Source organism: Aurantimonas sp. A2-1-M11 (assembly GCF_036549475.1).
Classification (GTDB): Bacteria; Pseudomonadota; Alphaproteobacteria; order Rhizobiales; family Rhizobiaceae; genus Aurantimonas.
This window is the reverse complement of record NZ_JAZHLI010000043.1, coordinates 1-40,483: the sequence shown is the minus strand read 5'-3', so window position 1 is coordinate 40,483 and position 40,483 is coordinate 1. Positions and strand designations below refer to the sequence as shown.

General features: G+C 67.2%; 37 protein-coding genes and 1 tRNA gene. 16 read left to right on the top strand and 22 right to left on the bottom strand.

What is annotated here, in order from left to right:
- Nucleotides 1–169: 169 nt before the first annotated feature.
- Both VQ042_RS17455 and VQ042_RS17450 read right to left on the bottom strand, forming a co-directional pair.
- Complete coding sequence (locus tag VQ042_RS17455) at nucleotides 170–2,158, bottom strand: DUF6538 domain-containing protein (protein WP_331821594.1); 1,989 nt, start codon at nucleotides 2,156–2,158, stop codon at nucleotides 170–172.
- Nucleotides 2,159–2,265: 107 nt separating this feature from the next.
- Nucleotides 2,266–2,340 (bottom strand) — tRNA-Gln (locus VQ042_RS17450).
- A gap of 273 nt (nucleotides 2,341–2,613) precedes the next feature.
- Here VQ042_RS17450 and VQ042_RS17445 point away from each other — a divergent pair.
- Nucleotides 2,614–3,516, top strand: coding sequence for an MBL fold metallo-hydrolase (locus tag VQ042_RS17445; protein ID WP_331821592.1), 903 nt, complete (start codon nucleotides 2,614–2,616; stop codon nucleotides 3,514–3,516).
- 91 nt (nucleotides 3,517–3,607) lie between these two features.
- Here the strand turns inward: VQ042_RS17445 and VQ042_RS17440 are convergent, their stop codons facing one another.
- Both VQ042_RS17440 and VQ042_RS17435 read right to left on the bottom strand, forming a co-directional pair.
- A complete protein-coding gene (locus VQ042_RS17440; protein ID WP_331821590.1) occupies nucleotides 3,608–4,537 on the bottom strand; it encodes a DUF1499 domain-containing protein in 930 nt (309 codons plus the stop codon).
- 73 nt (nucleotides 4,538–4,610) lie between these two features.
- On the bottom strand, nucleotides 4,611–6,239 hold the full coding sequence (locus VQ042_RS17435; RefSeq protein WP_331821587.1) for a fatty-acid--CoA ligase: 1,629 nt from the start codon (nucleotides 6,237–6,239) through the stop codon (nucleotides 4,611–4,613).
- A gap of 161 nt (nucleotides 6,240–6,400) precedes the next feature.
- Between VQ042_RS17435 and VQ042_RS17430 the strand changes: the two genes are divergently transcribed.
- Together VQ042_RS17430 and VQ042_RS17425 are read left to right on the top strand one after the other, a co-directional pair.
- The gene (locus tag VQ042_RS17430; RefSeq protein ID WP_331821585.1) at nucleotides 6,401–6,805 is read left to right on the top strand and encodes a hypothetical protein; all 405 of its coding nucleotides are present in this window, start codon (nucleotides 6,401–6,403) and stop codon (nucleotides 6,803–6,805) included.
- Between the two features lie 168 nt (nucleotides 6,806–6,973).
- Entirely contained in the window at nucleotides 6,974–8,758 is a 1,785-nt protein-coding gene (locus tag VQ042_RS17425) for an SLC13 family permease (protein WP_331821583.1), read from the top strand.
- Here the strand turns inward: VQ042_RS17425 and VQ042_RS17420 are convergent.
- The 3 genes from VQ042_RS17420 to VQ042_RS17410 all read right to left on the bottom strand — a co-directional run bounded on the left by VQ042_RS17420 (nucleotide 8,746) and on the right by VQ042_RS17410 (nucleotide 13,271).
- Nucleotides 8,746–11,496: a putative PEP-binding protein gene (locus tag VQ042_RS17420; protein ID WP_331821581.1), complete on the bottom strand. Its 2,751-nt coding sequence runs from the start codon at nucleotides 11,494–11,496 to the stop codon at nucleotides 8,746–8,748. The two genes, VQ042_RS17425 and VQ042_RS17420, sit on opposite strands and share 13 nt — an antisense overlap.
- Before the next feature lie 356 nt (nucleotides 11,497–11,852).
- A complete protein-coding gene (locus VQ042_RS17415) occupies nucleotides 11,853–12,626 on the bottom strand; it encodes a DsbA family protein (protein WP_331821579.1) in 774 nt (257 codons plus the stop codon).
- 123 nt (nucleotides 12,627–12,749) lie between these two features.
- Nucleotides 12,750–13,271 carry a DUF721 domain-containing protein gene (locus VQ042_RS17410; RefSeq protein ID WP_331821577.1) on the bottom strand — a complete coding sequence of 174 codons (522 nt, stop codon included), beginning with the start codon at nucleotides 13,269–13,271 and terminating at the stop codon, nucleotides 12,750–12,752.
- A 238-nt stretch (nucleotides 13,272–13,509) separates the two neighbouring features.
- On the opposite strand from VQ042_RS17410, the gene mutY reads away from it, so the two are divergent.
- A complete protein-coding gene (gene mutY, locus VQ042_RS17405) occupies nucleotides 13,510–14,616 on the top strand; it encodes an A/G-specific adenine glycosylase (RefSeq protein WP_331821575.1) in 1,107 nt (368 codons plus the stop codon).
- Nucleotides 14,613–15,221 (top strand): HAD family hydrolase, encoded by a 609-nt coding sequence (locus VQ042_RS17400; protein WP_331821573.1) that lies wholly within the window; start codon nucleotides 14,613–14,615, stop codon nucleotides 15,219–15,221. The genes mutY and VQ042_RS17400 overlap by 4 nt, the downstream gene beginning before the upstream one ends.
- Nucleotides 15,222–15,272: 51 nt before the next feature.
- Here VQ042_RS17400 and VQ042_RS17395 read toward each other — a convergent pair whose 3' ends face one another.
- The gene (locus VQ042_RS17395; protein WP_331821570.1) at nucleotides 15,273–16,412 is read right to left on the bottom strand and encodes a site-specific DNA-methyltransferase; all 1,140 of its coding nucleotides are present in this window, start codon (nucleotides 16,410–16,412) and stop codon (nucleotides 15,273–15,275) included.
- A gap of 192 nt (nucleotides 16,413–16,604) precedes the next feature.
- On the opposite strand from VQ042_RS17395, the gene VQ042_RS17390 reads away from it, so the two are divergent.
- Nucleotides 16,605–17,291, top strand: coding sequence for an HAD family hydrolase (locus VQ042_RS17390; RefSeq protein ID WP_331821568.1), 687 nt, complete (start codon nucleotides 16,605–16,607; stop codon nucleotides 17,289–17,291).
- A 13-nt stretch (nucleotides 17,292–17,304) separates the two neighbouring features.
- Here VQ042_RS17390 and VQ042_RS17385 read toward each other — a convergent pair whose 3' ends face one another.
- Nucleotides 17,305–17,976 (bottom strand): hypothetical protein, encoded by a 672-nt coding sequence (locus tag VQ042_RS17385; RefSeq protein ID WP_331821566.1) that lies wholly within the window; start codon nucleotides 17,974–17,976, stop codon nucleotides 17,305–17,307.
- A 160-nt stretch (nucleotides 17,977–18,136) separates the two neighbouring features.
- Here VQ042_RS17385 and thrC point away from each other — a divergent pair, with 160 nt between their 5' ends.
- The 4 genes from thrC (at nucleotide 18,137) to VQ042_RS17365 (ending at nucleotide 24,474) form a co-directional block, all read left to right on the top strand.
- Nucleotides 18,137–19,546, top strand: coding sequence for a threonine synthase (gene thrC, locus VQ042_RS17380; protein ID WP_331821564.1), 1,410 nt, complete (start codon nucleotides 18,137–18,139; stop codon nucleotides 19,544–19,546).
- Nucleotides 19,543–20,856, top strand: coding sequence for a M16 family metallopeptidase (locus tag VQ042_RS17375; RefSeq protein ID WP_331821562.1), 1,314 nt, complete (start codon nucleotides 19,543–19,545; stop codon nucleotides 20,854–20,856). The genes thrC and VQ042_RS17375 overlap by 4 nt, the downstream gene beginning before the upstream one ends.
- Before the next feature lie 9 nt (nucleotides 20,857–20,865).
- Nucleotides 20,866–21,489, top strand: coding sequence for a GNAT family N-acetyltransferase (locus VQ042_RS17370; RefSeq protein ID WP_331821560.1), 624 nt, complete (start codon nucleotides 20,866–20,868; stop codon nucleotides 21,487–21,489).
- A 96-nt stretch (nucleotides 21,490–21,585) separates the two neighbouring features.
- On the top strand, nucleotides 21,586–24,474 hold the full coding sequence (locus tag VQ042_RS17365) for an EAL domain-containing protein (RefSeq protein WP_442880113.1): 2,889 nt from the start codon (nucleotides 21,586–21,588) through the stop codon (nucleotides 24,472–24,474).
- Nucleotides 24,475–24,488: 14 nt separating this feature from the next.
- Here VQ042_RS17365 and VQ042_RS17360 read toward each other — a convergent pair whose 3' ends face one another.
- A complete protein-coding gene (locus VQ042_RS17360) occupies nucleotides 24,489–25,097 on the bottom strand; it encodes a YqgE/AlgH family protein (protein ID WP_331821558.1) in 609 nt (202 codons plus the stop codon).
- Between the two features lie 179 nt (nucleotides 25,098–25,276).
- Between VQ042_RS17360 and VQ042_RS17355 the strand changes: the two genes are divergently transcribed.
- Both VQ042_RS17355 and VQ042_RS17350 read left to right on the top strand, forming a co-directional pair.
- Nucleotides 25,277–26,098 (top strand): protein-disulfide reductase DsbD domain-containing protein, encoded by an 822-nt coding sequence (locus tag VQ042_RS17355; protein WP_331821555.1) that lies wholly within the window; start codon nucleotides 25,277–25,279, stop codon nucleotides 26,096–26,098.
- 81 nt (nucleotides 26,099–26,179) lie between these two features.
- On the top strand, nucleotides 26,180–26,665 hold the full coding sequence (locus tag VQ042_RS17350; RefSeq protein WP_331821553.1) for a peroxiredoxin: 486 nt from the start codon (nucleotides 26,180–26,182) through the stop codon (nucleotides 26,663–26,665).
- Nucleotides 26,666–26,725: 60 nt separating this feature from the next.
- On the opposite strand, the gene rnhA is transcribed toward VQ042_RS17350, so the two are convergent.
- From rnhA to coxB, 11 genes are all read right to left on the bottom strand, one after another.
- On the bottom strand, nucleotides 26,726–27,190 hold the full coding sequence (gene rnhA, locus VQ042_RS17345; RefSeq protein ID WP_331821551.1) for a ribonuclease HI: 465 nt from the start codon (nucleotides 27,188–27,190) through the stop codon (nucleotides 26,726–26,728).
- On the bottom strand, nucleotides 27,187–28,167 hold the full coding sequence (locus tag VQ042_RS17340; RefSeq protein ID WP_331821549.1) for a homoserine kinase: 981 nt from the start codon (nucleotides 28,165–28,167) through the stop codon (nucleotides 27,187–27,189). Before VQ042_RS17340 ends, rnhA begins: the two co-directional genes overlap by 4 nt.
- Nucleotides 28,168–28,169: 2 nt before the next feature.
- Entirely contained in the window at nucleotides 28,170–29,135 is a 966-nt protein-coding gene (gene ispH, locus VQ042_RS17335; protein WP_442880112.1) for a 4-hydroxy-3-methylbut-2-enyl diphosphate reductase, read from the bottom strand.
- A 154-nt stretch (nucleotides 29,136–29,289) separates the two neighbouring features.
- On the bottom strand, nucleotides 29,290–30,090 hold the full coding sequence (locus VQ042_RS17330; protein ID WP_331821544.1) for an SURF1 family protein: 801 nt from the start codon (nucleotides 30,088–30,090) through the stop codon (nucleotides 29,290–29,292).
- Nucleotides 30,080–30,469, bottom strand: coding sequence for a DUF983 domain-containing protein (locus VQ042_RS17325; RefSeq protein WP_331821542.1), 390 nt, complete (start codon nucleotides 30,467–30,469; stop codon nucleotides 30,080–30,082). Before VQ042_RS17325 ends, VQ042_RS17330 begins: the two co-directional genes overlap by 11 nt.
- A gap of 129 nt (nucleotides 30,470–30,598) precedes the next feature.
- Nucleotides 30,599–31,474 (bottom strand): cytochrome c oxidase subunit 3, encoded by an 876-nt coding sequence (locus VQ042_RS17320; RefSeq protein ID WP_331821540.1) that lies wholly within the window; start codon nucleotides 31,472–31,474, stop codon nucleotides 30,599–30,601.
- Between the two features lie 113 nt (nucleotides 31,475–31,587).
- Nucleotides 31,588–32,217, bottom strand: coding sequence for a cytochrome c oxidase assembly protein (locus VQ042_RS17315; protein ID WP_331821538.1), 630 nt, complete (start codon nucleotides 32,215–32,217; stop codon nucleotides 31,588–31,590).
- On the bottom strand, nucleotides 32,214–32,348 hold the full coding sequence (locus VQ042_RS17310) for a hypothetical protein (RefSeq protein WP_331821599.1): 135 nt from the start codon (nucleotides 32,346–32,348) through the stop codon (nucleotides 32,214–32,216). The genes VQ042_RS17315 and VQ042_RS17310 overlap by 4 nt, the downstream gene beginning before the upstream one ends.
- Before the next feature lies 1 nt (nucleotide 32,349).
- Nucleotides 32,350–33,285, bottom strand: a complete 936-nt coding sequence (locus VQ042_RS17305; protein WP_331821536.1) for a heme o synthase — start codon at nucleotides 33,283–33,285, stop codon at nucleotides 32,350–32,352.
- Between the two features lie 223 nt (nucleotides 33,286–33,508).
- Nucleotides 33,509–35,110 carry a cytochrome c oxidase subunit I gene (gene ctaD, locus VQ042_RS17300; protein WP_331821534.1) on the bottom strand — a complete coding sequence of 534 codons (1,602 nt, stop codon included), beginning with the start codon at nucleotides 35,108–35,110 and terminating at the stop codon, nucleotides 33,509–33,511.
- A gap of 27 nt (nucleotides 35,111–35,137) precedes the next feature.
- Nucleotides 35,138–36,049 carry a cytochrome c oxidase subunit II gene (gene coxB, locus VQ042_RS17295; RefSeq protein ID WP_331821532.1) on the bottom strand — a complete coding sequence of 304 codons (912 nt, stop codon included), beginning with the start codon at nucleotides 36,047–36,049 and terminating at the stop codon, nucleotides 35,138–35,140.
- Between the two features lie 380 nt (nucleotides 36,050–36,429).
- On the opposite strand from coxB, the gene VQ042_RS17290 reads away from it, so the two are divergent.
- The 3 genes from VQ042_RS17290 to VQ042_RS17280 all read left to right on the top strand — a co-directional run bounded on the left by VQ042_RS17290 (nucleotide 36,430) and on the right by VQ042_RS17280 (nucleotide 39,220).
- Nucleotides 36,430–36,924 (top strand): invasion associated locus B family protein, encoded by a 495-nt coding sequence (locus VQ042_RS17290; RefSeq protein ID WP_331821596.1) that lies wholly within the window; start codon nucleotides 36,430–36,432, stop codon nucleotides 36,922–36,924.
- 127 nt (nucleotides 36,925–37,051) lie between these two features.
- On the top strand, nucleotides 37,052–38,467 hold the full coding sequence (gene tldD, locus VQ042_RS17285) for a metalloprotease TldD (RefSeq protein WP_331821530.1): 1,416 nt from the start codon (nucleotides 37,052–37,054) through the stop codon (nucleotides 38,465–38,467).
- A 48-nt stretch (nucleotides 38,468–38,515) separates the two neighbouring features.
- Nucleotides 38,516–39,220, top strand: a complete 705-nt coding sequence (locus VQ042_RS17280; RefSeq protein WP_331821528.1) for an NAD-dependent deacylase — start codon at nucleotides 38,516–38,518, stop codon at nucleotides 39,218–39,220.
- 21 nt (nucleotides 39,221–39,241) lie between these two features.
- On the opposite strand, the gene pdxH is transcribed toward VQ042_RS17280, so the two are convergent.
- Nucleotides 39,242–39,856 carry a pyridoxamine 5'-phosphate oxidase gene (gene pdxH, locus VQ042_RS17275; protein ID WP_331821526.1) on the bottom strand — a complete coding sequence of 205 codons (615 nt, stop codon included), beginning with the start codon at nucleotides 39,854–39,856 and terminating at the stop codon, nucleotides 39,242–39,244.
- A gap of 73 nt (nucleotides 39,857–39,929) precedes the next feature.
- Here pdxH and VQ042_RS17270 point away from each other — a divergent pair, with 73 nt between their 5' ends.
- On the top strand, nucleotides 39,930–40,364 hold the full coding sequence (locus VQ042_RS17270; RefSeq protein WP_331821524.1) for an RT0821/Lpp0805 family surface protein: 435 nt from the start codon (nucleotides 39,930–39,932) through the stop codon (nucleotides 40,362–40,364).
- Nucleotides 40,365–40,483: the final 119 nt, after the last annotated feature.

Sequence of the window (40,483 nt, the reverse complement as noted above, 5' to 3'; positions counted from 1 at the left end):
CCGCGGCGTATGAAAGCCGCATCATGAGGCCGGACACACGACGGAACTCGACCGCATTGCTCATTCCAAAGCTAAAAACCGCTTGCATTCCGGGGGGCGTCCACACACGAGCTTAGGAATGGCGGAGAGGGGGGGATTCTTGGCTGCCCCGCACCAACATCGTCGAATACTAGGCGTTTCGAGCAGCCCGGGCAGCGGCGCTCCAAGGCGCTATCTCTTTTCGCCTGACCCACGGAACCAGTTGGATTGGGCTAGGCGACAAATGCGCCGTTACAATCGAGACTTTGGTCAAATCAGCAAACTGGACGTCGATGTCGGCCGGGTTGCAATAGCGTTCCGTGGTCTCGGTCTTTCCGCCATGCCCCATAAGATCAGCTCTAAACTCGGCGGAAACGCGCTTCTGCTTCAGGTCGTTGTTGAAAAAATGCCGGATCTGATGGGGAGTGAATCCGCTCCGCCGTAAAGCAGGTAGGAGCTCGTCGTATAGTCGATCTCCGAGGGGGCTCCGGCTCGAAGGCGAGTATAAATCCGGAAACAGGCGTCGATATCCTAGACCCTGAATCGCTCGGAGGTACTCAAGAAAATTCAGACGGATGAGTTCGGGGTGAAGGGCGAGATTCCGGATCGACTGCACATTCTTCAATCGTCGAAATTCATTCACGCATACATGGACATAGGGCGCCCCGCCATTGTCGGCGACGATGTCATCGACTGCGAGGCCACAATACTCCTCTCTCCGCATGCCCTGATAGTGTGCAAGGAGTGGACCGAAGAAGGCGGCACGATGCAGTACATGTTCGCCTTTGACATCCATTTTGTCCCAGCCGGCACATCCGGTGAACACCGGTTGCCAGAAGAAGGTTTCGATTTCATCAAGAAGAGGTACCGAGCGATCGTTCCTACCTCGACCGAGTTTTCGAGCGCGAAACTCAGTCAGGTCGAGTTGTGGATCGATGGCGATCCCCGCTGATTTCGCGCGCCGCAGCAGCTGTCCCAAAAACGTCAGATGACGGTTCCGCGTCGCCCCGGAAAGACCGCGTTCGGATCCCGGCCGCTGCTCACTTTCGCGCCGCAACTCAGCAATCGTCCTGGTCCGATCCTTGGGGCTTTTTCCGTATGCTTTATGAAGTTGACGGAGAAATCCTTCGAAAGCATCGAGGTGATGCTGCCTAATATCCGAAAGCGCGAGCACTCTCGCCTCTTCCTTCAGAAATCGTTCGAAAAGGTCGAAGATCATGTTGGCCTGGCGAGCGGTCTTGATATCCCACAGTTTGTCGGCCTGCTTCGTTGCAATCAGCTTAGCTCCGACCGCCTGGACGGTCTGCGCTTCGCCGGACGACATGGAAACTGCAGGAAAAACTGGACCTGCAGGCGCATTGTCCGCGGAACTGTGCCCCTTGCCGTCCCCCTGACTAACGGAATCCTTGTCCCTATGGACTGGACCGGTCTTGGCCAGAATTCGCCCCTCCCCTTCCTGGCCATGAGTCACAGCGGTGAGGGAGGCGATCAGGCCGTCGAAATCAAGCGGATCGTCCTCGTAGCGATCCTTCGTGCGCAATAGGGCTTCTCCCAGCGCGCGGAGATAGATCGGTTGCGCTGCGACCCTAGTGCCCGCAGTGACCTCCGCGCCAGCCGCCTCGATCGCTTTTGCCAAGCGGAATCCCGAGGGCTGCGCTTCCCCGGTCCGTTTCATTCGATCAACGGCAACTTCGACATGCCTCATAGCGTCCTCGGACATGCCCTTTTCACGATAGCGTCGCCGGTCTTGGTCATTGATCGTCGCACTCGGCCCCTTTTTCGCAAAAAGGCAATAGGCTCGGCCCATCGCCACTTCTTCGGCGATATCAACATCGGCAGAGAAGCCGTCCTCGGTGCGGGAAAAGTCTGCCAACAAGGCGAGTTTGCGACTGTGCTGCTCGAACGTTGAGCGAAAGATCGTTTCGAGCTGTTCTCGGGTCATGCTCGGCAATTGGGTCATGAGCAGATCTGCGGCTTTCGCGTTCAAGCATGCGCCGAGATATCGCGCGGCCTGAGCCTCTTTGGTTCGAAGGCTCAATTTAACATGTGTCAAACCGATTCGCTGTGCGAGTCGATCGGGCAAGCGCTTACGCCAATAATAAACAGCGCCGCGTCGTTCGAGACCTGTCGCGATCCCCATTCCCACACTCCGTGTCACACGGTTGTGCCACAGTCGTGTGTCCCAGTAGCGAGGAAGCCTCCCCAGCTGGACCGTCCGGTCAACAATTTCAAAGAGTTAAGAGAATGTGGCTGGGGCGGCAGGATTCGAACCTGCGAATGGCGGCACCAAAAGCCGCTGCCTTACCACTTGGCGACGCCCCAAGGCGCATGGTCGGGTCCTATAGCCTCTGGCTGGCACTCTTGCAACGACCGCCTGCGGCCGCCGCGCCATGCCGTTCTCATCAGACCACGGGTCTTGCCTTGCTCCGGCTCGACAGGCAGGGATGGCTGCCGGGAACCTGCGGCTTGCCCCCGAAGATACCGTGACGCAGCGCCTGGCGGCGGGTCTGGTCGGGTTCGCTTGCGGGCCCACGAAGCAGCTAGCGCCCCTGCCCCGCAGAGCGGCAAGACGCAGAAAGCCCGATCGGACAGACCATGCCCGAGTTCCAGACAGACTTCGATCCCGCCTATGGCCGACTGATCCCCGTCGCCCAAGGCATCTGCCGGGTGACGGCCCCCAATCCCAGCGCCTTCACCTTTGCCGGGACCAACAGCTATTTGATCGGCGGCGAACGCTGCGTGGTCGTCGATCCCGGCCCCGACGCGGACGCCCATCTCGATGCGCTGGTCGTGGCCATCGCCGGCCGTCCGGTCGAGGCGATCCTCCTCACCCATACCCACCGCGACCATACCGGCCTGGTGCGGCGACTCGCGGCCCTCACCGGCGCGCCACTCCTCGGCGGTGGGCCGCACCGCGCCGCGCGGCCGCTTCTGGCCGGCGAAGCCCAGCGGCTGGAGGCGGCGGGCGACACCGATCTCGTCTTCGACCGTATCCTCGCCGACGGCGAGACCCTGACCCTCGGCGGCCTGCCCGCCACGGCGATAGCCACGCCGGGCCATTGCGCCAATCATCTGGTCTTCGCGGTGGGCGACGAGGGCGTGCTTCTGTCCGGCGACCACGTGATGGGCTGGTCGACCACCATCGTCGCGCCGCCGGACGGGGCAATGCGCGACTACATGGCCTCGCTCGACCGCCTCCTGCAGCGCGACGACCGGCTCTATCTGCCGGGCCATGGCGACGTGATTTCGGCGCCGCGCCCCTTCGTGCGCGGCCTCGTCGCCCATCGCCGGATGCGCGAGACGGCGATCGTCCGGCGCCTCGACGACGGCGACCGCACCATCCCCGAGATCGTCGCGGCACTCTACCAGAACGTCGACCCGCGGCTGCACGGGGCCGCCGGCCTGTCGGTACTGGCCCATCTGGAAGACCTCGTGACGCGCGGCGTCGTCGCCTGCGAGGGCCCGCCGACCCTGGCGGCATCCTACGCGCCCGCCTGAGCGCGATGCCCGCGACGGGACGCACGCCATTCCCCTCGCCGAAACCTGCCCTGAGGCTCGATGCCAGCCGCGGCCCCGGGGCCGCCGCGCGTCAACCGGGCGCGTCGAGCGTCTCCAGCCCCGACATGGCAAGGTCGAGATCGAGGAGGAACGCCTCGATGAACCGACGATTCTGGCCGAGATCCAGCCCGGTGGCGCGCGACATCGCGCGAAGGTCGACGAAGGTTTCCGCACCCTCCTGGATCAACCGGATGGTCACGTCGCTCGGCAAGGCGAACAGCATGTCGCGCGCCACCGCGGCGACGCGATACTGGTCGCTCTCGGGGCGACCGAGCCCGTCGTCGGCGGCCACCACCGCATCGATCCCGGCACGCGGCGTCGGGATCGCGATGATGCCCGTGCTGACGCCGAGATCGTCGGAGACGGGCTCGGGCTCGACACCGACGAGCGCAGGATCGCCGACCACCACCTCGCCCACCGTCCAGCCGTGATCGGCCAGGACCGTGCGCACCGCCTGGAAGACGCGGGGCGCCTCGGCCAGATAGCGCCGGCCGGGCACCACGCTCGGCATCTGCGTGGGCGCGACCAGCGTGGAGACGGGCCGCTCGGGCATCGCAACCGCCGGAGCGGTGGCGCCGGCGCCGGCGGCAAACCCGTCCGTATAGGCGGCATTGGCCTGCGGGTTGACGCTGGCCAGATAGGCGCCGAGCCCGAACGGCGCCAGCGCCAGGAGCGACAGGACGAAGCCGGCAAACACCTTGCCGCCGCCGGTCACGCCCGAGAACCAGACGCGCAGAAGGCCGTAGCAGGAAATCAGAAGGGCAAGGCCGGCCAGGCCCGCGACCAGGAGCAGGAGGCCGATCAACGCCTGCGGGACGATCGCGCCGAGACGGTAGATCGCGACGGCCGCCACCATGAGCACGATCGCGAAGGCGGCGATGGCGCGGGCAAGCCCGGGGAAGCGCAGCCGCTTTCGCAGATAATGGCCGGAAACCGGCAGGCGACCGTAGATCGAGTTCATGGGCGGAACCTTGGCAGGGAGTCCGCGAACATAGAGTAAAGCCCGGACGGCAGGAAGGCCGCCCGGGCGGCCGTCAGATCGTCGGCAGGCGGTATTCGCGGAACTGGTCGCGCAACGTCATCTTCTGGATCTTGCCGGTCGCCGTATGGGGGATCTCGTCGACGAAGGCCACGTCGTCGGGCATCCACCATTTGGCGATCTTGTCCTCCAGATAGCCCAGGATATCCTCCTTCGACGGGTCGCGGCCTTCCTTGCGCACGATGATCAGCAGCGGCCGCTCGTCCCATTTGGGATGGGCGAGGCCGATCACCGCGGCCTCGGCGACGTCCGGATGCCCGACGGCGAGGTTCTCCAGGTCGATGGTCGAGATCCACTCGCCGCCCGACTTGATGACGTCCTTGGCGCGGTCGGTGATCTGCATGTAGCCGTGCTGGTCCATATGGGCGACATCGCCCGTATCGAACCATCCGTCCGCGTCGAAGGCCTCCGCCCCGGTGCCCTTGTAGTAGGACGAGGCGACCGCCGGACCGCGCACCTTGAGGCGCCCGAAGGTCTTGCCGTCCCAGGGCCGCTCGACATTCTCGTCGTCGGTCACCTTCATCTCGACGGCAAAGGGCGGATGGCCCTGCTTCTCCTCGATATCGAGCAGCGCATCGCCGGTCAGGTCCTGGTATTCGGGCTTGATGGTGCACAGGGAGCCGAGCGGGCTCATCTCGGTCATGCCCCAGGCATGGATGACCTGGACGCCGTAGATCTCCTGGAATTTCTGGGTGACGGCCCGCGGACAGGCGGACCCGCCGATCACCACCTTTTTCAGGTCCGGCAGTTCGCCGCCGGCCTTCTCCAGATGCTGCAGCAGCATCAGCCAGACCGTCGGCACGGCGGCGCTGAAGGTCACCTTCTCCGTGGTCAGGATCTCGTAGACCGAGGCCCCGTCCATCTTCGCGCCCGGCATGATCATCGCCGCGCCGGCCATCGGGCAGGAGAACGCCAGGCCCCAGCCATTGGCATGGAACAGCGGCACGATTGGCAGGACGCGGTCGCGCGACGACAGGCCCATGGCGTCCGGCTGCTGGGCGATCATCGAATGCAGGAGATTGGAGCGGTGCGAGTAGAGGACGCCCTTGGGACTGCCCGTCGTGCCGGAGGTGTAGCACATGCCGGCCGCGGTGTTCTCGTCGAACTCCTTCCAGGCGAAGTCGCCGTCGGCCTCGGCGAGCCAGTCCTCATAGGCGACGACATTGGCGAGCCTGGTCTCGGGCATGTGCGCCGCGTCGGTCAGGACGATGATCTTCTGAAGGCTCGGGACCTTCGGCGCGATGGCCTCCAGGATCGGCATGAAGGTGATGTCGGCGAAGACGATCCGGTCTTCGGCGTCGTTCATGATCCAGGCGATCTGGTCGGGGAACAGGCGGGGATTGAGCGTGTGATACACGGCGCCGATACCGACGATGCCGTACCAGCATTCCAGATGGCGCCAGGTGTTCCAGGCCATCGTGGCGACGCGGTCGCCGAGCTGGATGCCCTCGCGGTCCAGACGCTGGGCGAGCTTCAGCGAACGGGCCCGCACCTCGCGGTAATCGGTTCGATGCATCGGCCCCTCGACCGAGCGGCTCACCACCTCGCGAAGCGGATGATAGGTCGCGGCGTGGTCGATCACCTTCGAACAAAGCAGCGGCCACTGCTGCATCAAACCTTGCATTCCGTCCTCCCTGAATCCGGGCCGAAGCACCCTGGCCCGGGCGCCAATCTCGGCAAAGGCGGGCCGGTTGTCCAGCGCCCGGGCCGAGGCCCGCCATAGTTCGGCCAAGTCCCGGCGTGACGATCAGCGGAAGGGGACGAACCGGAATGGGTGGTGGTGCCATGCAGATCGCAGAACAGAGCGTTGCCGCGCCGGACGTCGACGGCGACAGCTTCAACGCCGTGGAGTTCGAACTGGCGCTCGACATGCAGGACCTGACCGAAATCGATTTCGCCGATTGCGTGAAGTCGGCGGCGGCCAGCGTCGGCGGGGAGTTCCTGTTCGACATCCCGTCCGACGGGACGCTCGACGACGCCTCGCGCATCGCCGCGGTCCGCGTCGGGGCGCAGGGCCGCGACAGGATCGCCTTCGCCGTCCTCAACGACGAGGGCACCGAGATCCGCGTTCCCGACGACGAGGAGATGGACGAGCGCCTGCGCGGCTTCGCCCGCGCCTTTGTCGGCGTGCTGACCCGGATCCGCGACGATCTGCCCTTCGGCGCCCAGAAGGCCGAAGGCACGGCGTAGGCCGCCGGAGCCGTCCCCCGTCCGGGGCGGAGCGGCCGCGGGCCATGCCCCCGTCTGCCGGGCGGATGGCTGGCTATGCGTTGAACGGCGCATCGATCCTACGTCCCCCTTGCAAAACCCGTCTGATCCTGCAGATCAGCGTTCCTGAACCACGATCGACTGGGTTACATGGACGCCTTCCTGACGGATTATTCCGCATTCATCGCCCTTGCGGTCGTGGCGCTGGTCTTCGTCGGCTTCGCCCTCGAACTCTATCCGCCGGAAGTCATCGCCACGGCCGGCGCCGTCGCCTTCCTCGTCCTCGGCTATGTCGAGGGCGAGGAATTCACGTCGGTGTTCCAGAACCCCGCCCCCATCACCATCGCCGCGATGCTCGTCCTGTCCGGCGCGCTGGTGCGCACCGGCACGCTGGAGGGGGCGGCCGGCTGGCTGGTCTCCAGCGCCGAGACGCGGCCGCGCATCACGCTGGCGATCATGGGCATCGGGGTGCTCGCCGCCTCCGCCTTCATGAACAACACGCCGGTGGTGATCGTCTTCATCCCGATCATGACCGAGCTTGCCCGCAAGCTTGGCGTCGGCTCGACGAAGCTGCTGATCCCGCTGTCCTTCATGACCATCCTGGGCGGCACCTGCTCGCTGATCGGCACGTCGACCAATCTGCTGGTGGACGGCGTCGCACGCGGCCAGGGGCTGGAGGCCTTCTCGATCTTCGAGATCACCCCCATCGGACTGGTCACCGCCGCCACCGGCATCGTCTATCTCCTGGTCGTCGGACGCTTCCTCCTGCCCGACCGCACTTCCGCGACGGACGTCCTCGGCAGCTCCGAATCCGACATGTATTTCACCGAGATCGTCGTGCGCGATGGCGCGACGTCGATCGGCAAGACGCTTGGAGAGTCCGCGTCCTTCTCGGCCCGCGGTATCAAGCCGGTGGCGATCCGGCGCGGGTCGGAGACCCTGCGGAAGGGCATTTTCGACGTCACGCTCCAGAAGGCCGACCGGGTCGTCCTGTTCGCAACGCCGGAGGAATTGCTGACGCTGCATTCCAGCGACAATTTCCGCGTCGCGCGCGTCACCAAGGCGGCCGCCGGCGACGACGAGCGCGTGGTGGTCGAGGCGACCGTCGCGCCGCATCGCCGCGGCATCGGCCGCAAGATCTCCGAACTCGCCGACATTTCGGGGTCGGGCGTCCACATCCTCGGCGTGCAGCGGCATCGTCACGTACCCGGCCCTTCCCTGCACGACACCAAGCTGCGCCCCGCCGACCGGTTGCTCCTCGAGGGCCGTCCGGACGCCATCGCCCGCATCGCCGAATCCAACGACCTCATCGGCGTCGACCTCAGCGAGGCCCGACCCTATCGCCGCCGCAAGGCGCCGCTCGCCATCGGCGCACTGCTGGCCGTGGTCGTCCTGGCGGCGATGGGCGTCGCCAGCATCCAGATCCTGGCCTTCATCGCCATCGCGACACTGCTGCTCGTGCGGGTGCTGGACGCCGACGAGGCCTGGCGGTCGATCCATGGCGACATCCTGATCCTGATCTTCGCAATGCTGGCGATCGGGCTCGGCATGCAGAATGCGGGCGCCGTCGAGCTGCTGGTCGCGGCGGTCCAGCCGCTGCTCCAGTACGCCTCGCCCTTCGTCGTCCTGCTGATCATCTACGCGATCTCGTCGATCCTCACCGAGATCGTCACCAACAACGCGGTCGCCGTGGTCGTCACGCCAGTGGCGATCAGCCTGGCGACGTCGCTGGGCATGGACCCGCGCGCGGCGGTCGTCGCGGTGATGTTCAGCGCCTCGGCGTCCTTCGCCACGCCCATCGGCTACCAGACCAACACGCTGGTCTATGCGGCCGGCAATTACCGCTTCATGGATTTCGTGAAGATCGGCGTGCCGATGAACGCCATCGTGGGTCTGACGTCCTGCGTGGCGATCTATTTCTACTACGGCTCGTAGCGCCGGGTGCGGCCGCGCACCGAGCGCTGGGCACGGATCGTGGCCTGGGCTGCAGCAAGGCGCGCGATCGGCACACGGAAGGGCGAGCAGGAGACGTAGTCGAGCCCGGTCTGCTCGAAGAAGGCGATCGAGGCCGGATCGCCGCCCTGCTCGCCGCAGACGCCGAGGGAGATGTCCGGACGCGTGCGCCGCGCCTTCTCCACCGCCAGCGCGATGAGCTCGCCCACCCCCTCGACATCGATGGTCTGGAAGGGATCGCGCTCGATGATGCCCTGCCGGACATAGGTCGACAGGAAGTTGCCGGCGTCGTCGCGGGAGATGCCATAGACCGTCTGGGTCAGATCGTTGGTGCCGAAGGAGAAGAAATCGGCGATCTCGGCGATCATGTCGGCGCGCACGACGGCGCGCGGTAGCTCGATCATCGTGCCGACCGAATAGGTGATCTCGCAGCCGCGCTCGGCCATGACCAGGGCGGCGACCTTGTCGATGCGCTCCTTCACGAACTCCAGTTCCTTGCGCAGGCTGACCAGCGGCACCATGATCTCGGGCACGACCGCCTCGCCGGCCTTCTCGCCGGCCTCGATCGCCGCCTCGAAGATCGCCCGCGCCTGCGTCTCGACGATTTCCGGATAGGAGATCGCCAGCCGGCAGCCGCGATGGCCGAGCATCGGGTTGAACTCCTGCAGGGCGGCGATGCGCTGGCGCACGACCGCCTGGTCGACGCCCAGCATGTGGGCCGTCTCGGTGATCTCGCCGTCGCTCTGGGGCAGGAATTCGTGCAACGGCGGATCCAGAAGCCGGATCGTGACCGGCAGGCCGGCCATGATCTCGAACAATTCGGTGAAGTCGGAGCGCTGGATCGGCAGCAGCTTGTCCAGCGCCGCCCGCCGGCCGTTCGCGTCGGAAGCCAGAATCATCTCGCGCATCGAGCGCACCCGGTCGCCCTCGAAGAACATGTGCTCGGTGCGGCACAGCCCGATCCCCTCGGCGCCGAAGGCCCGTGCGGAGCGGGCCTCGATCGGGGTCTCGGTATTGGCCCGCACGCGCATGCGACGGGCCCCGTCTGCATAGCCCATCAGGGTCGCGAAATCGCCGGTGAGCGCGGGCCGCAGCAGCGGCACGGCGCCCACGATCACCTCGCCGGACGTGCCGTCGATGGTGATGGTATCGCCCTCGTGCAGCACCATTCCGGCCGCGTGCAGCGTGGCGGTGCCGGCATTGATGCGCAGCGACCCGGCGCCGGTCACGCAGGGCCGGCCGATGCCGCGGGCCACCACCGCCGCGTGGCTCGTCGTGCCGCCGCGGATGGTCAGGACACCCTCGGCGACATGCATGCCGTGAATGTCCTCGGGATAGGTCTCGTTGCGCACGAGGATGACGGGCCGCTCCTCGTTGGCCAGTTCCTGGGCGCGCTCGGAGGTGAAGACGATCTCGCCGGTCGCAGCGCCCGGCGATGCCGGCATGCCGCGCCCCAGGACGACAAGATCCGNCTCGGAGGTGAAGACGATCTCGCCGGTCGCAGCGCCCGGCGATGCCGGCATGCCGCGCCCCAGGACGACAAGATCCGCGGTGCGCTCGAAGGTCGGATGCAGCAATTCGTCCAGCGAGTTCGGATCGATGCGCAGGATCGCCTCGGCCTCGTCGATCAGCCCCTCGTCGACCAACTGCACGGCGATCCGGATCGCCTCGCCCGCCGTGCGCCGCGCCACCCGCGACTGCATCAGGAAGAGCTGGCCGTCACCGACCATGAAGTCGACCTCGACCACGTCGCCGACATGGGCCTCGATGCGTTGCACATGGCGCGTCAGTTCCGCCAGATCGGCGGGAAACCGCGACGCGTCGCCATCGGACAGCGATCCCAGATCGAGCGCCGGCGGCTTCTTGCCGATCTCGCGCGTGCGCGGCCCCACCAGGCCGAACTCGCCCGACAGGCGGGATTCGCCGCTGGTCAGGTCGCGGGACACGGCGCGCCCGGTCCCCGAATTGTGGTCGTGCTCGTTGAAGATCATCGCATGGGCGGTGATGGCGAGCCCGGCATTTTCCGGAATGCCCTGGATCAGCCGGTGCGACGTCGCGAGCGGACTGCGCCAGCTGGCATAGGCCGCCTCGACGACGGCAAAGAGCTGTTCGAGTGGGGTCTGCGGCACGACGGCGCCGATCTCGGCGTCGAGATAGGTCTGGTAGCGCGCGATCAGCGCCTGCCAGCCGGCCAGATCGCCCGGCTCCTCGCTCCAGCCCGCTTCGGCCGATTCCTCGTCGGAAATGTCCTCGAACTCGGCGGGATCCACGTCCAGCACGAGGTTGGCATAGCTCTCGATGAAGCGACGGTAGCTGCGATAGGCGAAGGCCGGGTCGTCCAGTTCGGCGGCGAGGATGTCGACGGTGCGGTCGTTGAGGCCGACGTCGAGGACCGATTCGGCCAGGCCCGGCATTTGGGCGCGGGCGCTGGTGCGCACCGCCAGGAGCAGCGGGCGGGTGTCGCCGTCGAAGCGCCGGTCGGTGACCTCCTCGAGCCATTCGATCGCCATGCGCAGGTCGGCGCGCAATTCCTGCGGCAGTCCGTCGCCGGCCGCCTGGACTTCGCGCCACACCGATGTCGCGATGGTGAAACCGGGCGGAACCGGCGCGTCCAGCGATGCCAGGAGTGCCAGATTGGCGCCCTTGAGACCCAGGGCCTCGGCCGCGTCGGCCGTGCGGTCGGCCGTTCCGCGCCGGAATGTGAAGATCCGTTTTGGCATCGAATGCGGTCGACCGTCCCCCTCGATCTCGACGAAATCCGATCCCGGACATCGCCCTTGCACGGTCGGAGCAGCGCGGACTGACGCGAAGGGCCGACCTCCCCTCGCCTGCGGCAGGCGGCACGAGGCAGCGACCCGGCGCGGACCATCCGTGGCAGCTGGCCCGGATCGATACGACGCCGACGGCCACCTGCAATCCGGCCTTGTCCGCACTCCTCCCGCGAACCCGGACTCATCTCTAGAAGAAAACCGCCGCCGCGCCAATTGCTGCGATGCAAAAAACCTGCCGCGACAAGGGATGCGCGGCAGGCTGATCGGTCAGGTGGAGCAGGTGAGCCGGCTGAAAGGCCTGCCGCCTACATGTGGGCGCGGATCGCGGCGGCCATCTGCTCGGCGCTCAGCGCGCCCGAGTACTTGTCGCCGTTGATGAAGAAGGTCGGGGTCGCGTTGACGCCGAACTCGTTCTGGCCCTTCTGCTGGGTCTCGACGATCTTCTCCTGCAGCGCCTTGTCGTTCAGGCAGCTGGTGAACTCGTCCTGGCTCATGCCGGCGAGCTTGGCGATCTTGAGCAGCGCGGTCGAGGCGTTCTCGGCGCGGGCCCAGTCGTCCTGCTGGCTGAACAGCACGTCCACCATCGCCGTGCGCTTGGCATCGTCGCCGGTGCAGCGGGCCAGCATGAAGGCGGCGAGCGAGCGCGGATCGAACGGGAATTCGCGCAGGATCAGCTTGGCCTGGCCGGTCTCCAGGAAGTCCTTCTTGATCTGCGGATAGGAATTCTCGTGGAAGTCGGCGCAATGGCTGCAGGTCATCGAGGCGTATTCGACGATGGTGATCGGCGCGTCTGCATCGCCTATGACGATGTCGGGCAGCGGGCCTTCGGCCATCAGATCGGCCACGTCGACCGAACCGCTCGACTCGGGCGCCTCGACGGTCGAAGCCTCGGGCGTCGCGGGCGCGGTATCGGCCTGCGCCATCAGCACGGTATCGGCGGACGGCAGCACGGCATTGGCCGCCGTGCTCTCGGCCTCGTCCGTGCAGCCGGCGAGCGCGAGCAACCCGACCCCGGCAAGAAGGGCGGCGGTGCGGGGAGCCTTCGCCAGGCGGGTACGGGCGGTTAGCGGCTGGGTCATGGAGGAAGCCTCGCTTTCAGGATGGTGGCGCGTTCACCCTGCGATGTACGGGAGAAATGCGGCATTTCCAATGCCCGCGACCATCGGCGGCGCCGAGCCGCCGTGCCCGGATGTCGCCGCGGCTCAGCCCGGCGAGCGGCGCAGCGTGGTCTCGGCAAAGGCCCGCAAGGCCTTCTGCAGCCGGGGATCCTCGATCCGCGCCACCATCTCCGCGACGCGCGCATGTTCGGCCGGGGCGAGGTCCCGCAGCTTCGGCTTGCGGTCCGGGCGGTGCTGGCTGACGGCTTTTTGAACGATCTTGATCCGCGCGACGGCAGCAAAACCGAAGAAGGCGTTCACCCGCGCCAGCAATTCGCTGGTCTGGTGCTGCAGGCGCAGCGCCGCCGCGGCCTCGCAGGCGATGACCAGCGTCGCCGGCTCGAAGGGATCGCCCTCGTCGCGCCGGGCGGGCCAGACCAGCTTTTCCGGCCGCGTCAGGTCCCGCAGCCCCGGCCCGGTGATCTCGGCCCAGGCCGCCACCAGCCCGGTCGTCATGCCGGCCTTGCGCCGCAAAATCGGATCCATCAGCCCGCCGACGAGATCGGCCACGGGCTGCGGGCCGTTGCGGCGGCGGGGCTTTCCGGGCGTGTCGGATGGCGATGTCACTGAGGCGATCCTTTCCCGGACGGCGATTCCCGGCACGTCGCTGATCGGCGCGCCGTCACCGGGATCGGGACGGCACCGATAGCACGGATGCGCGCAAGGGTCGCTAGCAGACCGGGCGCCGCCGCGACCAGCGGGCGGCTCGCAATGCGCGCGATTGGCGGCTACATCACCGATCGAAGCGGCTCGCCTCCGAGGCGGGCCCCGGCCCCGCGTTCCAGACAGAGTGCCTTCCCCGCCCATGCCCGCCGATCGCAGTTCCTTCGCGGATCACCTCCTCGCCTGGTACGACCGCCATGCGCGCGCCCTGCCCTGGCGCGTGTCGCCCCAGGACCGGGCGCAGGGCCTGACGCCGGACCCCTATCGGGTGTGGCTGTCGGAAATCATGCTGCAGCAGACGACGGTGGCAGCGGTGAAATCCTACTTCGCCCGCTTCACCGAGTGCTGGCCGGGCGTGGCGGACCTGGCCGCAGCCGCGCAGCCGGAGGTGCTCGGCGCGTGGGCGGGCCTCGGCTATTACGCCCGGGCGCGCAACCTGCATGCCTGCGCGATCCGGGTGAGCGAGGAATTCGGCGGCGCGTTCCCATCGACCGCCGCAGAACTGCGCACGCTGCCGGGCATCGGCGACTATACCTCCGCCGCGATTGCCGCGATCGCCTTCGACGAGCCCGCCGCCGTGGTGGACGGCAATGTCGAGCGGGTCGTGACCCGGCTCTTTGCCATCGAGACGCCGCTGCCCCAGGCCCGCAAGGATATCCGGCTGCGCACCGCGGAACTCACGCCACAGCAGCGCCCAGGCGATTTCGCCCAGGCGATGATGGATCTCGGCGCGACGATCTGCACGCCGACGCGGCCGGGCTGCATCGTGTGCCCGGTCCGGCCGATGTGCCAGGCGAGCGCCGAGGCACGGCCCGAGCAATTCCCGGTCAAGAAGCCGAAGGCGGCGATCCCGGACCGCAAGGGCGCGGCTTTCGTGGCCACGCGGCCTTCCGACGGCGCCGTCTGGCTGCGGCGTCGCACGGCGCCCGGCATGCTGCAGGGCATGAGCGAGCCACCGTTGACCGACTGGAGCGCCAAAGCCGACGGGGCAACCGGCCCCGCCGCGGCACCGTTTAAGGCCGACTGGCGCTTCTGCGGCACGGTGTCCCATGGCTTCACGCATTTCCGGCTCGAACTCGAGGTCTACCGGGCCGCAACCGCGAACGACCCGCCGGCCGAGGGCTGGTGGTGCACGCCGCAGGCGCGGGCGGCCGAAGCCCTGCCGACCCTGATGCAGAAGGTGCTGGTGCGCGCCGAGGCGAGCGATCCGGCAGCAGACGAAACACCCAGACGGAGACAGAGCCGATGACCCACCAGCATGTCGTCTTCGACATCGGCAAGGTGCTGATCCACTACGACCCGCATATCCCCTTCCGCGACATCATCCCGTCCGACGAGCGCCGGCAATTCTTTCTGGAAGAGGTCTGTTCCCACGCCTGGAACCTGGAGCAGGACCGCGGCCGTCCCTGGCCCGAGGCGGAAGCGGAGGCGATCGCCCGCCATCCGGAGATGGCCGAGGAAATCCGCGCGTTCCGCCGCAACTGGCACCGGATGGTGCCGCACGCCTATGAGGGCAGCGTGGCGCTGCTGCACACATTGATCGATGCCGGTGTCGACGTCACGCTGCTGACCAACTTCGCCTCCGACACCTTTCGCGAGGCGCAGGCGAAGTTTCCCTTCCTGACCGCGACGCGCGGCGTGACGGTTTCGGGCGACATCCGCCTGATCAAGCCGGACCGGGCGATCTACGATCATCACGCCCGCAGCTTCGGCCTCGCGCCGGACCGTACCCTGTTCATCGACGACAGCCTCGCCAATGTCGACGGCGCGCGGGCGGCGGGCTGGCACGCGGTGCACTTCACCGATTCGGAGCAACTCGCCCGGGATCTCGCAGCAAAAGGCCTGCCCGTCTGAGCGACGGGCAGGCCTTGAAACAATCCGGGTGCGGCAGCCGGATCGGGGCGGTCAGACCGCCTCGACGGCCATCTGGTCGCGCATGGTCTGGCGCAGCGTGTCGATCGGGGTGAGCCCCTTCTGGGAATCGATGTGCCAGAAGGTCCAGCCGTTGCAGGCATCCAGGCCCTGCACCTTGGCGCCGATGCGGTGGATCGAGGCGGCGTCGTCGCCGATGGCGATCGTGCCGTCGGCCCGCACCCGGGCCGTCCAGCGCCGCTTGGCGTCGGTCAGCTCGGTGCCCGGCGTCACCAGGCCGGCCTCCAGCAGGCTGGCGAAGGGAATGCGCGGCTCGGCGCGCTTGCCGGCCGAGACCTTGAGAACCGTCGGGTCCAGCGCTTCGACCGCTGCGATGCGGGCTTCGGCAGCGGCGATGTAGGCGTCCTCTCGCTCGATGCCGACATAGTGGCGGCCGAGACGCTTGGCGACGGCGCCGGTCGTGCCGGTGCCGAAGAACGGGTCGAGCACGATGTCGCCGGGCCGGGTCGAGGACAGCAGCACGCGGGCGAGCAGCGCTTCCGGCTTCTGCGTCGGATGCGCCTTGCGGCCGTCGGAATCCTTCAGGCGCTCGCCGCCCGAGCAGATCGGGAACAGCCAGTCCGAGCGCATCTGGATGTCGTCATTGGCCGACTTCATGGCATCGTAGTTGAAGGTGTAGCCCTTGGCATCGGCATCGCGGGACGCCCAGATCATCGTCTCGTGGGCGTTCTGGAACCGGCGGCCGCGGAAGTTCGGCATCGGGTTGGTCTTGCGCCAGATGACGTCGTTCAGCATCCAGAAGCCCAGATCCTGCATCATCGCGCCGACGCGGAAGATGTTGTGATAGGAGCCGATCACCCAGATCGTGCCGTTCGGCTTGAGCACCCGGCGCGCCGCCAGGAGCCAGGCGCGGGTGAAGGCGTCATAGGCCTGGAAGCTCTCGAACTGGTCCCAGGCGTCGTCAACCGCATCGACCTTGGACTGGTCGGGCCGGTGCAAATCGCCGCCGAGCTGCAGATTGTAGGGCGGATCGGCAAAGATCACGTCGACGGAATTCTCCGGCAGCGCGGCCATCTGCGAAACGCAGTGCCCCTTGTGGATGCGGTCCAGCCAGGCGGGCTTTCCCGCTTCGCTCTTAACCACCTTGAGGGACGCGGAACGCTTGTATGCCATCTTCACCACCGGACTACGCAGGACATTGAACCGACGTCATGGTTACCGAACGACGTAAACAATCGGTGAAATCCTGCCTTTGTCGCGCCCTGCCGAGCGTGCTACCGGACCCCTCGAACCGATTTTTCGCAGAACGCAGCCCTCGACAGCGCCGATTGTCCGCGCTTGCAGAGCCTTTTTCCGGAGCCTTCCATGTCCGACCCCCTGCTCGTGATTTTCGATTGCGACGGCGTCCTCGTCGATTCGGAGGTGATCGCCGCGCAGGTGCAGACCGAGATCCTCGCCGAGCATGGCGTGGAGATCGACGCCGGCGAATTCGCCATCCGCTTCGCCGGACTGACCTGGCCGCTGATCCTCAAGCGCCTGTCCGAAGAGACTGGCCGCCATTTTCCCGAGGACCTGATCGCGCGTGTGAATACCGAAGTCGACCGGCGGCTCGAATCGGACGTGGAGGAGATCGCCGGGACCCGCATGGCGCTCGACCAGCTGGTCCTGCCGCGCTGCATCTGCTCGAATTCCTCGTCCCAGCGCCTGGAGCTGGAGCTCGAGCATGTCGGGTTGTGGGACTATTTCTGGCCGCATGTCTTCAGCGCGCCCGAGGTCGGCACGAAACAGGTCAAGCCGGCACCGGACGTGTTCGTCCATGCCTGCGAGCAGTTCGGCGTGGCGCCCCGGGCGGCGATCGTCATCGAGGATTCGGTCCATGGCGTGACCGCCGCGGTGGCCGCCGGCTGCCGCGTCGTCGGCTTCACCGGCGGCGGCCACACATTCCCCGGCCATTCCGACGCCCTCAGCGAGGCGGGCGCCGAGACGGTGATCAGCCGCCTGGCGGACTTTCCCGCCGTCGTGGCCGCCTTTGCCGAGTGGCAGGACGCCTGAGCGGGCGCCGGTGCTATTCCGGCGCGCCCTCGTCGAAGCCCGCGAAGATCACGATGCCTTCGGTCTGCGCCGGATCGATGAGCACCGTCTCGTCGACATAGGTGAAGGTCTGCGCGCCGCCGCTGCGGGTGATCGCCACCGATTGCTGGCCGAGCTCGGAATAGATCACGTCCTGCCCGCGCAGCACGGCGACGCGGATCGGCAGCCGCAAGGTGCGGTCCTGCGCCACCGCGCCCGGCGTCACGCGGCCGAGCACGCCGATCTTCATCAGGAGCTTGCCGTCGACGATCCGGCAGTCGCGGGTCGTGTCGGCGATGCTGGCGACATAGTCGACCTCCTCGCCGATCGTCTTGCGCAGGATCGCCGTGCCCTCGCGCAGTGTCACCGTCGGGCAGTAGCGGGCTTCGCTGCCCTGATCGAACTGGCTCGACGCAGTCATCGAGGACGGCGGCTGGGACAGCGCCCCTGCATTGCCGAGATCGGCACCGGGGCCGGCCGAGTTGCAGGCGGCAAGCAGCGTCATCGCGCCGCCGGCAGCCAGCCCGCCGGCCAGCCGGCGCAACGCGGCGAGCCGCGGCGATTGACGGGGGCGTCTCGGCGTCGCGCCGGTCGCATGCACGGGGCTGCCCGCGTCGATGGCGTTGCGTTCACCATTGGTCGCGATGGGGGGCATCACCATATGCATCACTCGGTCCTTCCGTTATCGTGGCGCGCCGTTCTATATCAGCCGCCAGTCGGTTAGGCGACTGACAGCAGCACATGACGACGCGTATCCGGCGCAAGCTGCGCTGGCTACCGCCTTGACTGCCGGGAGCGATCCCGGACCGAAGCGAAGTGGAGACGAAGTGAAATATGTGAGTTCGCGGGGAGAGGCTCCTGTCCTCGGTTTTGCCGACACGCTTCTGGCAGGTCTCGCGAATGACGGCGGGTTGTATGTCCCGGAGACCTGGCCGCAGATATCGGCGGAGACGATCCGCGGATTTGCCGGCCGCCCCTATGCCGAGGTCGCCTTCGAGATCCTGCTGCCCTTCGTCGGCGAGGACATCGCGTCGGCGGATCTGAAGCGCATGGTCGACGAGGCCTATGCGACCTTCCCGCATCCGGCCGTGGCGCCCCTCGTGCAGCTCGGCCCGTCGCATTTCGTGCTGGAGCTCTTCCACGGCCCGACCCTGGCCTTCAAGGACGTGGCGATGCAGCTCATCGCCCGGCTGATGGACCATGTGCTGGCCCAGCGCGGACGCCGCGCCACCATCGTCGGCGCGACTTCGGGCGACACCGGCGGCGCGGCCATCGCCGCCTTCGCCGCGAGCCAGCGCACCGACATGTTCATCCTGTTCCCCCACGGCCGCGTCTCGCCGGTGCAGCAGCGCCAGATGACAACGTCGGGCGCCGACAACGTCCACGCCATCGCCATCGACGGCACGTTCGACGATTGCCAGGCCCTGGTGAAGGCGATGTTCAACCACGCCGCGTTCCGCAAGAACGCCGCGCTGTCCGGCGTGAACTCGATCAACTGGGGCCGGATCATGGCCCAGATCGTCTATTACTTCACCGCCGCCGCCAGCCTCGGCGCGCCGGAGCGCCCGGTGTCCTTCACCGTGCCCACCGGCAATTTCGGCGACATTTTCGCCGGCTACGGAGCCAAGCGCATGGGCCTGCCCGTCGAGCGGCTGGTCATCGCCACCAACGAGAACGACATTCTCGTGCGCACCCTCGATCGCGGCCGCTACGAGACGACCGGCGTCCACGCCACCTCCTCGCCCTCGATGGACATCCAGGTGTCGTCGAACTTCGAGCGGCTGATCTTCGAGGCCAGCGGGCGCGACGGCGACATGGTGCGCGGCCTGATGCAGCAGTTGGCACAGTCCGGCAGCTTCACCCTGTCCGAACCGATCCTGGCCGCGATCCGCGCCGATTTCGACGCCGGCGCGACGGATGAGGCCGCGACCGCGGACATCATCCGCCGCACGCTCACGACCACCGCCTATCTTCTCGATCCGCACACCGCCGTCGGTGTCGGCGTGGCGGAAAGCCGCCTCGGCCGCGAAGTGATGATCACGCTCGGCACCGCGCATCCGGCAAAGTTCCCGGACGCCATCGAAAAGGCCGTCCAGATCAGCCCCGCCCTGCCACCCAGCCACGGCGACCTGATGCAGAAGCGCGAGACCATGGATCGCCTGCCCAACGAGATCGGCGCCGTGGAAGCCTACATTCTCGCGCGCACGCGCGCCGTCGACCAGGGAGCCGAAGCATGAGCGTCGAGGTCACCAAGCTTTCGAACGGCCTGACCGTTGCGACCGAAACCATGCCGCATCTGGAAAGTGCCTGCCTCGGCATCTGGGTAAAGGCCGGTGCGCGCGACGAGGCCCCCCACGAACACGGCATCGCCCATCTCCTGGAGCATATGGCGTTCAAGGGCACGAGCCGGCGCAGCGCCCGGCAGATCGCCGAGGAGATCGAGGACGTGGGCGGCGAGATGAACGCCGCGACCAGCGTCGAGACCACCTCATACTACGCGCGCGTCCTGAAGAACGACGTGCCGCTGGCGCTCGACATCCTGACCGACATCCTCATCGATTCGCGCTTCGACGAGCAGGAACTGGAGCGCGAGCAGCAGGTCATCCTGCAGGAGATCGGCGCGGCGGAAGACACGCCCGACGACATCGTCTTCGACCATTTCCAGGAAGCGGCCTTTCGCGAGCAGATGATCGGACGACCGATCCTGGGCACGCGCCAGACGGTGAAGTCCTTCTCGTCCGACGATCTGCGCGGCTATCTCGCCAAGCACTATTCACCTGACAAGATGATCGTCTCGGCCGCCGGCGCGGTGTCGCACCGGGCCATCGTCGACCAGATCGAGGCGGCCTTCGGCGGCACGGCGGCGGCCTCGCCGCTGCCGCTGCGCTCGGAGCCCCGGCAGGCCGCCTCCTACACGGGCGGCGAGTTCCGCCAGGAACGCGACCTGATGGACGCGCAGATGGTGCTGGGCTTCGAGGGCCGGGCCTATTACGCCCGCGACTTCTACGCCTCGCAGGTGCTGTCGCTGATCCTGGGCGGCGGCATGTCGTCCCGGCTGTTCCAAGAGATCCGCGAACGCCGCGGCCTGTGCTACGCCATCTACGCCTTCCACTGGAGCTTCTCCGATTCCGGCATCTTCGGCATCCATGCCGCGACCGGCGAAGAGGAGCTTGCGGAACTGGCCCCGGTGATCGCCGACGAGCTGACGCGGGCCGCCGCCGGCATCTCCGAGCCCGAGGTCAACCGGGCGCGGGCCCAGATGCGCGCCAGCCTGCTGATGTCGCAGGAAAGCCCGGCCGCCCGGGCGGCGCAGATCGCCCGGCAAATGCTGTTCAACGGCGCGACGATTACCAACGACGAACTCATTTCGCGCCTGGAAGCGATCACCGCGCCGCGCCTCTCCGACCTGGCCGAACGCCTGTTCGTGGGAACGGTGCCGACGCTCGCCGCCATCGGGCCGGTGTCCCGCCTGCCGAGCCGCGAAAACCTTGCGGAGCGGCTCGCCGGATCGTCCGGCGTCGAGGCGAGGGTCGCCGCCAGCCATTGACCCCGACCGATGAGGATACTGGAGCATTTCGCCGGGCCGCAGATCCCCGCCCTACACGGCGAGGGCATCATGCTGCGCATGCCGCGGCGCAGCGACTATGCGGCCTGGCGCGACCTGCGCGGCGAGAGCCGCAACTTCCTGAAGCCGTGGGAGCCGCTCTGGGCGGCGGACGAGCTGTCCTGGGACGCCTATCGCCAGCGCCTGCGCCGCTACGCCCATGACGCCCGCGATGGCGCGAGCTTCACCTTCTTCCTGTTCGACGCCAGCGGGCGCACGCTCTATGGCGGCACGACGCTGAGCCAGATCCGGCGCGGCGTCGCGCAATCGGCGACGCTTGGCTACTGGATGGGCGAGCGCTATGCCGGATCCGGATTGATGGCCAGGGCGGTCGAGCAGATGAAGATGTTCGCCTTCGACGTGCACGGGCTGCACCGGATCGAGGCGGCCTGCCTGCCGCGCAACCAGCGCTCCATCGGCCTCCTGGAGAAATCCGGTTTCGTTCGAGAAGGTCATCTGCGAAACTATCTGAAGATCGCCGGACGCTGGGAAGACCACTATCTCTATTCGCTGCTTGCCGAAGAATGGTCGTCTTCGCAGCCCAGGGCTCGCATGGGGGCAGCCGTGGTGCAATAAACGCGGGAACGGAGGCTAGGGGCGAGTCGGAATGCAAGGTCGGGGCACAACGTGAAGGCGAAAGCCATCAGCAAACGCAGAAGCGGCGTCGGGCCGATCGGTCTGGCCGCGCAGCGGATCCTGGCGCTGGCCTTCGTCATCCTTGCGCTCTGCGGTTCGGCGACGCCGTCCCTCGCCCTCGAGCCGATCAGCATCTCGCGCGGCGACACCGCCATCGACATGGGGCCGGCGGTCGACATCTACCGGGGCCAGGGCCGCGCCTTCCAGGTCGCCACCGTGCCGGGCGCCGACGGCATCGTGCGCCGCATCGAGATCGAGGCACAGTCGGCGCAGGCCTCCGGCGACTGGGCCGTCTTCGCCCTCGCCAACAACACCGACAAGCAGATCGATCGTCTCGTCGTCGCGCCGCATTTCCGGCTCGTGGGCTCGGGTATCGTCTGGCCGGATCTCGGCTCCCAGCGCATCGCCGCCATCACCCCGAGCCAGGGCTTTGCGCTGGAACGCCAGGCGAGCAGCGATGCCGACGTCTTCCTGGTGACCCTCGACCCCGGCGCGATCGTCACCTTCGTGGCCGAGCTTGCCGCGCCGAACCTTCCCGACATGCGCCTGTGGGAGCCGAACGCCTACAAGGACACGGTCAACGCCTTCACGCTGTATCGCGGCATCGTGCTCGGCATTGCCGGCCTCCTGGCGGTCTTCCTGACCATCCTCTTCGTGGTCAAGGGATCGGCCATGTTCCCCGCCACCGCTTCGCTGGCCTGGGCGGTGCTGGCCTATATCTGCATCGACTTCGACTTCTGGCAGAAGCTGATGCCGATCCTGCCCGGGCAGGAACGGGTCTGGCGGGCGGGCACCGAGGTGTCGCTCGCCTTCACCCTCGTCCTCTTCCTCTTCGCCTATCTCAATCTCAACCGCTGGCACGGCGTCCTGTCGATCTTCACCGTGCTCTGGCTGGCCGCGCTCGGCGCGGTCGGCGTCGTCGCCGCCTTCGATCCGGAGGTCGCCTCGGGCATCGCCCGGATCTCGCTGGCCACCACCGCCGCGCTGGGTCTCCTCGTGATCCTCACCCTCGCGGTCCAGCGTTCCGACCGGGCGATCATGCTGATCCCCACGTGGTGCCTCGTCATCCTCTGGGTCTTCGCCGCGTGGTCCACCGTCACGGGGCGGATCGACAACGACATCATCCAGCCGGCGCTGGGCGGCGGCCTGGTGCTGATCGTGCTGCTGATCGGCTTCACGGTCATGCAGCACGCCTTTGCCGGCGGCGGCTTCGCGCAGGGGCTGCTGTCCGACCTGGAGCGGCGCTCGCTGGCGCTGGCGGGCACCGGCGACGCGATCTTCGACTGGGACGTCAGCCGCGACCGGATCTTCGCCGGCGCCGACGGCGACACCCTCGCCGGCATGCCGGTCGGCACGATGAACGGCCCCGCACGCGACTGGCTGCCGATCCTGCATCCGGACGACCGCGACCGCTTCAAGGTTACGCTCGACACCATCCTGGAACATCGCCGCGGCCGGATCATCCAGGATTTCCGCCTCCGCGACGAGGACGGCCATTATCACTGGGTGTCGCTGCGCGCCCGCCCGGTGCTGGGCAGCGACGGCGAGGTCGCGCGCTGCGTCGGCACCCTCAAGGACGTCACCGACCGCAAGAAGGCCGAGGAACGGCTGCTGCACGATGCGCTGCACGACCAGCTCACCGGCCTGCCGAACCGCGAGCTCTTCCGCGACCGGCTCGAGGCGATCGGCGTCCTGGCGGTGACCCGCGACGACGTGCACCCGACGATCATCGTGATCGATCTCGACCGCTTCAAGCAGGTCAACGACGATTTCGGCATCGCCACCGGCGACACGATCCTGCTGACGATCGGGCGGCGGCTGAAGCGCCTGCTCAAGCCGCAGGATTCGCTGGCCCGGCTGGGCAGCGACCAGTTCGGCGTGATCCTCCTGTCGGAGACCGACGCTGCCGCCGTGGCCGATTTCGCCGAGGGGCTGCGCAATGCCATCAAGGCCCCGATCGCCTTCGCCAATCGCGAGATCGTGCTGACCGGCTCCATCGGCCTGACCGGCTGGACCGCCTCGTCGACCTCCAACGACGTGCTGAAGGAAGCCGAGCTGGCCATGTACCAGGCCAAGCGCAATGGCGGCGACAGCATCGAGCCGTTCCGTCCGGCCTATCGGAGCATCGGCTACGGCCGGCTGGAGCTGGAATCCGATTTGCGCCGCGCCTTCGAGCGCAATGAATTGTCGCTCGCCTTCCAGCCGATCGTCACGCTCGAGACGGAGGACATCGCCGGGTTCGAGGCGCTGCTGCGCTGGGAGCACCCCAGGCGCGGCGCGATCTCGCCGGCGGAATTCGTGCCGATCGCGGAAAGCACCGGCCTGATCGTCCAGCTCGGCCAGTTCGCGCTGGAGGAAGCCAGCCGCAGGATCGGCGACTGGCAGCGCATGACCGGCGACGAGAACCTGTTCGTCTCGGTCAACATCTCCAGCCGGCAGCTCATCCGCCAGGATCTCATCGGCGACGTGAAGACCGTCCTCGAACGCTACCGGATCTCGCCGAACAGCCTCAAGCTGGAGTTGACGGAATCCCTGGTGATGGACAATCCGGAGCGCTCGGCGCAGCTCCTCAACCGCCTCAAGGCGCTCGGCGTCGGCCTGTCCCTCGACGATTTCGGCACCGGCTACTCGTCGCTGGCCTATCTGATGGGCTTTCCCTTCGACACGCTGAAGATCGACCAGTCCTTCCTGAAGAACAACAGCCAGCCGCAGCGGCCGATCATCCTGCATTCGATCGTCACCATGGCCCACGATCTGGGCCTGAAGGTCGTGGCGGAGGGGATCGAGAGCGATGCCGACGTGATGCAGCTGCGCCAGCTCGGCTGCGAATATGCCCAGAGCTTCAAGTTCTCGCCGCCGCTCAGTTCCGACCAGGTGCGCAAGATCCTCGACGACCGGGCCGTCGGGCTGAAACGCGCCAGCTGAGCCGGCGGCGCCGGTCAGGCGTGGCCGGCCTCGCTCGCCAGGAACGCCGGCTGGATGCCCAGGAGGCCCAGCGCGCGGTCGTATTTGCCGTCCAGCTCGACGTCGAAGACGATGTCGAGATCGGCCTTGCAGGTCAGCCAGCCATTGGCCGCGATCTCGCTTTCGAGCTGGCCCGGCGACCAGCCGGCATAGCCGAGCGCCATGATCGCCGTCTTCGGCCCTACACCCTTCGAGATCGCCTTGAGGATGTCGATGGTCGGGGTCAGGGCGATGTTGTCGGCCACGGGCACGGTGGATTCGGAATCGTAGTCGTCCGTGTGCAGCACGAAGCCGCGCCCCTTCTCGACCGGTCCGCCCATGCAGACGCAGACTTCGCGGCCGGCCTTGGGCAGCCGGATGTCGCCCTCGCTCGCCACGATGCCGAGCTGGGTCAGGAGTTCGCCGAAACCGACCGGCTGCGCCTTGTTGATGATGAAGCCCATCGCGCCGCTCGGCGAGTGGGCGCAGACGAAGATGACGCTGCGCGTGAAGCGCTCGTCGCCCATTCCCGGCATGGCAATGAGAAAATGCCCTTCCAGGGAGGAGTCGGTCGGATTCTTGCCGATTTCGTTTTCGAGATCCATGGCGTCCAGACAATCCGTGATGGCTTACACGATAGATGGCATCGCAGGGATGTCAAAGCCAGAGTGCCTGCAACATTGGCATGGCGCGTCGCGGCATGTTGAATGGCCCGAGCGGCCGTGCTGCGCTAATCAGACGCAGGACCGCGGCCATTCGCGGCAGACAACGGAGTGTTCGGCAGATGACACGCATGGGAATGCTGGCCGGCGCCATCGCCGTGCTTCTGACGGGCGGCCTTGCGGCAAATGCCGCTCCCGCCTCGTCCTATGCCAGCGACCAGGTGAACCTGCGCATCGTGGCGGACGCGCCGGGGCCCGGCGGCACGGTGCGCGGCGCAGTCCTCGTCGACATCGCCCCGGGCTGGCACACCTACTGGCTGGATCCCGGGGCATCGGGCATCCCGCCGCGGATCGACTTTTCCGGCACGCAGGGACTCGATGCGACCGATCTGGCGTTTCCCGCGCCGCTGCGGTTCGGCGAAGGGCTGGCCCGCGCCAATGGCTATGACCGCCCCCTGGCGATCCCCTTCGAACTGTCGCCGCAGCCCGGCGTTAGCCTCGACACGGTCGCCGCCAGCCTGGCAATCGGCGTCTGCCACGAGATCTGCATTCCGGTCCAGGCGGAGCTTGCGACACGCGCGGGAGCCGCCGACGTGGCGCAGATCGTCGACGCCGCCTTCGCCGCCTTGCCCGCCGCCGATGGTCATCTCGGCCGCATCCGCTCGGCCACGCTGCCCGACGGCGGCGACATGCTGACCGTCGTCGTGGAGACCGCGCTGGACGCGCCGTCGACCGATCTCTTCGTCCTCGGCCCGCAGGGCTGGTATTTCGACGAGCCCGCCCCGCCGGTCCGCAATGGCGACAGCCTCGAATTCAGCGTCCCGGTGGCCGGTCGGCCGCGCGGCGAGACCGGCGGTCCCGATGCCGTCGAGATGGTGGTCACCGGCGCGGCGGGCAGCTTCGCCGCCGAGGCGGTGCCCGTCGCCTCCGGCCAGCCGGGCTGATGCGGGTCGACAAAGCCATCCGCCTCGCCTCATATGGCGCCGGGCCGCAACGCCGACGCAATCACGAAGGGAAACGACCACATGACCATCGGTATCGGTGACAAGCTTCCGAACGCGACATTGAAGACCAAGACCTCCGACGGTCCGGCGGACCTGTCCACCGACGAGATCTTCGCCGGCAAGAAGGTGGTGCTGTTCGCCGTTCCCGGCGCCTTCACGCCGACCTGCTCGATGAACCACCTGCCGGGCTTCCTGACCCACAATGACGAGATCCGCGCCAAGGGCGTCGACACGATCGCCGTGGTCGCGGTCAACGACATCTTCGTCATGGGCGCCTGGGAAAAGGCCAACGACGCGGCGGGCAAGATCCTGTTCCTGTCCGACGGCAATGGCGAGTTCACCAAGGCCCTCGGCCTCGACATCGACCTGTCGGTCGCCGGCCTCGGCCTGCGCTCCAAGCGCTATTCCATGATCGTCGAGGACGGCGTGGTGAAGGCGCTGAACGTGGAGGAATCGCCGGGCCAGGCCGAGCGCTCCACCGCCGAGGCGGTGCTCGAACAGCTCTGATGCCGATGGCCCCGTCCCTGCCGCATGCGGGGACGGGGTTCGCCGGACCGGCGCTGCGGGTCAGGCGGCGCCGCGGCGGCCGCGCTTGAACGGCTCCATGCCGTCGCGGGCCAGCTGGTCGGCGCGCTCGTTCATCTCGTCGCCGGCATGGCCGCGTACCCAGTGGAAGGTGACGTCGTGGCGCGCCTTCTCCTCCTCCAGCTGCTGCCAGAGCTCGGCATTCTTCACCGGCTTCCTGTCCGCGGTCTTCCAGCCATTGCGCTTCCAGCCGTGGATCCACTTGGTGATGCCGTCGCGCATGTATTGGGAGTCGGAATAGATATCGACGGCGCAGGGCCGCTTCAGGGCGGTCAGCGCCTGGATCACGGCGAGCAGCTCCATCCGGTTGTTGGTGGTGTGCGCCTCGCCGCCCTTCAGTTCCTTCTCGTTGCCGTTGGAGCGCAGGATCGCCCCCCAGCCGCCGGGACCGGGATTGCCCGAACACGCCCCGTCCGTGTGGATCTCGACCCGTCCCTCGGCGCTCATGCCGTCACCCGCGCATCGTCATAGCCGTAATCGGCAACGGTCTTCACCGACCGGTGGAAGCGCAGCTTCGCCAGGTATTCCATCGGGTCCTTCTTGGTGACGAAGGAATCGTCGGGCACGGTCAGCCAGTCGTACAGCCGCGTCAGCAGGAAGCGCAGCGCCGCGCCCCGGCACAGCACCGGCAGCGCCGCCAGTTCCGCCGCCTCCATGGGCCGCACGCTGACATAGCCCACGATCAGCGCCCGCCCCTTGGTCACGTTGAAGCTGCCATCGGGCTCGAAGCACCAGGCGCATAGGGCAATCGCCAGATCGTAGGCCAGCAGGTCGTTGCAGGCGAAATAGAAGTCGATCAGGCCGGACAGTTCGCCCGAGAGGAAGAACACGTTGTCGGGAAACAGATCGGCATGGATGACGCCCTGCGGCAGGTCGGCCGGCCAGTTCGCCTCCAGGACGTCCAGCTCGCTCTCGATCTCGGCGGCAAGGCCGCTCTCGATGCCGTCGACCCGGTCGCCGCAGCTTTCGAAGAGCGGGCGCCAGTCGCCGACGGCCAGGCCGTTGCGGCGATGCAGCGGAAAATCCGAGGCCTTGTCATGCATCCCCGCCAGGGCTTCGCCCACGGCCCGGCAGTGCTGGGCGGCCGGGCGGCGGGTCCACATGCCTTCCAGGAAGGTGAAGATCGCCGCCGGTCGCCCGGACAGTTCGCCGAGGGATTCGCCGCCCCTTGTGTGCACCGGCAGCGGGCAGGACAGGCCGCGCTCGGCCAGATGCTCCATCAACCCGACGAAGAACGGCAGGTCCGCGCGGTTCACCCGCTTCTCGTAGAGCGTCAGGATGTAGGTGCCGGAGGTGGTGCGCAGGAGGAAGTTGGAATTCTCCACGCCCTCGGCGATGCCCTTGTAGCTGAGCAGCGCGCCGATATCGTAATCGGCGACGAAGGCGGCGAGCTGCGGCTCGAAGACGTCCGTATAGACCGCCACGATCAGCCCTGTCCGTTGACGAAGGCCATGTCGGCGGCGGTGAGCGGGGTCTGGCGCAGGCTGCGCATCACCGGGAAGTTCTCGGTCTCTTCGGCGGTGCGGACGAGTTCGATGGTCACGTCGAAGCGGTCGCGAAAGGCGTCGACGATGGCATCGACGAGGATTTCCGGTGCCGAGGCCCCGGCCGAAATGGCGATCACCCCGCCCGGCGGCACGCAGTCCCAGGGCAAATCCTGCGGACCCTCCACGAGGGCGCCCTGCATCGCGCCGGACCGCTCGGCCACCTCGACGAGGCGCCGGGAATTCGACGAGTTGGGCGCGCCGACGATGAGGAACAGGTCGGCACCCGGCGCCGCCGCCTTCACCGCGTCCTGCCGGTTGGTCGTCGCGTAGCAGATCGATTCGGACGAGGGCGCCTGCATCTGCGGGAACCGCGCCTGGAGCGAGGCGACGATCCCGGCGGTGTCGTCCACCGACAGGGTCGTCTGGGTCACGAAGCCGAGTGCCGCCGGATCGGCCGGCGCGTAGGCCGCCGCGTCCGCCTCGGTCTCGATCAGCGTGACGCTGCCTTCGGGCAGCTGGCCCATCGTGCCGATCACCTCCGGATGGCCGCGATGGCCGATCAGGAGGACATGGCGGCCCAGCCGCGTGTGGCGCATGGCCTGCTTGTGGACCTTGGAGACCAGCGGGCAGGTCGCGTCGAGATACAGAAGGTCGCGCGCCTCGGCAGCGGCCGGCACCGATTTCGGCACGCCATGGGCCGAGAAGACCACCGGCTGGCCGTCGTCGGGCACCGAATCCAGTTCCTCGACGAAGACGGCGCCCTGGCTGCGCAGGCCTTCCACCACATAGCGATTGTGAACGATCTCGTGCCGCACATAGACCGGCGCGCCGTATTTCTTCAGCGCCAGCACGACGATCTGGATCGCCCGGTCGACGCCGGCGCAGAAGCCGCGCGGCTCGCACATTCGGATCGTCAGCTTCGGTTTGGTGGCTGTGGCGAACAAGGCGGGCTCCGGGCGGTTCGGCAGGTCGGACGTCGCGCCGAATGAAGGGATGCGGCGCATGGGTGTCAAGACTCGCGCCGGTTCTGGCGCAGCAATGCGGCGCGGCAGCGACGTGTCAGGCTTGCGGGCGCCTGGCCGCACGGCGGTCCCCGACGACCAGCATCCCGGTCATCACGGCAAGGGCGATGGCCAGTCCGTACCACGTGACGACGTAGGACAGATGGTTGTTCGGGATGTCGATGACGGTGGTGCCGCCCACCGGCCAGCCACCCGGCGCCGCGCCGGGCCCCGCATCGACGAAGAAAGGCAGCATCTCGATGCCGGTTCCCAGCGTCAGGCCGCCGGCCATCGCATCGAGATCGCGCCAGAAGAAGGTGTCGTTGCCCGGCTCGTTGTCGGGCACAAAGAAGCCCGGCGTCTCGCGCGGCGCATCGCGGGCCAGCCCGGTCACGGTGACCTCGCCGTCGACCTGGCCGTCGCTGCGCCGAGCCGGCTCGCGCATCTCGTAGGGCACGAAGCCGCGATTGACGAAGACCGCGGTGCCATCGCCGGTGACCAGCGGCGTGAAGACGTTCCAGCCGGGCTGGCCATCGAAGGTCGTGAGCATGAAGCGCTCGCCATCGTGGAGAAACCGCCCGGTGGCAGTCACCGGCGTGTAGTCCACGTCGCCGGTCTCCGTGAAGCGCGCCTGCAACGCAGCCAGGTCCAACGGCGCCGCGTGGATGCGCGCGTCGATCCGCTCCAGCAGCGCCTGCTTCCACTGCATCCGCTCGACTTGCCAGGTGCCGAGGCTGAACAGGATCGCGATGCCGACGAGGCATGCGCCCAGGGCGATCCAGAACTTCGTCCGCGACATGCGCTGGGGCACATGGGCCGGGCCCCCTGCCCCCGTGGACACACCGGTCTCAGACATCATCGCGCAGACGCCCCTCGGCGGCGTTGTGGCGGTATTGCATGGCGATCATCACCCCCTTGAGCGCGCGCAGCAGCGGCAGCGCCAGAATCAGCGTGAGCGGCAGCCACAGCAGGAAATGCAGCCAGAGCGGCGGATCGAAGGCCACCTCCACCCACAACGCCAGCCCCACGACGATGATGCCGACGATCAGGATGACGAACACCGCCGGGCCGTCGCCCGAATCGGCAAAGCCGTAATCCAAGTCGCAATGGGAGCAGCGCGGCGCCAGGGTCAGGAAGCCATCGAACAGCTTTCCCTTGCCGCAGCGCGGGCAGCGGCCGAGGACACCGGCCTTGACCGGGTCGGCGGAGATCTGCGGACGTCCGCCTGGGTCGCTCAAGTGCCTGCTCCGTGCGCGATGACCGGCCTACCGGGCAAACGCTGGCGTGCGCCCGTCCTGCCCATGGTCATGAAACGAAGAAGGCGGCACATCGCTGCGCCGCCTTCGAGAAGTCCTCTGCCGCGCCGGCTATCCGGCGTGGATCTGGCCGCCCCAGCTGCCCCAGATATAGATGCTGAAGAACAGGAACAGCCAGACGACGTCGACGAAGTGCCAGTACCAGGCCGCCGCCTCGAAGCCGAAATGCTTCTGCGGGGTGAACTGGCCCTTCATCGCACGCAGCAGGCAGACAATCAGGAAGATCGTGCCGACGATGACGTGGAAGCCATGGAAGCCGGTCGCCATGAAGAAGGTCGAGCCGTAGATCGAGCCACCGAAGGCGAAGGGCGCATGGGCGTATTCGTAATACTGGACGTAGGAGAAGATCAGGCCGAGCAGCACGGTCAGCGCCAGGCCCCAGATCAGGCCCTTGCGGTCGTTGTGCAGCAGCGCGTGATGCGCCCAGGTCACGGTCGTGCCCGACAGGAGCAGCGTCACGGTGTTGAACAGCGGCAGGTGCAGCGGGTCGAGAACCTCGATGCCGACCGGCGGCCATTGTCCGCCGAGCGCCTCGACACGGGACGCCTGGATCGCCTCGTTCGGGAACAGGCTGGCATCGAAGAAGGCCCAGAACCACGCCACGAAGAACATCACCTCGGAGGCGATGAACATGATCATGCCGTAGCGCAGATGCAGCGACACGACGCGGGTGTGAGCGCCCTCCTGGCCTTCCTTGATGGTGTCCGACCACCAGCCGTACATCACGTACAGGACGATCGCGAGACCCAGATAGAAGATCCACGGACCGGCGAAATCGATGCCGAACATGACGAACTGTCCGCCCGAGAAGGCGCGCATGTAGCCGACGAGACCGATCATCATGATGAAGGCCCCGGCCGAGGCGAGGAACGGCCACGGGCTCGGATCGATGATGTGATAGTCGTGCTTGGCGTGCGTATCGGCCATCGCGGGTCCCCGGTCTCGTTCTGAATGCCCTGCGGTCTGCTTAGCGAAACTCGCGCGGCAACTCCAGCATCTGGTTGGTGTTTTCGACAATCACCGCGACGAATCGCGGTGGCCTAGAGTTGATCGGTCTTCGGTGTCTCGGTCTGGCCGCCCGTCTGGGCGGTGACGGGTGCGCCCGCCTCGTCGAGCGGGAAGAAGGTATAGGACAGGGTGATCCCCGGCGCGTTCTTGAGCTCCTCGGCCTCGATCATCTCCGGATCGACGTAGAAGACGATCGGCATGTCGATCTCCTCGCCCGGCTGGAGGATCTGGTTGTCGAAGCAGAAGCAGGCGATCTTGTTGAAATAGACGCCTGCGGCGACCGGCGTGACGTTGAACGTCGCCTGGGCGCGGACCGGCTGGTCCGAGAGATTCTTGACGTGGAAGCTGGTCTGGCGCGTCTCGCCCAGCCTGACCGTGACCTCGCGGTCGTTCGGGCCGAACTTCCAGTGCAGGCCCGGCGCGACATTGCCGTCGAAGCGCACCAGCACGGTCCGGTCGCTGACCTCGCTCGGCGCCGTCTCGGCGCGCTGGGTCGTGCCGCCGTAACCGGTCACCTGGCAGAACAGTTCGTAGAGCGGAACCGACGCATAGGCGGCGCCGACCATGCCGAGCGCGAAGGCTCCGCAGGCCACCGCGATCACGACGCGGCGGCGTTCCGAGGACGGCTTGCCCGCCGCGGGGTTCGGATGGGGCTCGCTCATACGGACATCTTCGCGAGGGTGACGAAATAGAAGATCACCACCAGCGAGACCAGGACGATGCCGATGGCGATGGAGCGATTGCGCCGGGCGCGCTGCTGCGCCTCGGTGAGCCGGACCCGTTCCATGTTCATGTCAGTACCACCCTGCCGGGAGCAGCGGCCGCATGGCGGCCTCGCCGAGGAGAATCACGAAGAGCGCGAAGAGATAGACGATGGAGAAGGCAAACAGCTTCTTGGCCGGCCGCATCGTCTCGTCGCCATCCTCCATCCGCAGCGTCGCATAGGCGTGGCGGAGGAAGTTGGCGCCGAGCAGCACCGACGCGACGCCATAGACCGGCCCGGCAAAGCCGAGCAGCCACGGGGCGACACCGACCGGCACGAGGACCAGCGAATAGGCGAAGATGTGGATGCGCGTCGACCGCTCGCCCGCCACGTTGGGCAGCATCGGCACGCCCACACTGCCGTAGTCCTTCAGCTTGAACAGGGCCAGCGCCCAGAAATGCGGCGGCGTCCAGAGGAAGATGATCAGGAATAGCACGAGGCTCTCGAGCGCCACGCCACCGGTGACCGCGGCCCAGCCGATCATCGGCGGAAAGGCGCCGGCCGCACCGCCGATGACGATGTTCTGCGGCGTCGAGCGCTTCAGGCCCATCGTGTAGATCACGGCATAGAAGAAGATCGTGAAAGCGAGCAGCCCCGCCGCGAACCAGTTGGACGCCAGGCCGAGCATCGACACCGCAAGCAGCGACAGGAGAATGCCGAAGATGAGCGCGGCTTCCGGCCCGACGCGGCCGGCCGGGATCGGACGGTTCGCGGTGCGGGTCATCACGGCGTCGATATCGGCGTCGTACCACATGTTCAGGGCGCCCGATGCGCCGGCGCCGATGGCGATCGACAGGATCGAGATGATCGCCAGCGTCGGATGGATCGCGCCGGGGGCCAGCGCCATGCCAGTGATCGCCGTCAGCACCACCAGCGACATCACCCGCGGCTTCAGGAGCGCGAGAAAATCACGCGGCTCGGCCAGGCTGGTGCCGGCGTCGGTGTGGGTTGCGTCGAGAAGCGTCAAGTCGAACCTCGAACTCGTCCGGCAGGGCCCCATCCTTTCTGAACGGGGCTGCGTGCGAACTGTTGCGTCGTTCCGCGAGGTCGTCTCTGCGACGCGCCTGTGTCCGTGGCGCTTCGCGGGCGGAACCGGCTTCGCCATTGGCAAAGCCTGAAATGGTCAGGCATCCCGGATACAAGATCCGGGACGCTGTATCGGTGGCGGCGAACCGGCCAGGCCCGGGGTCTCAGCGGACCCGCGGCAGTTCTTCCCACTGGTGGTACGGCGGCGGCGACGGCAGCTGCCATTCCAGGGTGGTCGCACCCTCGCCCCAGGGATTCGGGCCGGCGATGCGCTTCTTCGAGAAGGCCTCGTAGACGCCATACAGGAAGACCAGCACGGCGATGCCCGAGAGATAGGAACCTATGGAGGACACGTAGTTCCAGCCGGCATAGGCCTCGGGATAGTCGACATAGCGGCGGGGCATGCCGGCGGCACCCAGGAAATGCTGCGGGAAGAACACGATGTTCACGCCCACGAAGGTCAGCCAGAAATGCACCTTGCCGATCGTCTCGTTGTACATGTAGCCGGACATCTTCGGGAACCAGTAGTACCAGGCCGCGAAGATCGCGAAGACGGCACCCAGCGACAGCACGTAGTGGAAGTGGGCCACCACGTAATAGGTGTCGTGCAGGACCCGGTCCATGCCGGCATTGGCCAGCTTCACGCCCGTCACGCCGCCGACGGTGAACAGGAAGATGAAGCCGATCGCCCAGAGCATCGGCGTGCGGAAGGTCAGCGAGCCGCCCCACATCGTCGCGATCCAGGAGAAGATCTTGATGCCGGTGGGCACCGCGATCACCATCGTGGCGAAGACGAAGTAGCGCTGCGTGTTGAGTGAGATGCCGGTGGTGTACATGTGGTGCGCCCACACGACGAAGCCGACGACGCCGATCGCGACCATGGCGTAGGCCATTCCGAGATAGCCGAAGATCGGCTTGCGGGAGAAGGTCGAGACGATGTGGCTGATGATGCCGAAGCCCGGCAGGATCAGGATGTACACTTCCGGGTGACCGAAGAACCAGAACAGGTGCTGGTACAGGATCGGGTCACCACCGCCGGCCGGCGCGAAGAACGTCGTGCCGAAATTGCGGTCGGTCAGAAGCATGGTGATCGCGCCGGCCAGGACCGGAAGCGACAGAAGCAGCAGGAACGCCGTCACCAGCACGGACCAGGCGAACAGCGGCATCTTGTGCAGCGTCATGCCCGGGGCGCGCATGTTGAGGATCGTGGTGATGAAGTTGATCGCACCCAGGATCGACGACGCGCCGGCGATGTGCAGCGAGAAGATCGCCAGGTCGACGGCCGGGCCGGGATGGCCCGAGGTCGACAGCGGCGGGTACAGCGTCCAGCCCGTGCCGACGCCGTTCGAGCCCGGCGCGCCCTCGACGAACATCGACAGGATCAGCAGCGGGAAGGAGAAGGCGAGCAGCCAGAACGAGATGTTGTTCAGGCGCGGGAAGGCCATGTCCGGCGCGCCGATCATGATCGGCACCATCCAGTTGGCAAAGCCGCCGATCAGCGCCGGCATGACCATGAAGAAGATCATGATCAGGCCATGGCCCGTCGTGATCACGTTGTAGAGCTGCGGATCGCCGAAGATCTGCAGACCCGGCTCCTGAAGCTCCATCCGCATGGCGATCGACAGCACGGCGCCGATGATGCCCGCGCAGATCGCGAAGATCAGGTAGAGCGTGCCGATGTCCTTGTGGTTGGTCGAATAGACCCACCGCCGCCAGCCGGCAGGCTTGTGCGTGTCATGGGCGTCGTGAGTGGCACCATATGCCATGTCGAGCTCCCTCAAACCCTGTTCTTGTTAGCGGCCGGCCACGGCGACGGAATCGCCGGACTGGATCCGCGCCGTCAGCAGTGCATTGGCGTCTTCGAGGCTCTCCGAAGCGGCGGCATACCACTCGGCGAACTGCTCCTTGGACACGACGCGCACGGCGATCGGCATGTTGTAATGGGACTGGCCGCAGAGCTCCGAGCACTGGCCGTAGAACATGCCTTCGCGCAGGGCCTCGAACCAGTATTCGTTGAGACGCCCGGGAACGGCATCGACCTTCACGCCCATGGACGGCAGCGCGAAGGAGTGGATCACGTCCGCCGAGGTGGAGATCAGGCGGATGACGGTGTCGACCGGGACGACCATCTCGTTGTCGACGGCCAGGAGGTGCGGATAGGCGTTGCGGTCCGCCTTGCCCATGGCCTCGCGGTCGTCATCGAGCAGCGGGTAGGATTCGAAGGAGACCGGCTCGGCTGCCGCTTCGGCCGATGCCTCCGTCGGCTGGTACTCGTAGCCCCAGTACCACTGGTAGCCCGTCGTCTTGACCGTCAGTTCCGGCTCACTCGGCGGATTGTACTGCGCCGTCAGGAGCTGGAAGGACGGCACCGCCAGGAACAGGAGGACGATGACCGGCGCCAGGGTCCACACGACCTCGATCGTGGTGTTGTGGCTGGTGCGCGAGGGAACGGGATTGCGGCCTGCACGGTAGCGGAAGATCACCCAGGCGAGCAGCGCGGCGACGAGGATCGTGATCGGAATGATGAAGGCCAGCGTGTAGTTGCTGAACCACTGGATCTGATACTCGATCGGAGACATCGGCTCCTGCAGCCCCATCTGCCAGTCGTACGGCTGGCCGGGAAGGACGCTCTGCTCCTGCGCAACGGCCGCCCCGGCCGCCCACAATGATGCCATCGCGGCAAAGATCGATCGTGTCACTCGCATTGTCTCCCTGCGCGCTCATGCGTCAGTCTTGGGAACCGGCGTTTCCGGGAGGAATAGCGCCCGACGCCACCCGGCGCCAGCACCGGCATCCCGCAAAATCGGAAGAATCCTCGGCTCGCCGCTTAAAACCACGAAACCCGCCGCGCCGCAACAGCTTAGAACCATCCGAGGCTTGCGGCATTTTTGCGCCCGGGTCGGCGGTTCGGGAATGAAATCAGCAGGGTGTGAAGGCTGCGTGATCGGGTTGCCGGCTACCGTGATTCGGCGACCGGCACCCTGGCCCGTCGATCGACGCTGTCCGGTAACCATTTGTTTGCTATAACGCCGGCACATTGCCAGCCAGTCTCGAACCGGATGACCCGATGATCAGAACCCTTCAGATGGCGGCCACGGCCCTTGCGCTCTGCGTCGCCGGCCTCTACCCGGCCTCCGCCCAGTCCGGCGCGACCGGCACCGTCAAGTCGCAGCATGGCGCCTGGGCGATCGTCTGCGACCAACCGGCCGGCGCCTCGGGCGACCAGTGCGCGCTCCTGCAGAATGTCGTGGCCGAGGACCGCCCGGAGATCGGCCTGTCCATCGTCGCGCTGAAGACCGCCGACCAGCAGTCGCGGATCCTGCGCGTCCTGGCACCGCTCGGCATTCTCCTGCCCAACGGTCTCGGCCTCTATGTCGATGGCAAGGATATCGGCCGCGCGCAGTTCGTGCGCTGTTTCGACGATGGCTGCTATGCCGAGGTGATCCTCGCGGACGAGCTGCTCGCGACACTGTCGGGCGGCGAGACCGCCACCTTCATCGTCTTCCAGACCCCCGAACAGGGCATCGGCATCCCCGTCGACCTCAACGGCTTCGAGGAAGGCTTCGCCGCCCTACCCTGAGACCGGTGGCAGCGTGCCGGATCGCCGGCGGCCGGCACGCGCGGCCACGGTCTTGCGGCCCTCCCTGTTGGCAGGCGGCCCTCCGGCGCTTATCTGCCGGGGACTGTTCCGACCGAGGAGTCCTGCCATGTCCGCGTCGCTGATCGAGCGCTTCGACATCTCACCCGCCGAGATCGACGCGATTCTCGGGGAAACCCTGTCCGGCGCCGACGATGGCGAGCTGTTCCTCGAATACCGCGAATCGGAATCGCTGGTGTTCGACAACGGACGCCTGAAGGCCGGCAATTTCTCCACCGACCAGGGCTTCGGCCTGCGGGCGGTGTCCGGCGAGGCGGTGGGCTATGCCCATGCCGGCGATTTCTCCGACGCCGCGCTGAAGCGCGCCGCGCGGGCGGTGTCGGCGGTCAAGACCGGCCGGACCGGCACCTATGCCGAGGCACCGGCCGGCACCAACCGCAAGGTCTATGGCGACGAGAACCCGATCCCGTCCCCGGGCTTCGAGGCCAAGGTCCGGCTCCTCCAGGACATCGACGCCTATCTGCGCGGCAAGGGCGACGACGTGCGCCAGGTCTCGGTCACGCTCGGCTCGCAATGGCAGAATGTCGAGATCCTGCGCGCCGACGGACGCCTGGTGAAGGACATCCGGCCGCTGGTGCGCATCAACGTCTCCGTCGTCTGCGGCGAGGGCGACCGGCAGGAATCGGGCTCCTTCGGCGCCGGCGGGCGGACCGGCTTCGGCGAATTCTTCGTCGCCGAGAACTGGCAGGCGATCGCCGACAAGGCGATCGCCCAGGCCCGCGTCAACCTGCGCGCGGTCGCCGCGCCCGCCGGCACCTTCGACATCGTGCTGGCCTCGGGCTGGCCCGGCGTCATGCTGCACGAGGCGGTCGGCCACGGGCTGGAGGGCGACTTCAACCGCAAGAAGACCTCCGCGTTCGCCGGCCTGATGGGGCAGCAGGTGGCCGCCAAGGGAATCACCGTCGTCGACGACGGCACCGTGGCCGAGCGCCGCGGCTCCCTGACCATCGACGACGAGGGCACGCCCTCCAACCGCACCGTGCTGATCGAGGACGGCAAGCTCGTCGGCTACATGCAGGACCGGCAGAACGGGCGCCTGATGGGCACGGCCTCCACCGGCAACGGCCGGCGCCAGTCCTACGCCCATGTGCCGATGCCGCGCATGACCAACACGATGATGCTGGACGGGCCGCACACGCCCGACGAGATCCTGTCCTCGGTGAAGGACGGCATCTATGCCGTCTCCTTCGGCGGCGGGCAGGTCGACATCACCTCGGGCAAGTTCGTCTTCGGCTGCACCGAGGCCTACCGCATCCGCGACGGCAAGGTCGCCGAACCGGTCAAGGGCGCCATGCTGATCGGCAACGGCCCCGAGGCGATGCACCGGATCTCGATGGTCGGCAACGACGTCGCGCTCGATACGGGCATCGGCATGTGCGGCAAGAACGGCCAGGGCGTGCCCGTCGGCGTCGGCCAGCCGCATCTGCGCATGGACCGGGTCACGGTCGGCGGCACCGAGACCTGAGTTGCGGGCCCCGCCGCCCCTGCCCTTCCAACCAGATCGACGGCCGCCATGCAGTTCCAGTCCATCGTCATTCTCACCGGCGCCGGCATCTCGGCCGAATCCGGCGTCGACACGTTTCGCGACGTCGGCGGGATCTGGTCGAAGGTCCGGCTGGAGGACGTGGCGACGCCGGAGGGGTTTGCCCGCCATCCGGCCATGGTCCACGATTTCTACAACCAGCGGCGCGCCGGCCTGGCGGGCCTGCATCCCAACCCGGCGCATCTCGCCCTAGCGCGGCTCGAACGCGAATTCCGCGGCCGGTTCACCCTCGTCACGCAGAATATCGACGATCTGCACGAGCGCGCCGGCTCGCGCCAAGTTGTCCACATGCATGGCGAGCTGACCCGGGCGCTCTGCGCCCATTGCGGTACCCGCGCCGCGGCGCCCGCCGCCCTGTCGACCGAGCTGGCCTGCCGCCAGTGCGGCCAGGTGCAGGGCATGCGGCCGGACGTGGTCTGGTTCGGCGAAATGCCCTACCACATGGACCTGATCTACGACCGCCTCGCCGCGGCCGATCTCTTCGTGTCGATCGGCACCAGCGGGGCGGTCTATCCCGCCGCCGGCTTCGTCGAGGACGCCCGGGCCAACGGCAGCCGCACGCTGGAACTCAATCTCGAACCCTCGGCGGGCACACGCCTCTTTTCCGAAGCGCGGCACGGCCCGGCGAGCCGGCTGGTGCCCGACTTCGTCGACGAGATCCTGGCGCGGCGCTGAGCCCGCCAGGTCGCGCCGCCGCTACGGGTAGAGCCGCTCCACGGTCCAGCCGGACCCCTGCGGCGTGAAGACGGCGCGGTCGTGCAGGCGGAACTGGCCGTCGTGCCAGAACTCGATCTGGCTCGGCACCAGCCGGAAGCCCGACCAGTGCGCCGGCCGCGGCACGGGACCGTCGCCATATTCGGCGCCGAGTTCTGCGACCCTCGCCTCCAGCACCGCCCGGCTTTCCAGCGGCCGCGACTGGTCCGAGGCCCAGGCGCCGATGCGGCTGCCCTGCGGGCGTGAGGCGAAATAGGCGTCGGCCTCGGCATCGGAGAGGACCTCGATCTGGCCACGCAGCCGCACCTGCCGGCGCAGCGACTTCCAGTGGAAGCACATGGCCGCCTTGCGGCTCGCCAGAAGCTGCACCCCTTTGGCGCTCTGGAAATTCGTGTAGAAGACGAAACCGCGCTCGTCGAAATCCTTCAACAGGACCATGCGCACGTCCGGCAGCCCGGCCTCGTCCACCGTCGCCAGCGCGAGGGCGTCCGGATCGTTCGGCTCGCTTGCCTCGGCGTCCTCTAGCCAGGCCGAAAACAGTGCGATCGGATCGTCGCCGGCAGGTCTTTCACCAAGAGTTAAGGCTTCGCTAGCCATTGTCGTCATGATCCTTTGCATAGAACGTCGTCGCAGTGATTCGCGGCGCGGCGCGGTAACAGATAAGAGATCGATGGCATCGTTCCAAATTCTCCTGGCCGGTCTCGCGTCCCTTGCCCTCGGTGGTTGCGTGATCGCCGGGCCGGATTCGCCCAACATGATCGACGACACGCTGATCACCGGTTCGATCGCGCCTGCGAGCCCGCCGGCCCCGGCGGACACTTCGGCGATCCCCGACCTCGAGCGCCTGTCCGACCGGCGGACGGTGCGCAGCGCGGTCTCGGCAGCCGACATCGAGGCGGCGGCCGGGAGTTATCCCTGGGCCAATCCCCAGACCGGAACCAGCGGCGTGATCAGCGCCCTGCAGGAAGTGCGCGAGGGATCGCGCATCTGCCGCACCTTCCAGACCTCCCGGCAGCGCTTCGACGGCGTCTCCCTCTACGATGGCGAGGCCTGCACCACCGGTGCGGGCGAATGGGCGCTGGTGCGTTTCGTCGAAAAAGGTTGAGGCCGGCCTAGAGCGTCCAGTAATAAGTGTGAATCGGATGGTTCCGCTTGGAGACGTATTCTGATTCCTTGTGTGCGGGAGGATACGCACCATGGGAAGATCGGTTTCATCGGACTTGC

Coding starts and splice junctions, on each gene's coding strand:
- VQ042_RS17455 (WP_331821594.1), bottom strand. CDS start 2,158: ATGGGGATCGCGACAGGTCTCGAACGACGCGGCGCTGTTTATTATTGG.
- VQ042_RS17445 (WP_331821592.1), top strand. CDS start 2,614: ATGCCCGAGTTCCAGACAGACTTCGATCCCGCCTATGGCCGACTGATC.
- VQ042_RS17440 (WP_331821590.1), bottom strand. CDS start 4,537: ATGAACTCGATCTACGGTCGCCTGCCGGTTTCCGGCCATTATCTGCGA.
- VQ042_RS17435 (WP_331821587.1), bottom strand. CDS start 6,239: ATGCAAGGTTTGATGCAGCAGTGGCCGCTGCTTTGTTCGAAGGTGATC.
- VQ042_RS17430 (WP_331821585.1), top strand. CDS start 6,401: ATGCAGATCGCAGAACAGAGCGTTGCCGCGCCGGACGTCGACGGCGAC.
- VQ042_RS17425 (WP_331821583.1), top strand. CDS start 6,974: ATGGACGCCTTCCTGACGGATTATTCCGCATTCATCGCCCTTGCGGTC.
- VQ042_RS17415 (WP_331821579.1), bottom strand. CDS start 12,626: ATGACCCAGCCGCTAACCGCCCGTACCCGCCTGGCGAAGGCTCCCCGC.
- mutY (WP_331821575.1), top strand. CDS start 13,510: ATGCCCGCCGATCGCAGTTCCTTCGCGGATCACCTCCTCGCCTGGTAC.
- VQ042_RS17400 (WP_331821573.1), top strand. CDS start 14,613: ATGACCCACCAGCATGTCGTCTTCGACATCGGCAAGGTGCTGATCCAC.
- VQ042_RS17395 (WP_331821570.1), bottom strand. CDS start 16,412: ATGGCATACAAGCGTTCCGCGTCCCTCAAGGTGGTTAAGAGCGAAGCG.
- VQ042_RS17390 (WP_331821568.1), top strand. CDS start 16,605: ATGTCCGACCCCCTGCTCGTGATTTTCGATTGCGACGGCGTCCTCGTC.
- VQ042_RS17385 (WP_331821566.1), bottom strand. CDS start 17,976: ATGCATATGGTGATGCCCCCCATCGCGACCAATGGTGAACGCAACGCC.
- VQ042_RS17375 (WP_331821562.1), top strand. CDS start 19,543: ATGAGCGTCGAGGTCACCAAGCTTTCGAACGGCCTGACCGTTGCGACC.
- VQ042_RS17370 (WP_331821560.1), top strand. CDS start 20,866: ATGAGGATACTGGAGCATTTCGCCGGGCCGCAGATCCCCGCCCTACAC.
- VQ042_RS17360 (WP_331821558.1), bottom strand. CDS start 25,097: ATGGATCTCGAAAACGAAATCGGCAAGAATCCGACCGACTCCTCCCTG.
- VQ042_RS17355 (WP_331821555.1), top strand. CDS start 25,277: ATGACACGCATGGGAATGCTGGCCGGCGCCATCGCCGTGCTTCTGACG.
- VQ042_RS17350 (WP_331821553.1), top strand. CDS start 26,180: ATGACCATCGGTATCGGTGACAAGCTTCCGAACGCGACATTGAAGACC.
- rnhA (WP_331821551.1), bottom strand. CDS start 27,190: ATGAGCGCCGAGGGACGGGTCGAGATCCACACGGACGGGGCGTGTTCG.
- ispH (WP_442880112.1), bottom strand. CDS start 29,135: ATGTGCGAGCCGCGCGGCTTCTGCGCCGGCGTCGACCGGGCGATCCAG.
- VQ042_RS17330 (WP_331821544.1), bottom strand. CDS start 30,090: ATGATGTCTGAGACCGGTGTGTCCACGGGGGCAGGGGGCCCGGCCCAT.
- VQ042_RS17320 (WP_331821540.1), bottom strand. CDS start 31,474: ATGGCCGATACGCACGCCAAGCACGACTATCACATCATCGATCCGAGC.
- VQ042_RS17315 (WP_331821538.1), bottom strand. CDS start 32,217: ATGAGCGAGCCCCATCCGAACCCCGCGGCGGGCAAGCCGTCCTCGGAA.
- VQ042_RS17310 (WP_331821599.1), bottom strand. CDS start 32,348: ATGAACATGGAACGGGTCCGGCTCACCGAGGCGCAGCAGCGCGCCCGG.
- ctaD (WP_331821534.1), bottom strand. CDS start 35,110: ATGGCATATGGTGCCACTCACGACGCCCATGACACGCACAAGCCTGCC.
- coxB (WP_331821532.1), bottom strand. CDS start 36,049: ATGCGAGTGACACGATCGATCTTTGCCGCGATGGCATCATTGTGGGCG.
- VQ042_RS17290 (WP_331821596.1), top strand. CDS start 36,430: ATGGCGGCCACGGCCCTTGCGCTCTGCGTCGCCGGCCTCTACCCGGCC.
- tldD (WP_331821530.1), top strand. CDS start 37,052: ATGTCCGCGTCGCTGATCGAGCGCTTCGACATCTCACCCGCCGAGATC.
- VQ042_RS17280 (WP_331821528.1), top strand. CDS start 38,516: ATGCAGTTCCAGTCCATCGTCATTCTCACCGGCGCCGGCATCTCGGCC.
- pdxH (WP_331821526.1), bottom strand. CDS start 39,856: ATGGCTAGCGAAGCCTTAACTCTTGGTGAAAGACCTGCCGGCGACGAT.
- VQ042_RS17270 (WP_331821524.1), top strand. CDS start 39,930: ATGGCATCGTTCCAAATTCTCCTGGCCGGTCTCGCGTCCCTTGCCCTC.